We start from the raw sequence: 44,590 nt of genomic DNA, 5'->3' as shown, positions 1-44,590 counted from the left end.
GCCCATGTTCCGCAGCTTGGCCAGCATGGCCCCGGCGACGGCGGCATCGACGTCGGCATCCTCAAACACCACGAACGGGGCGTTGCCGCCCAGCTCCATCGAGGTCCGCAGCACTGTTTCCGAAGCATCGGAGAGCAGGCGGCGGCCCACCTCGGTGGACCCGGTGAAGGAAAGTTTCCGCAGCCGGGCGTCCTTGATCAGCGGACCGGTGGTCGCACCCGCGCTGGACGAGGGAATGACGTTGAGCACCCCAGGGGGCAGGCCCGCTTCCTGCATCACCGCCGCGAATAGCTGGGACGTGAGCGGGGTAAGTTTCGCCGGCTTGAGGACCATGGTGCAGCCGGCCGCGACAGCGGGGGCGATCTTGCGGGTGGCCATGGCCAACGGGAAGTTCCACGGCGTGATCAGCAGGCACGGGCCCACGGGCTTCTTGGTCACCAAGAGGCGGGACTTGCCATCCGGGGAGACAGAATAGCGGCCGAAGGCACGGACGGCTTCCTCGGAGAACCAGCGCAGGAACTCGGCGCCATAGGTGACCTCGCCGCGTGCCTCGGCCAGCGGCTTGCCCATTTCCAGGGTCATCAGCAGCGCGAAGTCCTCGGCGCGCTCGGTGACCAGTTCAAAGGCGCGGCGCAGGATCTCGCCGCGCTCCCGCGGCGGCACCTTGGCCCAGGACTCCTGGGCAGCGGCGGCCGCGTCCAGGGCTGCGGCGCCATCCTCCACTCCGGCATCGGCGATACTCAGCAGGATCTTTCCACTGGCCGGGTCCTCGACCTCAAAGGTCTCGCCGGAGGCCGCCGGACGCCACTCGCCGTTGATGAGCAGGCCAGTCGGGACAGTCGACAATATTTCATTCTCACGCTCTAGGGCCGTGGACATGCTTCTCCTTAATGGATTCATTGCTAGCGCCGGGTTGGCGCAAGTATTTCTTTAGTAACGTCCAGCCCTGGCACCAGGGCACCGCATTTTTGCGAGTTCGGCGCGAGGGTCATACGCCGCAGCTTGAGTAGTGCCCTAGTGGAGATGCCCGGAGTGATGGGCTTCCCGAGCGTCAGCGTGAGCTGTGTCTGCCCAACGCTGCACGCGTGTCGCCTAGCCCGCCATCCCCAGCCTCTCCCCGGGAGTCTGATCCAGTCAGCGACGACAGACGAGATCCGCCCGGCGAGAATCAGCGCAACGCCCGGTTCCCACGCGTCCAGGCGCAAGCCTTGCAGCGGGGGAACCGGGAACCATAGCAGCCTAGTGCCGGTGAGCGGCCTGTGTTGCCGAGATCCAGAGCCAGCGTGCCGGTACTGACGCTGGGTTCCGGTAAGAGTGCGGCGTTCCGGGGTCGATCAGGACGGATTCGCCTGCCTGCAGGTTGTAGACGGTCTCCCCTGATTGGAGCTCGAGTTGCCCGTCCAGCATGACGAGACATTCTTCCTCGTCCGGGTGCGCGTACGGTGCCACCCGTGAGCCCTCGCCGGGTTCCAGCACCGCTTCGATGACCTGGATCGTTTTTGCGTTCGCAGGAGTGACGAGCCGGTCCCGGTAAACGCCGGACGGGTGCTTTACGAGCGCCCGGGGAGCGGGGCTGGCCGCCAAATTTGTTTCATCAGATTCGGCGAGCAGCAGCGACATGGGAACATTCAGGGCCCCTGCTATCCGCAACAGCGACGAGAAGGATGGGTTGGCCTTTTGCCTTTCGATCTGGGAAATAAACCCCTCGGAAAGCCCTGTCTGACGCGCCAGCTCGAGAAGGGTCACGTCCTTGGACCTGCGGATTCTGCGGATACTGGGGCCAGGGGATGTGGCGGCGGGGGTGCCTCCGGAGTTGGCCGTAGGCTCCGCGTCTTCCATGCCGATTACTCCTTCGCCGATTGTGCCTGCCCGATGACGGCCGGTCAGTACATGACCATATCAGTGGGATTGTGGTGGAACCGAGAGTGCCCTCATGCCACTCTCTTGAGCCTTTCAGCGGCTACGGCGGCGATCAGGACCATGCCAATGACAAGCTCCTGGATGTAGCTGGAGACGTGGAGCAAGTTCATGCCGTTGCTCAGCACGCCCAGGAAGAGGACACCGAGTACGACGCGCCACAGAACGCCTTCACCGCCGAAGAGCGAGGTGCCACCGAGCACGGCAGCGGCGATGGACAGCATCACGAAGCTTGCACCCAGCGATGCTTCTCCCGAACCCACACGGGCGGTGAGGAGGATCCCAGCCAAGGAAGCGAGAACGGAGCACAGGACGAACGCCAGTATGACTGTTTTCCTCACGTTGATTCCCGCCACCAGCGCCGCAGCCCGGTTGCCTCCGACGGCGTACATATTGCGTCCGGGCACGGTGCGCGACATAAAGATGCCCATTCCGATGGCGATAACGACACCGAGGAGCACAGGAACCGGAATCCCCAGAACGGAGGAGGTGGCCAGCGCATCGGAAAATATCATCGGGAGCCCGATGATGGGGGCACCCTTGGAAATGATCAGGGCCAGGCCTGTCAGCACAGAAGTGGAACCGAGCGTGGCCATGAAGGACGGAACCTTCCAGAATGCCACGATGCAGCCGTTCACCAGTCCAATCACTACGCCGAGCAGGAGCCCGGCCCCCAGTCCCAGCAGGACGCTTTCCGGTCCGCCGGAGCTTGCCGCGGTCACGGAGGCCACCACCACGCTTGTCAGCGCGACGGTTGCACCGACGGACAGATCCAACTGCGCATTGATCAGTACGATCATCTGCCCCATGGCGATGAGGAGAAGGAAAACGGACTGGCGGGCAACGTTGAGAAGGTTTGACCCGTCCACAAAGCGCGGTTCCACGATGGCAAAGACAACGCACATCAGGATCAGCAGGGCGGGCAGGAGGCCGGTGGTCAGGATGAACTGCAGGCTGCGCCGGGCGGTGGCCGGGGTTACTGTGCGTTCCGGACTAAGTGTTGTCGTCAAAGGTTTTTCTCCTTAAGAGATGGGAAGGGAGGGGCTCACGCCGGGGCTGCGGCGAAGAATGACCTGGCAATGTTTTCTTCTGTGATGTCGGCGCCAGTCAGGTGGGCGGCGATGCGGCCTTCGCGCATGACGTAGACCCTGTCGCTGACGCCGATGATCTCCGTCAGGTCGGAGGAGATCACCACCACGCCGTGGCCGGCATCGGCATAGTTGTCGATCAGACGGTAAACATCGGCCTTCGCTCCGACGTCGATTCCCACCGTCGGTTCATCGAACAGATGGACTTTCGCCGTGCGCATCCGGCCCCTGGCCAAAACGGCTTTTTGCTGGTTGCCGCCCGAGAACTTCCCGGACGTCCGGTCAAGCTGCATGGGTCGCAGGTCCAGCTCCTCGGCGATGCTGTGCGCCAGTTCATATTCTTTCTGTGTCCTCAGGAAACCCTTCCTGGTGATCCGCGCGGGCCGGTGGGAACCCATGGTCATGGATTCGAAGAGCGGGCGGCCCAAAACAAGGCCCTCGGTGCGCCGGTCCGAAGGATAATAGACGAGCCCGCGCTCCAGCATTCCTGCCGGTGACGGTCTGGCGATCTGCTCGCCGTCGAGCTTAATGCCGCCGTCCTGGACCGGGTGCAGCCCGAAACAGGCCCGGGCCAGGTCTGATTTCCCGCACCCGAGCAGGCCGGCGACGCCGACGACCTCGCCGGCGCGCACGGTCATTGAAACATCGCGCAGGGTTGCGCTTCCGAGCCCGGAAACCACGAGGAGTTCCCGCCCAGGTTCCCGTCTCGAGTGCTGGTAGAGCGAGCTCGCCGGGCGCCCGATCATCCTTTCGACGATGATGGCTTCGTCCATCGGTGCATTGAGAGTTTCGATGAACTTCCCGTCTCGGAGGACGGAGACGCGGTCGGCAATGGCCTCCACTTCATGCATGCGGTGCGTGACATAGAGAATGGCGACACCTCGCCGGGCCAGCCCGGTTACGATGCTCAGCAGCTGCCGGCTCTCGTTCTCGCCCAGCGAAGCCGTGGGTTCGTCCAGGATCAGGAGCCTCGCTTCACCCATCAGGGCACGGGCGATCTCGATCAGCTGCTGGGAGGAACGCGGCAGGTCACCGGCACGGGCTTCCAGCGGCAGGTCTGCCCCCAACCCAGACAGGGCGTCGGCGGCGCGCTCGAGCATCTTCTTCCGGTCAACGAGGCCGGACTTGAGAGGCAGTGAACCCAGGGAGATGTTCTCGGCTACCGAAAGCTGCGGGACGATGTTCAGTTCCTGGAACACGGTCCGGATCCCGCCCTTTTCGGCGTCCTGGGGGCCGTCGAAAACTATTTCGGCACCGTCCAGGGCTATTGATCCTCTCGTAGCCTTGTGGACTCCGCAGAGAATCTTGATCAGCGTTGACTTGCCTGCGCCGTTCTCGCCCATGAGCGCATGGATTTCGCCGCGCTTGATCTCGAAGGAGACATCGCTGAGTGCCGTGACACCGGCAAACTTCTTGCTGACATTACGGATGGCCACTAACGGGTTGGCGGTCATGCCTTCTCACCTCCTGAATACGCCAGGACTCCGTTGACGTATGTGCGTTCCACCCGGATGTCCTTCAACTCCGCTTCGGGAACGGTGTGCGGGTCCCTGTCCAGAACCACCATGTCCGCGGCTTTTCCGGGCTCCAGGGAACCGGCCACTTGGTCGAGCCCGATGGCTTTCGCCGCTTCGATCGTGTGCAACCTGAGAGCTTGCGCCACCGAGATGGATTCTTCCGGTTCGATGTGGTTCCCCCAGTAGCTTCTTCGGGACACCGCCGACCAGATGGTGTGTAAGGGATTCGTCGCTCCCGGTTCTCCGCCGAGAGTGATGTCCGAGCTGATGACGGGCGATACGCCTTCGTGCAGCACGGTCCGCAGCGGAAGCCTTCCCGTGCTGCCCGTGGCGGGGAAAAGCATGGGCAGGTAGTCACCGATGAAGTTGTGCAGGAAGCCCGGTTGCATCACGGGGATCACGTTGGCCGCGCGCCATGATGCGATCTCCTCCACCGAGTCCAGCACATTGCCCAAGTGCTCGATGCGCACTGGCGGATGGTCGTGGGCGTCGCCCACGGCAAGAATGGCCTCGATCGCTTCGCGCTGCGCCCTGGTGCCGTTGGTATGGATGGCAATCTGCACGTCTTTGTGGCGCGCAGTCCTGATGGCTTCCATCAGGGCGCCGCGGGAGAGATTGAGTTTGCCCCTGTATCCGGCGCGATGGCCGTGGTCGCGGGAGTAGTCGTCGAGGCTGGCCGCATTGCGTGCGGAGTATCCCCCGTCTGCGAACACCTTGACTCCCCGGGCCCAGACACGTTCGGGCCCGCTGCGTGAGGAAAAGCCGGCCACCCAGTCGCACGCCGCCGCGACCGGGAGCAGCGACGGTGCCATGGCGTAAAGCGCGATCCGTCCGTTGAGACTGCCGGCCGCGACCGCCGCGTCCAGCGCTTCCACGTTACGTGCTGATTCGGCCATTTCACCGAGTGACGTAACGCCATGGGCGAGGAAGTCGTTGTGGAAGGTATCGGAATAGAAGCGCGTCAGTTCCTCGACGCTGCTTTCCGGAATCGGCAGCAGGCCGTCAATCTCTGCAACGACGCCGGTCGGCTGCCCGGCGTCGTCAAGGTGGACCACGGGACTGCCCCACAGGCCCTCGCCGCCGGTGATAAAGCGCTCCACCCCGGCCAAGGCCAGGGCAGGGGTATTGAGCACGGACACGTGGCCGCCGCAGTGCAGGACAATGGGAGTCGTCCTGCTGACCGAGTCAAGTTCCAGCCGGGTCGGCAGCCTGCGTTCGGCGATTTTTTGGTCGAAGAACAAGTTGCCGTAACCGATGAGCCAGTCCCCGACCGTCCGGCCCGCGTTCAGCCCGGTCCGCAGGGCATCGAGAACGTCAGAGATGGTTTTGCACGCCGGTACGCGGCAGTCGATGCCCCGGTGGGTTCCGGCCGCGTACTGGGCGAAATGTAGATGAGGGTCAATGAATCCCGGAAGGATCGTCCGCCCGCCCAGATCGTGGACGGTGACTCCGCGCCGCTGCAGTTCGCCGGCGTAACCCTGGTCACCGACGCCGACGATCTTGCCGTCCTCGACATAGACGACGCGCGCGTTGGGCGCTGCGGTCATGGTGACGACGTTGCCGGTCAACGCAAAGGCATTGGCACCCATCACTTGCCCGCTTCAACGTTGAACGCCGGTGACCAGCCCTGCGGCGCGAAACTTCCGGTGGCGTCGAATTTCGCCGTGTTGTCGTAGCCGTCCTCCTTGGGTCCACAGATCAGGAGGGGCTCCGGGGCGTACCGCTGGATGTCCTTGTCCAGCGGTTTGCGCTCCAGCGTCCGCACCGCAAGGTCCACGGAGATCTTGCCGATCTGGCTGGACTGTTCAGACGGAGCGCATTTCGCCTGCCCGCGTTTGATGAGTTCAACTGCCTGCGGGGTCACGTACGTCCCGTACAGTCCGATGTCCTCGGCCTTGCCCTGCTCGGCCAGGAGCGTCGCGGCGACTTCCATGGTGATTGCCGTGCCGACAATTGCATCGATGTCAGGGTTGGCGGACAGGGTGTCTTCAACGAGCTTCAGCTGGACCTCTTTGCCGGTGTCTCCGTACTTGACATCCACGATTTCGACCGCTGAGCCTGCGACTGCTGCCTCGAAGCCCTTCCGGGACCGCTCCGTCCATCCTGCCCCGGCCGGTCCCGGCAGGAGCGCCACTTTCAGCGACTTCTTCAGGGCTGCCAGGTGGGTGCCGATCATCTTGCCCATGTCCACGTAGTCCTGCAGCACGCGGGCGTCCACCTCTGCGGAGGAGACTCCGTTTCCGACGTCGACCACCGCCACACCCTTCTTCTTCGCTTTGGCGATGGCAGGGTTCAGCGATTCATTGCTGACCGCGCTCAACAGCACCGCGTTCGCGCCAGAGCTGACACAGTCTTCCACCTGCGTGACCTGCTGGGCGACGTTCTCATAGCCCCCCGCATCCGTGGTGGTGAGGGAGACGCCCAACTGCCGCGCCTGCGTGGCCTGACCATAGTTCATCCCCACCCAGGTCGGGTCCTTCAGGTGGGGCAGCACGGAGCAGATGCGCCAGGGTTTAGTGACCTCGCTCCGGTTCAGGGACGTGTAGGTCCCGGGCGTGTTCGGTCCGGTGCAGCCACGGGGGTCCACTTTGGGGGACTTGCAGTTCGTCAGCAGCGCGGGCGCGGACCAGGATTCGCCGTTAACCGGCTCAGCCCCGGCGCTTGCCGTAGCGCACCCGGAGAGCAGGAGAAGTCCGACGGCGGCAAGGGCAACAATTTTCAGTTTCTGGGTTTTCATGCGAGCACTTCTTCCTTGAGGATGGCCGCCGCGGCGTCGATGCGCTGGATCTGCCCGGCGGGAAAACGTTCGGCCGCGAAGTTGATAGATCCCTGTACCCGACGGGATGCCGTGAGCTTCCTGACCAGGGCGGAGCGCGCGTCAAGCAGACCCTTCGGCCACATCGTGCCGACCTTGCCATAGACGCGGGAGTAGCGTTGGACTCCTTCGCTCATCTCGCGCTGGCCTTCCTGCCAGGACTTGAGGGCGAAATCGATGCTGCTGCTGTTGGTAACGGCAATGGCCAGGGCCACGGCGTTGGTCATCGCGACACAGGCCGCTTGGCCCAGATTCGGCGACATGGCGTGGGCGGCGTCGCCCACCAGCGCCGTCCGGCCGCTGTACCACTGGCTGACGTGCACATCGTGGAAAGGCGCCCAGCGTCCTTCGGTGTCGAAAGGGATCCGCTCCAGCTGGGAGCGGAACTCCGGGAAGCTTTCGATCCACGTGGCAGCGTTGAACGGATTCTGTTCGCGGCCCTCGACGTCGTTTGCAGGGCAGCAGAGGAATACGTACGTTTCGTCCGGTGAGCACGGGATGATGCCGATGCGGCGTCCGCCGTTCCACTGCTCGATGGTCTGGTGGACCGGATCGTCGCCCGTCCGGGGGATAAGGTGCCGCCCACCGCCGTCGCGCAGATCCACAAGTTTTTGGCGCAGGCCGAGGGAATCCCGGACTTTGGAGAACACGCCGTCGGCCCCGATGGCAAGGTCAGCCGGGTACTCCTGGCCAGCGGCCGTAGTCAGCGTTCCGTTCGGGGTGGCCCCGGTGACCGGCGAGTCGGTGACGATCTCCACACCCTGGCGGCGGGCCGCGTTGAGAAGACTCTGGTAGAGGTGCCGCCGGCCGACGGTGTAAAGGCGGTGGTTCCGGAGCCACTCGTCCTGGAGCGTACTGCCATCGTGGTCCCGCAGGAACGGAACCTCAACCTTCTCGGCCCGGGAGACAACTTCCTCGTATGCCCCGATGGCTTCCAGCGCCCGTAGGCCGTTTTCCCACAGGTAAATTCCAGCCCCGATCTCCCGGAGGATGGACCCTTTTTCGTGTACCCGCACCGAACATCCGGCCTTGCCGAATGCCGCCGCTGCAGTCAGCCCCGCCAGACCGGCACCCGCGATTTCGATATGCATATAGGTGGCTCCTTTGCCGTCCCTTATGGATCTGCATTTCAGATCCCTTTGAGATGCTAATCACAAAAACTGTGATCAGCAATATTTTTCTTAGATTGCATCAAAGTTTTTTTAACCATGTCTCTGGCCATCACTGGTGAACCATTCAACTGATACAGATCGTCCCGCCAACGCAGGCGACCGGCTCTCCGGCCGGACTAGTCTGATCGAACGGTTCTTTCGTCGAATGGGCCGCAGAAGCACCGTTCCATATTGATCCGAGCTGGATAACCAGTAAGGGCGCGGTTGGGACGCACGCGCTCGGAACTGAAGGCCGCAGATGGCTGCCTCGCCGGCAGAGGCAACGGGCGCGCGGTCGCAGGTTTGCAGGGCCATGACCGAGGGTCGGCCCGGATGAGTCGCTGGCGCGGCTTTGAGTCAATGGGGCCTGGCGGGCGACGTCGGGGAGCTACGCGACTGGGTAGCGTCGACTCGCTGGACCGCGGCTATCCAAGGACCCTAAGCGTCCGGCAGGGATTCCGTAATCACTTCGACGCCGTCGCCCTCATGGATAAGCCGCCGGCCTGCTCCAGCATCCAACCAGATCCAGAAAGCGGACCCGTCTGGCATCCATTCGTCCAGCGGCCGCCGTCTTGCAGGCGGATGCGACTTCCGGCTGGAGCAGTTTCCGCTCCTGTCATCCATACATCGCATCCTTGATGGGTTTTGCCATCATCGGAGGCGAATGGAGTGTTACCCGGAGAACTCCAGGAAGGCCCGGGAATCTTTCTCGTTCCGCCAACGGTCTGTCCTTCCTTCCGCCGAACGGTTGGACCGGAGGCGCCAGCCACTCCACAAGACCTGCTTTTCGCGACTTGTATGTTGACGGACGCGGAATTGACGAGGCGATGTAAGCCGTCCCGCGCCGCACGGACGTTCCACCCGGAATGGATTGGGGGCGCCACTCCGGGCGGAACTGAAACAAGGTATCAAACAGTTGTTGCCTAAACAATTGTGCACGAATCAAGTTGGAACTTGCAGGACAAGAGTCAGGTCTTCCACGCAAGCCTGTTACAGGTCCTCGACTGCATCACGCCCGACAGATCGGCTTTCTCTTGAAGCTGAAGAAATTCTGATCTTGGCCGACATGGGTGCTTGTCCGAGAGGAAAGCCTGCCTTCTCGCCGACCTCCCGGCCCTTAGTTTGTTAGACCCTTGTGTGCCTCCTACGTGCGCGAAGTCAACGAAGCCGACAGCCAGGCTTGGTGGAACCGAGTGAAGGCACTCCGAGGCCCTTATCGGGATGGAACGCTTCTGGCGTGCCTGGGAAGACGTGCGGCTGGAACCCGCTCTTGGCCTCAGCACCTGGACCTAATTGCTGTATTGCCCCGGCATACCCTCTCGCAGTAGATAACCTACTCAGCGGAATCAACCGTTATAGAGGTCTGGATCGTCGCCTGTGCGGACGCCATTTTCCAGTGAGGCGATTTCCGCCATGTCTTCGGCGTCGAGCGCGAAGTCAAAAACGTCGAGGTTTTCGATAAGCCGCCGGCGAGTAACAGACTTCGGAATGACCACATTACCCAGCTGGACGTGCCACCGCAGCACCACCTGAGCGATGGTCTTACCGTGCTTGTCGGCGATGCCGTCCAACACCGGATTTCCAAAGACCCGCCCCCGACCGAGTGGCGACCAGGCAACGGTGAGGATTCCATGGTCCGAGTCGTAGCGGCGCATTGCGTCATTGGGAAAACCGGGGTGCAGTTCGATCTGGTTGGAGACCGGCAGGACCGTCGTTTCCGCGGCTAGGCGTTCGAGGTGTCTGGGCTGAAAGTTCGATACACCGATGGACTTCGCGCGTCCGTCGGCCAGGATCCTCTCAAAGGCCTTCCACGTTTCCACATACCTGTCGACGCCTGGAAGTGGCCAGTGAATCAGATACAGGTCAACGTATTCGAGCCCGAGTCTTCTGAGGCTGGCATCGAACGCTGCCAGGGCAGAATCATAACCGTGACTGTCATCGGCCAACTTTGTAGTGACGTACAGCTCTTCCCGGGGAAGACCGGAGCGCCTGATCCCTTCACCGACGCCGCCCTCGTTTTGATAGAGGGCCGCAGTGTCGATCATGCGGTATCCGACTTCAATGGCGGTCGAGACCGCGTCTGCGGTGCCGGCATCATCTGGTCCGTAGATGCCGAGCCCGATTTGGGGGATGGTGCGCCCGTCACTTTGGGTGAGGAAGGGAACTTTTTGGGTTGCTGACATTGATACTTCCAATGGTTGGAGGAGACGAATCGGTTACGCGAGTGCCTTGAGGATGGCTGCGACAGCGGCTTCCGCTATCGCTCGGTCTTCCTCCATGTCGCTCTTGCCGGAGACGCCCACGGAGCCGATGAATTCGTCCTCGAGATAGATGGGGATGCCACCACCGAGAACGACGAGGCCCGGGACTTGTCCGAGGTTGTGTACCAGCCAGGGATCATCTTTGGCCATCTCCCAGAATTCGTGCGTCGCAAGGCCGTTCCCGGCAACCGAGTGGGCCTTGTCCTGTGCGAGCTGTGACGACTGGAAGGGCGCACCGTCCATTCGGTCGAACGAAATGAGATGTCCTGCGTTATCTAACACTGCGATGCAGGTCAGACAGTTCCTGGTGCGTGATTCTTCGATCGCGCGGTCAATGCCCAAGCGGGCGAGCTCGCGGCTAACAGTGCGTTTGACGAGAAGCTCTGACATGGTTGGTGTCTTTCTTTCCTGTACCCGTTGCTAGCTGGTCTGTGTGGCAAGCAGTTTGTCGAGGTAACGCTTGCTGATTTCGGCGGCGGTTTTGGGGTCACCGTCGTAATAGTCGAGTTCGACCATGAGCCAGTCGTCGTAGCCGGTCTCGCGAATAGCTTGGAGGATGGCGTTAAAGTCGAGTTCGCCCTCGCCGAGCGGCATGAAGCGCTGGGAGCGCGAGTCCCAGTCCTTGAGGTGGACATGTGCGAGGCGGTCGCTATACCGCCGAATGAGTTCTGCCGGGTTTCCGCCGCCGCCCGCCAGGTGTGCGGTGTCGGGACAGAAATGGATTCCTGACAATTTCATGATCTTTGTGAGCGCCTCGGATGTCTCTACCAGAGTGCCAAGGTGCGGGTGGTAGGTCGCCGTGAGTCCAGCAGCTGATGCGATTTCGGTGCACCGGTCGAGTCCGGAAGCCAGCCGCTGAAAATCGCCATCGGCGGGCCCGTGCGCGCGTTGAGCCCCGCCTCCAATGACGAGACGCTGTGCTCCGAAGGTTGCTGCCATGGCCGCGGCTTTCTCGATTTTCGCCATCTCTTCGTTGACGATGTCGTCGAAGATGAAGTTCGCACCCGTGTACACGCTGACGAGGGTGAGGCCGGTTTCTTCGAGGAGGTGGGTAAAGCTTTGCGGCTCGTCAACGAATTCCAGCAAGTTTCCATCGAAGACCTCGGTGCCCGTGTAACCTGCGGCAGCGATGTCACGAAATGCGTCAGCAGTCGAGCCAGCCGTGAGGTAGAAGGAGTCCTTCACACTTGTGACGCCGCCGGGCATCCCCACTACACCGCCCCAGGTGATGGTCGGATATCCGAGTTTCATCGGGCCGCCATGCCCGCGCCGGCGCGGCTGTTCATCTCATCGAGAATCATCGTCGAGATTCGTTCGGCGACCATGTAAGTCGTCAGCATTGAGTTCGCTGCGGGAGTGGTCGGTATCACCGAGGCGTCGATGACCCGGAGCCCGTCAATGCCGTGCACGCGGCCTTCCTGGTCAACTACTCCTCCTCGCTCCGCCGGAGCCATGAGGCAGGTACCGGTGAAGTGGTAGCCTGACGCGGCTTTTTCCTCAATGGCCGCGTCGAGCGCAGAGTCGTCGTTGATTGTGGCCGCGTCCATCCCGAGCGGGGCCTCCAACATGTCAGCCAGCGGCTTTGCGGTGAAGACGTTCCAACCTACGCGCACGAGCTCACGGATGGCTTCCCTGTCTACCTGTGCATCGAGATAGTTGGGATCGACGTCGGGAAGGACGGCGGGGTCCATGGTGCTGATACGGACCGTTCCCAGTGATCTCGGCTTATTGAGAACGCACCCGATTCCGGCGACGTTTTCGATGTCGTCTGTCCCCTCGCCGGCGATGCCGCGGCTGCCTTCCCCCGTTGTGCGCGCGTTCAGATAGGTGAACATGGTCAGCTGGCCATCCAGGGAATCGGGCTGCGCCTTGGTGGACATGCGGTAGGCGGTCTGGAGGCTGAACTGGTTTTCGTCCCAGACGCCTGGCTTGGGAACGGCCATGAGCGGAATGCTGAAGTGGTCGCCGAGATTGTCGCCGACCGGCAGGTCGACAACGAGGTCTGTGCCGAGCGAATTGATGAGTTCGGCCGGGCCGACTCCGGAGCGCTGCAGAATCGCCGGAGTGAGAATGGCTCCCGCCGCGACGATCACTTCTCCGGCATCGATGACAGTGCCGTCGGCTAACTCCACGCCGACGATCCGGGTCCCGTCGAACAGCAGGCGGTTGACCAGGGAGTTGCCGCGCACAGTGAGGTTAGGGCGGTTGCGTGCCGGGTCGAGATGGCTCTCTGCTGTCGAGACTCGACGCCCTCCGATCCGCGTCTGCGGAACGGGTCCGACGCCATGGGCGTTGGGTGCATTCAGATCCCAGACATACGGGGCGCCTGTAGCTTGGGCCGACTCGATGAATGCCGCCTGCAATGGCGCCAGTTCTTCGTCGGTGGCCCTGTTGATTGGGATGGGGCCGTCGTGCCCGTGGATGTCTTCACCGGGAGCCGCGTCGTTTTCGATTTTTTTGAAGAATGGCAGAACCTCGTCCCAGCTCCACCGGGGGTTGCCGAAGGCGACCCATTCCTTGTAGTCGGCAAGGGCGCCACGCAGGGCGATTCCGCCGTTGATCGCCCCGCCGCCGCCAATGAGCCTGGCCTGAGGGACGGAAATCCCGGCGCCTCCGCGGCTGTGTGCGATTAGTCCCCAGTCGTGCCCTGCATTGAAGGTGGGCGCGTGCCCGCGCATAGGAACGTATTTGGCGTCCAGCACTCCTTCGGGAGTAGTGCCGGGGGCGTAGTCTGTTCCAGCTTCGAGCACGAGAATCGAGCTGTCCGTGTTTTCGGATAGGCGGGCGGCGACGATGCAACCAGCGGCGCCGCCGCCCACGATGACGTAGTCAAACTTCTCAGTCATGAGTGTTTCTCCTGTTACTTGAATCAGTTTTGATTACTGAAGGCGGCATCGAAGGAAGCCGTTGGTAGGTCCCAGAGCAGCGACCTCACGAAGCCCGCTGCTTCTTTGGCACCGTGCAGGCGGCCCATTCCGGCGTCTTCCCACTCCACGGAAATGGGCCCTGAGTAGCCGAAATATCGGAGCGCGCGGAAAGCGTCTTCCCATGGGACGTCACCGTGGCCGGTGGAAACGAAGTCCCAACCGCGGCGGGGATCGCCCCAAGGTAGATGGGAGCCGAGCACGCCGGCCTTGCCGGATGCGGGTCGGATGCGGGTGTCTTTGCAATCGACGTGATATATCCGGTCTGCGAAGTCGACGATGAAGCCCACGGGGTCAATTCCCTGCCACATCATGTGGCTGGGATCCCAGTTGAATCCGAAGGCGGTCCGGTGGTCGACGGCTTCGAGGGCTCGCATACAAGTCCAGTAGTCATATGCGATCTCCCCGGGGTGAACTTCGTGGGCGTACCGCACGCCCTCCCGGTCGAAGACGTCGAGAATCGGGTTCCAGCGGGTTGCGAAATCCTCGTAGCCGGCGTCAATAACGTCGGCGCCGACGGGCGGGAACATCGCAACATACGGCCAGATCTTCGAGCCGGTGAAGCCGGTGATGGTGTCCACTCCGAGCCTGTTCGCGGCCTTCGCCGTGAGCTTCAGCTCTTCGGCGGCGCGTTTCCGCACGCCCTCGGCTTCGCCGTCTCCCCATACCTTCGAGCGAAGAATGGCCTTGTGCCGGAAATCGATAGGGTCATCGCAGACAGCCTGGCCCGTCAGATGATTCGACAGGGACCACACCTTCAGTCCGTACCGATCGAGAATGTCCACCCTGCCCTGCAGGTAGTCGTCGTCTTCGGCGGCACGCCACACATCCAGGTGCTCCCCGGAGCAGGCGATCTCAAGGCCGTCGTAACCCCACTCACTCGCATACTTGGCAACTTCTTCGAGGGTCAGGTCTGCCCATTGTCCGGTGAAGAGCGTCACTGGCAAGGTCATTCGGCACCTCCGGCTAGGGACATTTTGAGGAAGGCGAGCCCGTCTACTGCCAGGTCGTCCATGGATGCTGCTACGGGGCGCCAGAGCGAAACGGCCCGGGCGATCTCCTTCACCGACGGAAGAAAGGATTCGACGACGATCTGTCCGTCGTAGTTGATGTCGGCTAGCGCCGTAAAGAACTCCGACCAGGGCACGTGCCCTGATCCGGGGGCTCCGCGGTCGTTCTCTGAGACCTGAACGTGGAAAATCTTTGAGCCAGCGAGCCTCACGGCTTCGCCGAGGCTTTTCTCCTCGATGTTCATGTGGAACGTGTCGATCAGCAGGCCGACATGGTCGGCACCGATGAGATCAACGAGCTGGAGGGCTTGTTCGGTGGTGTTGATCAGGTCGGTTTCAAAACGGTTCAATGGTTCGATGGCCAACCGTATCCCGCGCCCGGCGGCGTATTCTGCGGTTTCACGGAGGCTGTCCGCTGCGCGCTTCAACTGCGCGGCCCTGTCAGCCGCATCAAGCATTCGGGTTTGCCCGGTGGGGGCGTACATGGGGCCGGCCACGTGCGGGGAACCGACCGCGGCTGCCAGGTCGATGCAGGCCTTGAGGTAGTCGATGCCGGCCCGCCGGCGCCCGGCTTCCTCCGCCGACACGTCACGGTCAGGGCCGAACGCTCCGCAAATGCCGACAGCGAGCCCGGTGCGGGCCGCGTGGGCGTTGAGGGCCTGCGCCGTCAGAAGCGCGGGATCTTCGACGCATACCTCGATCAGCTCATATCCCATCGCCGCTACCCGGTCGAAGGCAGTCCCCTCGTTGTCGGAGAACGGGGAAGCTAATACGAACGTGCTGAGGCCCAGCTGATTTTCCATTAGCGAAGTCCCAGCTTGGTTTCGATGGCCTTGGTGTGCCTGATCGATGCCTCGGAATAGGTATCAAGAAATTCCGGTGCTCCCCCGCCGGACAGCACACTCCAGACATCACCGGCCGGGGGCAGCAGTTCGTACGAAATCCAGCCCTTATAGTCGACGTCGGAGATCGCCTGGACGATCGGCGTGAAGTCAAGATGTCCGTAGCCCGGCGCCGCGCGGTTCGAATCAGCCAAGTGCACGTGGGCCAGGCGGTGTCCAATGGTGCGAATGGCCTCCGCGATGTCTGGTTCTTCGATGCTCATGTGGAAGGTGTCGGCCATCACGCCGATGTTGGGTGCGCCGACTTCATCGACGAAATCGGCCGCTTTGCCGGCCCTGTTGATGAGGTATGTCTCGTAGCGGTTCCAAGGCTCGACGGCGATGCTGATCCCGTGATCTGCAGCGTAGCCGGCGACTGACCGGGCTGCTTCGACGGCCCAGGCCCATTCCTGAGCGAGGTCCGTCTCAGGGGAAATCTTCATACAGGCGGTGGGTGTGAAAGTGACTACGTCGGCGCCGAGGGCCGCGGCGTAGTCAACGTTTCCTTTGACGTAATCAATGGCATTCCGGCGGGTGCCTTCGTCAGAGCTGACGATGTCGCGCTCGGGTGTGAAGATGCTGATGATCGAGGATGCCACCACATCGTTCTTCTTTAGCTGTTCGGTGATCTCCCGGGCGTCGTGCTCGGAGGGCTCACCAACGAATTCGACGCCGTCATAGCCGAATTTTGCAAGCCTGGCGATACCGATCTCCAGCGGCTCGTGTCCGTAGACGAGAGTGTTGTAGGTGTAGCGGAACATGGTCTACTCCGATTCAAAGATGGTGCCGGCTGAAGGAATTGCCTCAGCCGGCACCAGAAGGCTGCTTCGATTACTTGGTTTTGAAGTGATCCATCAGGCTGTCGACGTTTTCTGCTGTGAAGACGAGCGGTTCGCCGGTGTCCACTTCGCCGTTGGCTCCGATAGTGCGTTTTCCGAGCCGCCCTGCCTCGAATGTGTCCCCTTCTTTTCCGGCGATCTTGCCGCTGAGGAGAGCGTTCATCGCGTAGTAGGAGAGGTAACCCATGTCCCGGGGGCTCCACAGGACGAAGGACTTAACGGCACCGCTTTTCAGGAGCGCGCCATCCGACGGTGGCCAGCCGAGCCCGGTGATGACCAGGTCCGGGTTGAATTTCTGGTCGGCCTTCGCCTTCACCGCGGCCTGGAGTGAAACGGGAGTGGGTGCGAGGATTCCGTCCAGCTCAGGGTAGGCCTGGAAGAGCGAGACGGCGGCATCATAGGACGTCTGCGGGACGTCGTTGCCGTATACCGTCTTGACGAGCTTCATGCCGGCGTACTCCGGCTTCTTGGCTTCTTCGGCGGCTGCGGCGATCCAGGCGTTCTGGCCCGCTGCGGTGCTCTGCGCGGAGATGATTGCGTAGTTGCCCTTGTTGCCCATCTGCTCGGCGAGAAGCTTGAACTGGGCGACGCCGAGGGATGCGTCCGTTGCCGGGGCAACCCAGAACGCCCGGGCGTCCTTTTTAACGTCTGCATCGTAGCTGATTACTTTGGTTCCTTGCGACGCGGCGGCTGTCAAGGCTGGTGCAAGCGCGTCCGGGTCGAGGCCGGACACGGCGATACCGCAACTGCCTTGCTGGGAGGCGCTCTGGATGCGCTGGATCTGGCCTGGCACATCGGGCTGGGCTGTACCGGTGTAGTTGATCTTCTTGCCGCCCATGTCGGTTGCGGCTTCATCCGCACCGTATGCGCCGGCCGCAAAGAACGGATTGTCGGTGTTCTTCGGGATCATGGTCATGGTGCATTCTTTGAGGGACTTCGTGTTGCCTCCCCCTGCTGCGGGGGCGGCGCCGTTCGTAGGGGCGCAGGCGGCAAGTGCGGCTGCAAGAGTAACTGCAGCCACTGTGGCGGTAATTTTTTTGTGCATCAGGGATTCTTTCTTGAGCATGGTGAGTCGGGATGTGTCTTGGTCACGATGTGCTGTTTCGTCACAGAGTCTTCTCTGGCAGACGCTTTTAGGGGTCTTGGTTCATCGGGGTCCAATCGCCGTTGATTGAGGAGGACAAGAGATTCACGTACGGAGCGGCCTGCTGTCGCTGATTTTTTTGGCAACCACAGGAACCACGACCGCGGCAATCATGAGAACTCCGATAACGGTGTTCTGCACGTTGGTGGGGAGGAACCCGAGGTTCATCCAGCTGGTCAGCACGGTGACGAGCACCAGGGAGAGCATGACGCCGGCGAAGGAACCCTTGCCGCCGAACATGCTCACACCTCCGATGAGCACTATGGCGATCACGCTCAGCTCCAGGCCAGTGCCGTTGTTGGCGCGGGCGCTGCTGACGTAACCGGCATACAGCATCCCTGCAAGGGCGGCCACCGTGCCGGAGAGGCAGAAAAGCGTGATCTTGATTCGCCGTACGGGGATACCGGAGAATCGGGAAACCACAGCGCTGGAACCGACGGCGAAGGTCTTGCGGCCGAATGCCCCGCGGTGCAGGACGACGGCCGCGAAGACAGCCATCAAAACAAACAACACAAAGGTGTAAGGGATGTACGTGCCGTAAATGTTGGCCTGGGAGAAGGTCGTGAATTCGACGGGCAGCGCGCTGATGGACCGGCTTTCGAGCAGAATGTACGCGATGCCACGGTAAAGTCCGAGGGTCCCGACCGTCACTACCAATGAGGGCAACCCGTAGGCCACGGTTAACCATCCGTTGATGAAGCCGGCCACGGCTCCCAGAGCCAGGCCAATGACGACCGAAACGGGAAGGGGAATCCCACCTTCGATGCAGAGGCCGAACACGACACCGGTGAGGCCGAATACGGAAGCGACGGACAAATCGATCTCCCCCGCGATCATCAGCAGGGTCATGGGAATCACCATCAGCGCCAGTCCGATCACGCCGCCCGCGGTGATAGCGAAATTCGGTCCTGTCGCGAAATAGGGTGTGCTGATGGAGGCCATAACGGTTACGACAACAACCAGCACCAACAGAGATATCTCCCACGCCCCGAACCAGGCAGGCAGCCCGCGGCGACGTACTTTGGTGCCCTGAGTAGGCGGGGAGGTTATGGTTTGCGTGCTCATGCTTTCACTCCTCGAGCTTCGACGCGGGTTCGGATGATCGAATCGGAAACGATGGCCGCAATGATCACGGCGCCCTGAATGGCCTGGAGCCAGAATTGAGAGACGTTGACCAAGGCAAGCCCGGTCGAAATCACGCTGAGGATGGCAGCACCGATGATGACACCGCCGATCGTTCCGCTGCCTCCATTGACACTGATGCCACCAACAACTACCGCGGCGAGGACGACGATTTCGTAGCCGGAGGCGACGGATGAATCGACAGTGCCGTAGCGGGCTCCCCACAGCACTCCGGCCAAGCCGCAGAGCAGCCCGGAGATGGCGAAGGCGACAAAGATGCGGCGCTTCGCAGGGATGCCCATCTTTTCGGCCGCGAGGGGGTTGCTTCCGATGGCGAGAAAAGAGCGGCCGGTGAAGGTGTGTCGGATGAAGATGTGGGCGGCAATCGCGATTACGAAGGCGTATATCACCAAGCCGGGAATGCCGAACAGACTCCAGGATGCGAGGTCCCCGTATCCACTCGGCAGACTTTGGGCCGTGACCTGGTTGCTGCCGGCGAGAATTGAGTCAATGCCTCGGTAGATATACAAGGTTCCGAGGGTGACCATGATAGAGGGGACGCGCAAAGTTGCGATGATGATCCCGTTGATGCTGCCCAGCACCAGGCCAAGCAGGCACGAGGCCAGGACGACGACGATGATCGGCAACTGCGGGTTCTTGACCGCGAAATCCGCGGCGAAGTAGGCGGTGAGCCCCACCATGGATCCCACTGATACATCAATGTTGCGTGTCAGGAGCACAAGTGCGAGGCCTATGCCGACAATGACGACTATCGCCATGTTGTTCAGGATCTGACCTACCGTGTTCACGCTCGCGAATCGGTCACTGAGCACACTGAACACAATGAACAGGAACGCGAGTACGGCAAGCAGGCTGATCTCGCGGCGGGCAACGAATCTTTTCCACGACGGCTGGGATGCCGGTTTCTGAAGTGTTTCGGTTTGGAGAGACATCCTAATGCTGTCCTGTCATCGAAGCGAGAACGGTTTCGGAGTCGAAGGGCCGTTCGGTGAACTCGCGGCCTTGGGCGCCGCGATAGAAGGTAATGACGCGGTCGGAGACTGAGAGCAGTTCTTCGAGCTCGTTGGAGATCAGGATGATTGCCAGTCCGGCCTGGGCCATTCTCCCGACGATCTTGTAGACCTCAGACTTCGCCCCGACGTCAACGCCCTTCGTGGGATCGTCGAGAATGAGGATCTCAGGGTTGGTCGCCAGCCACTTGCCCAGAACAACCTTTTGCTGGTTTCCGCCCGAAAGCGCAGAGATAAGTTGCTCAGGGCCACTGGTCCGGACGCCCAGACGTTTGATGTAATCGGCGGACAATTCCCTGTCGCTCTTGCTCTTGACGAGACCAAACGAGGAAAGAGTGTCTAGGACGGCCAGCGAAAGGTTGAAGCTGATCGGCTGGTCTAAAATGGCGCCCTCACGGGTGCGGTCTTCGGGCACATAGGCGATCTTGTACTTCATGGCATCGCCGGGTCCGGCGATGCGTACGGACTTGCCCCCGATCAGGACGTCTCCGGAGTCCACGGGGTCCAGCCCGAAGATGCCGCGGGAGATCTCCGTGCGGCCAGCTCCCACCAACCCCGCCAGGCCAAGGATTTCGCCCTTTCGCACGGTGAAGTTGACGTTTTCGTACGCCCCCTTGCGGGTGAAATCGCGCACTTCGAGGTGCACATCCCCGAGTTCGACTTCTTCTTTGGGAAAGACACTCTCTAGGGTCCGTCCGACCAAGTGAGTGACGACGGATTCGGGTGTGAACTCGGCTGCGGGTCCGGAGATGATGGTCGTCCCGTCCCGGGAGACAGTTACGCGGTCGGCCAGTTCAAAGACTTCGTCGAGCCGGTGGCCGACGAAGAGAATTGCGACACCCTGGCTTTTAAGCCGGCGGATCACCTCCATCAGGTGGTCGACTTCGTGCTTTGAGAGCGCCGCTGTCGGTTCATCAAGAATCAGCAACGCGGTGTCGTCACTCAGGGCCTTGACGATCTCCAGCAGCTGCTGGTCTGCCGCCGAAAGGTTCTGCACAAGCTCGCGCGGATCCAGTTTCACCTGCAAGCGCTCCATTGCCCGGATGGCGTTGGCCTGCACGGCCCTCCAGTCCAAGCTGCGCACAGCCGTACGAGGCGGAGCCGCCGCAAACATGATGTTCTCAGCGACTGTCAAATCAGGGAAAACGACGGGGTGCTGGTGCACTACGGAGATGCCAAGCGCGCGCGCTGCGTGCGGATTATGGATCGTGACCGTATCGCCGTTGACGGTAAGCGTGCCGGCGTCCGGTTGCACGATGCCTGCGAGAATGTTCACCAAGGTGCTCTTGCCCGCGCCATTCTCACCGAGCAGAGCGTGGACCTCGCCAGGGTAAAGGGTGATATCAGTGCGCTTGATCGCGGTTACGCCGCCAAAGCGCTTGGACACACCAGCGACACTGACGAGCGGCGTCGCCGTGGCCTCATGGCCTGTTACAGCTATTGATTCGGTCATCGTAGTTCCTCGTTGAGCTAGCTGGACCTGAGCGTTAGGGCGTCAGGGAGAGGGACGGAGCATGGAAGCGGGTTTCCACCCACGCTCCGGTTTGGTGGGATCGGAGCAATGCACCGGTAGGTAGGGCGGCACGGTACCCGCCCCCTGAGACGTACAAACCGTCCGGAGTGTCATCTCTAACACTGCGGTAGGTGTCGGTGAGGAAGGCATTGGGCGCATCCTGGTTACCCTGCGCTCGGGTACATGCCCGTCTCATTACCGCACTCCTTCTAGTTCTTTCACCTCTTTGACGTCGACCCACTCGCCGCACTTGCTGGACTCGATGATGCTTTCGGTGAGGACAGCTGACCTAAGGCCGTCCCGGAACGTGGGAAGGCCGTCGCGGATGTCCCCTTTGATTGCGGCGTAGGTATCGGCGACAAATGCATTGAATGCATCCTGATAACCCTGCGGATGCCCCGCTGGCAGGACGCTGAGCCGTGCTGCTTCGGGGCTAAGCGCGTCCGGGTCACGGACCAGCATCTCGGAGCCGGCCCGTTTTCCAAGCCACAATTTCTCCGGCGCTTCCTGGTCAAACTGCACAGTGCTTTCGGTGCCGGAGATCTCGATCATCAGCCGGTTTTTCCGACCCGGCGCGACCTGGCTGACCAGAAGGTTCCCCACAGCGCCGGTATCAGTTGCGAATACCGCCGCAACGAGGTCCTCAGTCTGGACGTCCTCGTGGTTGGCCCGGCCAGTAAACAGGGTTCGGCTAACAGCGCCAATGCGGGTGATCCGGTCATTGGTGACGAATTCGATCAAGTCGCACAGGTGGGAGCCAATGTCAGCGAACGCGCGTGACGGGCCGCCGAGGCCGGCATCCACCCGCCAGTTGTCGTCATCCCGGGACAGCAGCCAGTCCTGAAGATAGGATCCCTGGATGGTGGAGATCCGCCCCGTCCGGCCGGAGGCAATACGTGCCCGGGCTTCCCGAACCATTGGGTGGAATCTATAGACGAAAGGAACTGTCGCGACCGTTCCGGCGGTCGCCGCCACCTCCACCAGGTGGGCTGCGTCCTGCACATTGGTAGCCAGAGGCTTCTCGCAGACAATGTGCTTGCCTGCCTTCAGCGCTGCCTCGGCCAGTGCATGGTGGGTGGCGTTCGGGGTGCACACGTGGATGACGTCGATTGTGTCGTCCTCGATGAGGTCCTGGGCGGAGGCGTAAGCCTGTTGCACGCCGAAGCGTTCTTTGGCGCGGGCGGCGCTGGCCGGGCTTGAGGAGGCGATGCCGGCGAGGTCCGCCCCGGCAGCACGGGCGGCTCGGCTGTGCACCTCGGCCATGAACCCGGCGCCGACGAACCCGGCCCGTAACCGGGAGGGGGCTGTCGTGGTTCTGTGGTTTTCCATGCCGAAACAGTGACACGAACCACAGGACTTTAGTCAGTCATCCAGCAAAAGTCTGCACTTTTTGACGCTGTCGGGCACGGAATGCGCAGCGAAGTTGCACTTTTTGATGCTCGTGGCATCGAGGAGTGGACGGAAGCCTGCGTGCGCCTAACACTGGGTGAAGATAAGGGCCCCTCGGGGTCGTGTGAGCCTGTTGTGTCAAGACTTCAGTTTCACCATTCACCTCTTGAGCCCAGAAATGGAGCGACATGGACAACGGCGGCCCCGGCGAACTCTTGCATATCCTGCGGGACGGACGCCCGCGAACCAGGGCGGACCTGGCCGGAATGACGGGCCTGGGACGGGGTGCCATCAGTTCCCGCCTTGAACCGCTCCTACGACTCGGACTGGTTGCGCCCGTATCCGGCGCGCCTTCCACCGGAGGCCGCCCCTCAGCACGACTGGCCTTCAATCCGGGTGCAGGGTTGGCCGCCGCCGCTGACGTCGGCGCCACACACGCGACCATGGCTCTCACCGACCTGTCCGGAAGGGTGCTCACGGAAAGCACTGAACGACTTGAAATTTCGTCCGGACCGGAACCCGTTCTGGACTGGCTAACAATGACCCTGACAGGCCAATTGAAAGCGATGAAGCGCCCAGCAGCCGACATCCTCGCCGTCGGCGTCGGGCTGCCCGGACCGGTAGAACACTCCACCGGAAAGCCAATCAGCCCCCCGATCATGCCCGGATGGGACGGATTCGACGTCCCCGCTCACATTCAGCAGACCTTTGACGTTCCCGTCCTCGTCGATAACGACGTCAACCTCATGGCCCTCGGGGAGCGGGCGACGCGCCGGCCCAATGAGGACAACATGATCTTCCTCAAAGTCGCCACCGGTATCGGCTCGGGGGTGGTCAGTGGAGGCATATTACAGCGAGGCGCGGCAGGGGTCGCAGGAGACGTCGGCCATATCGCTGTCTCCAGAGGAGCAGGAATTCTATGCCGCTGCGGCAAGACTGCATGCCTGGAAGCCATAGCAGGCGCCCCCGCCATCGCCGCGCAACTCCGCGGGAACGGACTCGAGGCCATCACAGGAAACGACGTCGTCACACTCGTCCGTTCCGGTGATTTGGCCGCGATTCAAGCCGTCCGCCAGGCCGGACGCGACATCGGAGAAATGCTCAACATGTGCGTGAGCCTCATCAACCCCTCCCTGATCGTCGTGGGCGGATCGCTTGCACAATCCGGAGAACATCTGATCGCCGGGATCCGCGAAACGGTCTACGCACGCTCAACACCGTTAGCAACCCAGCACCTAAATATCACGCAATCCGAAACGGGGCCGGAAGCCGGAGTTGTTGGTGCCAGCATCTTGGCCGTCGAATATGCCCTCGCCCCTCACCGAGTCAATGACCTCGCAACCAGCCTGCTTGCCGCCGGACGCGAAGATTCTCACAGTCCGCAGAAAGTGGAACAGGTCGCCCAAACATCCCATCAGCTCCGTGACACGGTGGCCGGACAATTGCAGGACGCATTTCCTTGATCACGTCTCCGAATGAAGATGCGGACGACAGCCGCGCCAGGGTGTAAAGCGGCGGGTTGGGTCGTTTCTCCGGGCCCCCGCCCTATTCAAGGGCATGCCCAGCGTCAAGTCGGCGACAATACTCCTCGCGTGGGTGCCAGCAATTGCACCCATCAGCGAACCAATCAAAGTTGCACGAGTAAAATAGTGCTAATAGCTGAGGTACTTTCTGGCCGGTCCCATGAGACACAGCAACCGCTTCCTTATGACGCCGTGGCCGTTCTCATGGCCGCCATGATGGTTCAGCTGGTCAAGGAGGATGATGGCATGCCTCAATCCGCCACCGGGGGCAGCGGCCGTCTGGTGCGATACGCAGTGCCGGAAGGGCTTAATCCCGAACAAAGGTTCGAACATTGGCGAGCCTGGTATGGTAACGCCGTCGAAACCCCAATGCGGTTGGAAAAGTCGGCACGTCGCACTCCTGTGTCCTTTAATCCTTCAGCTATTAATCTTGCCGGTCCGGGTTTCAGTCTCATAGAAATGTTCAACGGCCCCGCATTGGGCTCGTGGGCGCCGAATCCCGACACCACGGATCTGCGCCTGGCCTACTTCCGCAAGGCGCCGGGGCTTACCCTCGCTCTCAACGGCGCACCTGAGCCAGTATCACCGGGCTCCGTCAGGTTCATTGATACCTCGCTGGGCGGAAGTTTCGATGCGCCCGAAGGTTTTCACGCCTTGCAGCTCAACATCAACCGCAGCAGCCTAAATGTGAGCGAGGCCCAACTGCGCTCCCTGCTTCGCCTGCCTGACCTGGCAAGGCACCCAATTGTGGGCACTTTCGTGATCCCTGCGCTGATGTCCTGGAAACGGCCGGGCATCGACCGAGAGACATCGGGAACCGCAGACATCCTCCAATCCGTGATGGCAACCCTGGTGGGTTCGCTACTCGAAACGCCGACCGACGATGAGGCGCAGAAACCGGCCCTAAGTCGGGCGGTGAAGAAATACCTTGATGACAGCTATGACAACCCCGATCTGGACGTGGCCATGGTCGCCGAAAGGTTCAACCTCTCCCGTCGCTCTCTGTTCTACTTTTTCGAGAATGACGAACTGCGCCTGGGTGAGCGTATACGCGCGTTGAGAACGCGAAAAGCCCTCGAGCTCCTCCTTCAGGCCGGTTCCCAAGGGATCACCTACTCGGAAATTGCCACCTCGTGCGGATTCACCAATGTGCAAAGCATGCGACGTGCAGTGAAAGAGTTTACCGGGATGAATGTGAGGGAGATCCATCGATCCGAGCCCGACGTTCGTGTCGCGCTGCAACAACTGCGGGAGTCACTGGGTGTGTCGTACAGGTGATAGTCGATGGTCTGGCGGACGAAATGCAAGTTCTTCTATTCGACGTGGGCGCCGTCGTTATTGTTCCCGGGGCGGGTGAAGGTCAGTTTCTCCTGCTCGCACCAGCGGAACAACTCTCAGTTGATGAACTCCGAGCCGTTGTCCGAATCGATGCCCAGGATGGGAAACGGGAACGCGGCGGTGGTGTCCTGGATCGCCGCGAAGACCCATTCTTGGGCCTTGTTCTGACCGAGCGAGTTTTCCGTCCAACTGGTTGGGATGTCGGGGATATCAAGGGTGTAGCAGAACTCACCTTGGTTGTTGCAGCCTTGGTGGCCGACCAGACCGATCTCGACGAACCCTGGCACAGCATCGTTCCGCTCGGCCCAGGTACGGACCGGAATCGAGTCCTTCAGCAGTGTTCCGGGTTTGGTGTGGGACCGGCCGCGGGGCTCCAGTTTCGCCCGATCCGCCTCCGTCGCGCACAGCGCACCCAGACTCTGTTTCTTCACCGCCCGGTCCGGTCGGGCGCAGCGGGTGGCGATGACCTTCGTGACAGCCCTGCGTTCACTCATCGCAAGCTCCATGGCTCAAGTGCCATATTGGAGCGACACGTGAACTGTCACGCTGGTAGTCGACGATATTACAGCCGTTGCCCCTCGTGTATTAGCTCTTTTGCGGCTTGCTGCCGCTCACGTACCAGGCCTGAAGGTTGCAACGCTTTGTGGCCTGTGCTGTCAACGCGTGGTACGCGGAGGCGCGGTGGTATCGCGCGTCACTAGTTTGGGTTCCAGCGAAGGGGTGTCTCCCTCCGTCTCCTCTTTGATCATGGCGAGGATGCGGCCTACGGCGATGTGACCAATGGCCTCGAAGTCCAACTTCACCGTGGTCAGTGCCGGCCGGAAGAAGGGTGCTTCCTTGACGTCGTCGAATCCCACAACACTGACGTCGCCCGGCACGTTGCGCCCGGCGTCGTCCATGGCCTTGATCACGCCGAGTGCGAAGGGGTCGTTGGCGGCAAAGACCGCCGTGACGTCTTTCCTTGCGGCGAGTTCACGTCCCACGCGGTATCCCTCAGCGGCCGACCAATCGGTCGTTGCGAGCGGCGTCGGAACGACGCGTCCGGCCGCGCCCAGTTCCGCCGCCCATCCCTGGACCCGGGCGGATGTTGCCATCCAGCCCGGAGGGCCTTGAACATGCCACACCGTTTCGTGCCCGAGGTCCAGCAAGTGGCGCACCACCATCCGGGCCCCCCGCACTTCGTCAACGGAAACGCTTGTGGGGCTCGGGTGCGATCCCTGCTGGAAGGTCACCACGGGGACACCGATGTCGAGGTCCTCGAGCACCGTGATCGCATCCAACAGGGGCGCGAGCACGATGACGCCGTCAACCGTGTCCGAATTGATGGATTCGAAGGCTGCCCGGATGTCCCGCCGTTCGAGACTGGCCAACGTGACTAAACGCGTAGCGTAGCCATGTTGCCGGGCTTCTTCCGAAATACCGTACAGGGCCACCGTTGGGCCCAGGACGGACAGTTCGAAGCTGACAACACCGATCGTCATGGTCCGGTTGCTGGCGAGCGCCGCGGCTGCGGGATTTCGGCGGTACCGGAGTTGCGCTATTGCGTGCTCCACGCGTTGGCGGATATCCGGATCCACATTGGTCGCTCCCCTGACAACCCGTGACACCGTCTGCTGGGACACCCCGGCGAGCCGGGCAACGTCCGACATCCGGGGAGCCTTTGACCTGGAGGCCAGCCGCTCCCCGCGCCCATTGGTGTTTCGGGCATCTGAAGGCGCGGGACTCGTGGACACCACTCCATTATCCCCGGCTACCCTTGAGGAGCCCCGGAACGCGCCGGTGGTCGGCGCGCCAGCTGTCACGGACGCCGGTACCGCAGGACTTCGGGATGCTGGTCGTACGGCCACTCGGCCCCCTCCACCATGTACTTGCGGGTGGTGTAGCTGCCGTCCATGGTTGCGGCGAGCGACGGAGGTCCGTCGAAGCCGATAACACCCCAACCGATGCGGTTCTCGTTGCCTGCACGCCCATGCTGACACCTGTTGGCCAACCCTCAGCTTGTGGGACCTGCAGTTCGACCAGCGTCAGCCTGAACTACACCCAAACCTGACGTCAAGCGGCCACTCAAAAGCCAGCAGATTAGGGTACCTAGTCCTTATTGCTGACGCACCCGGCGAGGGTCGTAGATTTCAACCTGACTTTTCTGGCTTGTTCCCGGCACCCGGCGACGGCAGGAGTCACGTGTGGGTTTAGGTCACCGAGGCCGTTTCGGTGCATCACCGTTCGTCATGCAGTCATCCAGCAGGTTGGCCATGAAGGAATATGAAAGACCAGCCAAGCGGATACGTCACTTCCGGACGTCGCGGCCAAAAAACCTCCACCGCATCAGGCAGTAGACGCCGAAAGTACCCATGAACAGGCAACGACACGAAAACCAGAGATGCAGGGATGAAAGGCGGCGTGAGCTTCATGAGCCAAATGCACGGCAATGCAATCTCTCGGTCGGCCACGGTAATGCGCCCCAGCGCATCCGCGGGGGTCCAACGGAACCGATTCCCGAACAACTCGGTACAAGTCATGTCGCCCTCCCCCGGACCCACGATGAACAGGCACAACAGCAACCACGAACCGAAAAGGAGAAACCTGGTGAACACCCAACGATCCAGAAAAGAAGTGCGGCCAGAAATTTGCTCAGGTCATGTTGCCCCAGCCAGTCACGCCCATGAACAGGTAGCGAACAACAACGCGTCGATCCAGGTAAGCAAGGAGGCAACCGGCCATAGCACCGGCCACCAATGAAAAAGGCCCCCGAAGGGGCCCACAAGTGAACAAAATGTGCACGCTCAGAGGCTAAAAAGCTTCTGAACAGGGAAAACACGTGCCCGAGGTGGGACTCGAACCCACACACCTTTCGATACCGCATTTTGAGTGCGGCGCGTCTGCCAATTCCGCCACTCGGGCGCGGAGTACACGGAGTAACAATCGTAGGCTCACAGCGAAGTGTGATCAACGCAGCCACTACCAGTGCGCGGATTTACTCTACATGCAGATAGGCTAAAACCGACAATCGCGCCACCGCCGTCGCAACAAGCCATGCCGATCCAAGTACAAGCGCGGGGCCCAACTAAGATAGTCATAGTCCCGCCGTACCTTTTCAAGGAGATCCCGTGTCAGAACCGACGGAGTCAAACAAAACGTCCCAGCCGGCGCGCCGCGTAGTTGTGGCCGAAGACGAAACCCTCATCCGCCTGGACATCATCGAAATCCTGCGGGGCGAAGGTTATGACGTCATCGGCGAGGCCGACAACGGCGAGAAGGCCGTGCAGCTGGCCGAGGAGCTCAAGCCGGACCTGGTCCTCATGGACGTCAAGATGCCCGTCATGGACGGCATCTCCGCGGCCGAGAAGATCGTCAAGGCCCGCATCGCCCCCGTGGTGCTCCTGACCGCGTTCAGCCAGAAGGAACTCGTGGAGCGCGCCCGCGACGCCGGCGCCATGGCCTACGTGGTGAAGCCGTTCACCCCGGCCGACCTGATCCCCGCCCTGGAGATCGCGCTGTCCCGCCACGAGGAGATCAAGGCGCTCGAAAGCGAGGTGACTGACCTGCAGGAGCAGTTCGCCACCCGCAAGCTTGTGGAACGCGCCAAGAGCCTTCTGACCACCAAGATGGGCCTGACGGAGCCGGAGGCCTTCCGCTGGATCCAGAAGACCTCAATGGACCGCCGCCTCAGCATGCGCGAAGTGGCCGAGACCATCATCAACCAGGTCAACTAGAAAACAGCAAGCCACAAAGCGGAAGGACCCCGGCAACGCGCCGGGGTCCTTCTGCTTTCCCCGAAAACCGGAGCGGATACCGGGAAACAACAAGGGAGGACCCCCGCCACCATTGAACCGGCGGCGGGAATCCTCCCTTCAGGTTCAGCTACTCAGCCGGAGCTGCAGCAGCCTTGTCCTTGTTCTTCTTCTTCTTTTCCGGCCACGGGCCGAGCTTTTCCTTCTTCTCGGTAGCCTCGCCGATGCGGGGCGTGTCGGCGAGGTCGCCCACCTTGTGGACCTTCAGCGAGTTGGTCGAGCCGGCCTTTCCGGGAGGGGAACCGGCAGCGATGACCACGAGGTCGCCGTCTTCCACCAGTCCCATGTCCAGCAGGCTGCGGTCCACCTGTGCGGTCATTTCATCCGTGTGCCCCACCATGGCCACCAGCTGCGGCTGGATGCCCCAGGTCAGTGCCAGCTGGTTCCACACGTGCTCCACCGGAGTGAACGCGAAGACCGGCTTGATCGGGCGGAGGCGGGACAGTCGGCGCGCCGAGTCACCGGACTGCGTGAACGTACAGATGTACTTGGCGTCCAGCTGGTCGGCGATTTCGACGGCGGCACGGGTGATCGCGCCGCCTCGGGTCTTGGGCTTGGTGCCCAGCGGGGGGACGCGCTCCAGGCCGTGCTCCTCGGTGGACTCGATGATCCTGGCCATGGTCTTGACCGTCTCGATCGGGTACTTGCCCACGCTGGTCTCGCCGGAGAGCATGACCGCGTCGGCGCCGTCGAGCACGGCGTTGGCGCAGTCGGAGGCCTCCGCACGGGTGGGGCGCGGGTTGTCGATCATGGACTCGAGAACCTGGGTGGCTACGATAACCGGCTTGGCCCAGCGGCGTGCCAGTTCGATGGCGCGCTTCTGCACGATCGGTACTTCCTCCAGCGGAAGCTCCACACCGAGGTCGCCACGGGCCACCATGATCGCGTCAAACGCGTCGATGATCTCGTGGAGCTGGTCCACGGCCTGGGGCTTTTCGATCTTGGCGATCACCGGAACGCGGCGGCCTTCTTCGTCCATGATCTCGTGGACGCGCTTGATGTCGCCGGCGTCACGGACGAAGGACAGGGCGACGAGGTCCACGCCGCGGCGGATGGCCCAGCGCAGGTCGTCTTCGTCCTTTTCGCTCAGTGCGGGGACGTTGACGGCGACGCCGGGGAGGTTGATGCCCTTGTTGTTGGACACAAACCCGCCGACGGTCACCTGGGCGACGACCTTGACGTCGTCCACCTCGATGGCGCGCAGCGCCACCTTGCCGTCGTCAATCAGCAGGGCGTCGCCCGGGTTGACGTCCTCGGTCAGGCTCTTCAGGGTGGTGGAGCAGATCTCCTTGGTGCCCGGAACGTCCTCGGTGGTGATCGTGAAGATGTCACCCACGGCCAGTTCGTGGGGACCATCTACGAAGCGGCCCAGGCGGATCTTCGGGCCCTGCAGGTCAGCCATGATGGCCACGGCCTTGCCGAGGTCGGCCGCGGCCTTGCGGACATTTTCATAGGTGTTGTCGTGCACGGAGTAGTCACCGTGGCTCATGTTCATGCGGGCTACATCAACGCCGGCTTCCAGCACCGCGAGGGTGTTTTCGTAGCTGGCAATGGCCGGTCCGAAGGTGGCCACAATCTTTGCGCGTCTCATATACCTACCCTATTTGTCACTTGCATTGGTTAAGTTGTCCCGGAGATGAATTTCATCCCCGGATCGGCGCTACAGGACGGCTATGGCACGGTCCGTCGGAGCGACAGGAGCAGGAAGGATGGTGCTTCCCATCAGGAACTTGTCCACCGCCGCAGCGGCGGCACGGCCTTCGGCGATGGCCCACACGATCAGCGACTGTCCGCGGCCGGCGTCGCCTGCCACGAAGACACCCTCGGTGTTGGTCATGTAGTAGCCGTCGCGGGCCACGTTGCCGCGCCCGTCGAACTCGGCGTTGACCTGCTCGGTGATGCCTGCAGGTTCGGGTCCGGTGAAGCCGAGGGACAGGAACACCAGATCAGCGGGGATGATCCGTTCGGTGCCGGCCTTGGGGAGGCGCTTGCCGTCCACGAATTCGGTCTCCGCGACCTTGACGCCGGTCAGCTTGCCGTCCTCGCCCACGAACTCCACGGTGGAGGCGAGGTACGTGCGCTCACCGCCTTCCTCGTGGGCACTGGCCACTTCGAAGAGGGTGGGGAACGTCGGCCACGGCTGGTGGCCGGCGCGTTCCAGCGGCGGCTGCTTGCCGATGGCCAGCGTGGTCACCGACGCTGCCTGGTGGCGGTGCGCCGTGCCGATGCAGTCCGCACCGGTGTCGCCGCCGCCGAGGATGACGACGTGCTTGCCGCGGGCGTCGATGTGGTTCTCCGGGGACTCCCCCGCCACCACGCGGTTGGAGGGAACCAGGTAATCCATGGCGAAGTGCACGCCGTCCAGGTCGCGGCCCGGGATGGGCAGGTCACGCGGCACTGTGGCACCGGTGGCGATGACCACGGCGTCGTAGCGGCGGCGCAGCTGCTCCCAGGTGACGTCCGTACCGACGGCAACGCCGGTGCGGAAGCGGGTGCCTTCAGCCTTCATCTGCTCGAGCCGGCGGTCCACCTGCTCTTTTTCCATCTTGAAATCGGGGATGCCGTAGCGCAGCAGGCCGCCGATCTTGTCGTCGCGTTCGTAAACGGCCACGGTGTGGCCCACGCGGGTCAGCTGCTGTGCAGCCGCCAGGCCGGCAGGACCGGAACCGACGACGGCGACCGTCTTGCCGGTGAGGCGGTGCGGAGGCAGCGGGTTGACCCACCCGTTGTCGAAGGCCTCATCGATGATGGAAACCTCGACCTGCTTGATGGTCACGGCGGGCTGGTTGATGCCCAGCACACAGGACGCCTCGCAGGGGGCGGGGCAGAGCCGGCCGGTCCATTCCGGGAAGTTGTTGGTGGCGTGCAGCCGCTCAATCGCTTCCTCGCCCTTGTCCCGCCATGTGAGGTCATTCCACTCGGGAATCAGGTTCCCCAGCGGGCAGCCCTGGTGGCAGAACGGCACACCGCAGTCCATGCAGCGGCCGGCCTGGCTCTTCAGGACGCCCTTTTCCTGGGCCTCGTAAACTTCCTTCCAGTCCATGATGCGGACGGGAACGGGACGGCGCGGCTGGGTTTCACGCTGACGTACTTTCAGAAATCCGCGTGGATCAGCCACCGGTCACCTCCAGGATTCGAGACCAAACTTCTTCGCCGTCGGGGTCAAGGCCCTCTTCAATGGCGTCGAGACGGGTTTGCAGCACTGCGGCGTAATCGCGCGGCAGCACCTTGGTAATGCGGGCAGCGGTGTCGTCGAAGTTATCGAGCAGACGCGCGGCCAGCTGGGATTCGGTTTCCTCCACGTGCTTGACCAGCAAGCCGTGGACGATGTCGCGGTCCTCGGCGTCCAGCTCAAGGAGCTGGAGTTCACCGGACTGCAGGGCTTCCTTGTTGACCCGGGCGGTGTCCAGGTCCAGCACGTAGGCCGTGCCGCCGGACATGCCCGCGCCGAAGTTCCGGCCGGTGCGTCCGATGATCAGCGTCTGGCCGCCGGTCATGTACTCACAGCCGTGGTCGCCGATGCCTTCAACAACCGCGGTGGCGCCCGAGTTGCGGACCAGGAAGCGTTCGCCCACCTGGCCGCGCAGGAACAGCTCGCCGCTCGTCGCGCCGTAGCCGATCACGTTGCCGGCCACGACGTTGCGCTCGGCCTGGAACACATTGGAGCGGTCCGGGCGGACGATGATCCGGCCGCCGGAAAGGCCCTTGCCGACGTAGTCGTTCGAATCGCCGTACAGGCGCAGCGTGATGCCGGCGGGCAGGAAGGCGCCCAGCGACTGGCCGGCGGTGCCGTTCAGCGTGATGTCGATGGTGTCCGTGGCGAGCACATCCGTGCCGAACGTCTTGGTGACGACGTGGCCCAGCATGGTGCCCACCGAACGGTCGGTGTTGATGACGTCAACAGTGATCTTCACCGGGGCACGGTCGGTCAGCGCTTCGGCGGCCATGGTGATGAGCCGCTGGTCGAAGTGCTTGTCCAGCTCGTGGTTCTGGCCGGTCAGGTTCCGCAGCGGGGCGTCGTCGTCGAACTCGAGGCCGTGCAGGATCGGGTCCAGGTCCAGGCCCTCCGCCTTCCAGTGGCTGATGGCCTCCTGGGTGTCCAGCATTTCGGCGTGGCCGATGGCTTCCTCGATGCTCCGGAAACCGAGCTCCGCGAGGATCTCGCGGACTTCCTCGGCCAGGAACTCGAAGAAGTTCACCACGAACTCCGGCTTGCCGCTGAAGCGGGCGCGCAGCTCGGGGTTCTGCGTGGCAACGCCGACGGGGCAGGTGTCGAGGTGGCAGACGCGCATCATGATGCAGCCCTCAACCACCAGCGGTGCCGTGGCGAAGCCGAATTCCTCGCCGCCGAGCAGCGCGGCAATGACGACGTCGCGGCCGGTCTTGAGCTGGCCGTCCACCTGTACCACCACGCGGTCGCGCAGGCCGTTGAGCATGAGGGTCTGCTGGGTCTCTGCGAGACCCAATTCCCACGGCACGCCGGCGTGCTTGAGCGAGTTCAGCGGCGAGGCGCCGGTACCGCCGTCGTGCCCGGAAACAAGCACGACGTCGGCCTTGGCCTTGGTCACGCCGGCAGCAACTGTGCCGATGCCCACCTCGGAGACGAGCTTGACGTGCACCCGGGCCGAGGGGTTCGCGCGCTTGGCATCGTAGATGAGCTGCGCGAGGTCCTCGATCGAGTAGATGTCGTGGTGCGGGGGCGGGGAGATGAGTCCGACGCCGGGGGTCGAGTGGCGCGTCCGGGCGACCCAGGGGTACACCTTCTGGGCCATCAGCTGGCCGCCTTCGCCGGGCTTGGCGCCCTGGGCCATCTTGATCTGGATGTCGTCCGCGTTGCTCAGGTAGAGGCTCGTGACGCCGAAGCGGCCCGAGGCAATCTGCTTGACAGCGGAACGGCGCTCCGGATCCAGCAGGCGGTCCACGTCCTCGCCGCCTTCACCGGTGTTGGATTTGCCGCCCAGCCGGTTCATGGCGATCGCGAGGGTCTCGTGGGCTTCCTTGGAGATGGAGCCGTAGCTCATGGCACCCGTGGAGAAGCGCTTGACGATGCTGGAGACCGGCTCGACTTCCTCGAGCGGCACGGCGGGGCGCACGCCGTCCTTGAACTTGAGGAGACCGCGCAGGGTCATCAGGTTCTCGGACTGGTCGTCCACGCCCTTGGTGTAGGCCTTGAAAATGTCATAGCGGCGCTCACGCGTGGCGTGCTGCAGCCGGAAAACGGTCTCCGGGTTGAAGAGGTGCGGCTCGCCGTCGCGGCGCCACTGGTACTCGCCGCCGCCCAGCAGGGGACGGTGCGGCTGTTCGATGCCGCCTTCCGGGTAGGCCATCTGGTGCCGCGCGGAAACCTCCGCCGCGATGACGTCCAGGCCCACCCCGCCCAGCTGGGAATGCGTGCCGGCGAAGAATTCGTCCACGAGCTCCTGGCCCAGGCCCAGCGCTTCGAACGTCTGCGCGCCGGTGTAGGACGCCACGGTGGAGATGCCCATCTTGGACATGATCTTCAGGACCCCCTTGCCGAGGCCCTTGATCAGGTTGTAAACACCGTCCTGCGGGGTCACACCCACCACGTCGCCGGCAGCGATGAGCTGCTCGACGGATTCCATGGCCAGGTACGGGTTTACGGCGGACGCGCCGTAGCCCACGAGTACAGCCACGTGGTGCGTCTCGCGAACGTCGCCGGCCTCGACCACCAGGGCGGTCTTGGTGCGGTTGGCGCTGCGCAGCAGGTGGTGGTGCACGGCGCTGACCAGCAGCAGGGACGGGATCGGGGCCCACTGGGCGTTCGAGTCGCGGTCGGAGAGGACCACGTACTGCACGCCGCGGTTGATGGCACCGGACACCTGCTCGCAGATTTCCGTGAGGCGGGCGCGCAGCGCGTTCTCGCCGCCCTCGGGGCGGTAGAGTCCGCGGACCTTCATGGCCACACGGTTGCCTTCGGCGTCCTCGATGTTGGCAATCTTGGCGAGCTGGTCGTTGTTGATCACCGGGAACGGCAGGGAGACCTGCGGCTGGCGCACCTGCTTGGTGTCCAGGAGGTTTCCGTTGGGGCCGATGGCGCAGGTCAGCGAGGTGACCAGTTCCTCACGGATGGCGTCCAGCGGCGGGTTGGTGACCTGCGCAAAGGACTGCACGAAGTAGTCGAAGAGCAGGCGGGGGCGCTTGGACAGCACAGCCACCGGGGTGTCGGAGCCCATGGCGCCCAGCGGTTCGGCGCCGGTGCGGGCCATCGGGCCCAGCAGGATCTTCAGCTCTTCGGTGGTGTAGCCGAAGGTCCGCTGGCGGATGTTCACGGACGCCGCGGTGTGCACCACGTGCTCGCGTTCCGGCAGCTCGTTGAGGTCGATCAGGTTGTCCTTGACCCACTCGGCCCAGGGGTTCGCGGCGGCAACCTCCGCCTTGACCTCGTCATCGCCGATGATCCGGCCGGCCTCGGTGTCCACCAGGAACATCTTGCCCGGGGAGACGCGGCCCTTCTTGACCACCTTGGAGGGTTCGACGTCGATGACGCCCACCTCGGAGGCGAAGACGACCAGGCCGTCTTCGGTGATCCAGTACCGGCCGGGGCGCAGGCCGTTGCGGTCCAGGGTGGCGCCCACGAGGGCTCCGTCGGTGAATGAGACGGCGGCAGGGCCGTCCCAGGGTTCCATCAGGAGGGAGTGGTACTCATAGAACGCACGGCGTGCGGGATCCATCGTGGCGTGGTTTTCCCAGGCCTCGGGGATCATCATCATGATGGCGTGCGTGATGGGGCGGCCGGACAGCCACAGCAGTTCGGCCACCTCGTCGAAGGACGCGGAGTCGGACGCGCCGGGCGTGCAGATCGGGAACAGCTCTTCCGGCGAGTCGCCCAGCAGCGGGTTGGCGAGCTGGGACTGGCGGGCGCGCATCCAGTTCCGGTTGCCCTTCACGGTGTTGATTTCACCGTTGTGGGCGATGGTGCGGAACGGCTGGGCCAGCGGCCAGGATGGGAAGGTGTTGGTGGAGAAGCGGGAGTGGACGATCGCGAGCTTGGTCTTGAAGCGCTTGTCCGAAAGGTCCGGGTAGAACGGCTCCAGCTGGGCCGTGGTCAGCATGCCCTTGTAGACGATGGTCCGGGAGGACAGCGACGGGAAGTAGACGCCGAACTTGTTCTGGGCGCGCTTGCGGATACGCCAGGCGCGGCCGTCCAGGTCGTTGCGTTCCAGCTGCTCGCCGGTCGCCGAGGCGAAGAACGGCTGCGAGAAGTACGGCATGCAGGCGCGCGCCATGGCACCGACCAGGTCGGCGACGACGGGAACCTCGCGCCAGCCCAGGACGGTCAGTCCCTCGTCGGCGGCCAGGCCCTCAATGCCTGCCTTCGCGGCGTCAGCCTCGCGCTGCTCAGCGGGCAGGAAGGCCGTGCCCACCACATACTGGCCGGGGGCAGGAAGTTCGAATTCGGTGACGGCACGGAAGAACTCGTCCGGCACCTGCATCAGGAGACCGGCGCCGTCACCCGTTCCCTCATCGGCGCCGACGGCACCGCGGTGCTCGAGGTTGCGCAGGGCGGTAAGGGCGGCGTCGACAATGTCGTAGCCGGGTTCACCACGCAGTGTGGCGATGATCGCAAGACCGCAGGCGTCCTTCTCCTGCTCCGGGTTGTAGAGCCCGGATGCCTCGGGGAGCGCCGCGAACCGCTTGAACGGCGACATGGCGGCGTCCGGCTGGTTCGGTTCGGACCAGCTGGGGCTTGAAAGAGTTTGGGTCATGGGAGACGTCCTTCCTCCTGATCGTGCGTATGGAAGGGACAACGTTGGCCCCACTCAGAGCGCCACTGTGATGGGCGCAACAAAGTGTTACTGCTTACTGGAAATTGTAGGGCAGGCATGCGTGCTGAACTAACAGTTACGCAGGCTTCCGCCCCGGGCTTGACCGGCCAGCAGCTCTATGCTGACCGGAGTGGGCCTCTGCCACGACGCTGTGGTGTTGGGCGCTCCGAGCGGTAACTCTCTGCTGCCCTGGGTACCGGCGCCGGCTAGCGTGAGCTGCCGGACTCCGGCGCGGTCCCGGTCTCGGTGCCACCGGGCTTTCCGGTGTTCCGCGACTCCGCGGCGGTTGGGGTGCCGCCGGTGGATGCCGGGACTGCTTCGGTTTGGGCAGACGCTAGCCCGGAACCGTTTTGGTTATCAGGGAGATTATCACGCGATTCACTATCTGAGACAACGCGGTCCGTATCACGGACTGGATTGCCGGTCACACTTGGAGCGGAAGCGGAGTCCTTTGGCGTGTCCTTTTCCGCCGCCGAACCTGCCGTTTCAGCAACGGCCGGCGTCCCGCCGTCGGGCTCCCCGGAGACCCGCTTCCCGCCGGCTTCCTCGGCGACCGGCGTCCCGGCCGTTGCGGCCGCTGCAGGTGCCGGCTCCCGGCCCGGCAGGTAAACGCTGTCCGCGTTCCCGTCCTTGCGCCGGCCCAGCACGATGAACACGGCCAGTGCGGCGATGAACACGAAGATGCTGGTCCAGACGTTCAGGCGGGTGGTGATGCCGAAGAGGCTGATCTGCTCGGCGTCGTCGATCCGCATGGCCTCGATCCAGACCCGGCCCAGCGTGTAGTACATGGCGTACAGCCAGAAGAGCCGGCCGCGGCGGAAGTGGAACCGCCGGTCGAGGGCCAGCAGGATCAGCACACCCAGAATGTTCCAGAGGGATTCATACAGGAAAGTGGGGTGGAAGAGCGTGTTGGCCGGGTAGCCGGCCGGGAAGTTGGCGTTGTCCGCGTCCACCTGGAGTCCCCACGGCAGCGTGGTCGGGCCGCCGAAGAGCTCCTGGTTGAAGTAGTTTCCCCACCGGCCGAGGGCCTGAGCCAGCAGCAGGCCAGGCGCCGCGGCATCGATGAAGGCCGTGAGCTTGACCCCTGCACGGCGGCAGCCGATCCAGGCACCGAAGGCACCCAGCACCACGGCGCCCCAGATTCCAAGGCCGCCCCGCTGGATCTGCGGAATCAGGGACAGGTCCCCGGTGCCGTCGAAGCCGGGACCGAAGTACGCGTCCGGCGACGAGAACACGTGGTAGAGCCGGCCGCCGATGATGCCGAAGGGGATGGCCCAGATGGCGATGTCCCAGACGCTGCCTTCGGGCGCTCCGCGCTTGGCCCAGCGGACGGATGTCAGCCACAGGCCGACGACGATCCCCGCCAGGATGCACAGGGCGTAAGCGTGGATGCGGAGCGATCCCCACGGCAGCGGAATATCGAATCCGGACCAGTCCGGGCTCGGGATGCTGGCGGGCACCATGCCGGCTGGAACCAGTGCTGCTGCGGTGAGGAGCGTCTGCATGGGTGCGGTTACTTCCTGGCCAGTCCGGTACTGAGGTCCTTGGTGAGTTGTGCAACGGCGTCCACGCCGCCGTCGCGCACGGCCGCCACGAGCGCCGAGCCGACGATCACGCCGTCCGCGTACGCTGCGATCTCCGCGACCTGCTCGGCCGTGGACACGCCGAGGCCTACGCACACCCGTTCCGCGCCGGCTGCCTTGGCCGCTGCGACGACGCCGGTGGCGGCATCGCTGACCGCGCTGCGGGCGCCGGTGACGCCCATGATGGAGACCGCGTAGACGAAGCCGCGGCTCGCCTCCACGGTCCGGCGCATGCGCTCGGGTGTGGAGGAGGGCGCCACCAGGAAGACACGGTCCAGGCCGTACTTCTCCGACGCGTCCATCCACTCGGCCGCCTCGTCCGGGATCAGGTCAGGGGTGATGAGTCCTGCTCCCCCGGCCTCGGCCAGGCGCCGCGAGAACTCGTCCACGCCCATCCGGACCACGGGGTTCCAGTACGTCATGACCAGGACGGCGGCGTCGGTCTGGCTGGTGATGCCGGCGACGACGTCAAAGACCTGCCGGACGTGGAATCCCTTGGCCAGGGCCTCGGTGGTGGCGGCCTGGATGACCGGGCCGTCCATGACCGGGTCAGAGTACGGGATGCCGACCTCGATCAGGTCCGCGCCGTTGCGCGCCAGGGCGATGCCGGCGGCGATGGTCTCCTCGACGCTGGGGTACCCGGCGGGCAGGTAGCCGATCAGGGCCGCACGGCCTTCCGCGCGGGCCTTGTCGATGGCGATGGCCGATTTGCTGGTGTTGGGGGCCGTGGTCACAGCTGCTCCCCTTCCTTGCCGATGGCTGCCTCGGCCGAGTCCTGGTCGAGAAGGTCGAACCACTCCGCTGCGGTGGCAACGTCCTTGTCTCCCCTGCCGGAGAGGTTAACGATCACGATCTTGTCTGAGGCCCCGGCAGGGCCAGCTTCCGAGGCCAGCCGCTGGCCGACCTTGATGGCGCCGGCGAGGGCGTGGGAGGACTCGATCGCAGGGATGATCCCCTCGGTGCGGCACAGGAGGCGGAACGCTTCCATGGCTTCGCTGTCCGTGATCGGCTCGTAGCTGACGCGTCCGATGTCGGCCAGGTAGGAGTGTTCGGGTCCGACGCCGGGGTAGTCCAGGCCGGCCGAGATGGAATGTGACTCGATGGTCTGGCCGTCGTCGTCCTGCATCAGGTAGGACCGGGCACCGTGCAGCACCCCGGGCCGGCCGAGCGTGATCGTGGCCGCGTGGCGGCCGGTCTCGACGCCGTCACCGCCGGCCTCGAAGCCGTAAATCTTCACTGACGGGTCATCGAGGAAGCCGTGGAAAATGCCGATGGCGTTGGAGCCGCCGCCGATGCAGGCGCAGACGGCGTCGGGCAGGCGCCCTGCCTGCTCGAGGATCTGGGCGCGGGCCTCCTCGCCGATGACTTCGTGGAAGTAGCGGACCAGGGCCGGGAACGGGTGCGCGCCCGCCGCCGTGCCCAGCAGGTAGTGGGTGTTGCCGACGTTGGCCACCCAGTCCCGGAGGGCTTCGTTGATGGCGTCCTTGAGGGTCTGCGAACCGTTGGTGACGGGGATGACCGTAGCGCCAAGGAGTTCCATCCGGGCCACGTTCAGCGCCTGCCGGCGGCAGTCCTCGGCGCCCATGTAGACCACGCATTCGAGGCCCAGCAGGGCAGCTGCCGTCGCACTTGCCACGCCGTGCTGGCCCGCGCCGGTTTCGGCGATGACGCGGGTCTTGCCCATCCGCTTGGCAAGAAGTGCCTGGCCCAGCACGTTGTTGATCTTGTGGGAGCCAGTGTGGTTCAGGTCTTCGCGCTTGAGGAAGATCCGGACGCCGCCGGCGTGCTCGGCGAAGCGCTTGGCCTCGGTCAGGAGTGAGGGCCGGCCGGAGTAGTTCTTGTTCAGGTCCGCGATCTGGGCGGTGAACTCGGGATCGGCCTTGGCCTTCTCGAACGTGTCCTCGAGCTCGTCCAGGGCCGCAATCAGTGACTCAGGCATCCAGCGGCCGCCATAGGCGCCGAAGTAGGGTCCCGGGGCGTGGCGCAGCGAGGTGCCTCCCTGCAGGAATGCATCCACCGAGCCCTGGTCAGAGCCGGCTGTTGGCGCGTCGGCCATCAGTCTCACCATCCTGTTCACTTTTCTTATTGATGTCAGGCGCCATCCGTCCGCACGGCGTGCGGACGGATGGCGCCACGGTTGGGTGGGAGCTCAGGCCCGGGCGGCGATGGCCGCGGCCCCGGCCGCTGTGAACTCCGCGATGCGTTCACGCGGGGTGGCGTCGCTGACGAGCGCCTCCCCCACGAGGATGGCGTTGGCGCCGTGCGCCGCGTAGTGCGCGACGTCGTCGGCGTTGCGAACGCCGGACTCCGCCACCACCACGGCGCCGGCGGGAATGCTGCCGGCGAGCGTGGCGAAAACCGAACGGTCGACGTCGAGCGTCTTGAGGTTGCGGACGTTGACGCCGATGATCCGGGCGTCGGCGGCCACGGCGCGCTCGACTTCCTCGGGCGTGTGCGTTTCCACCAGCACGTTCATGCCGAGTTCGCGGCTCAGGGCGCTGAATTCGCGCAGCTGCTGGTCGGACAGGGCGGCCACGATCAGGAGGATGAGGTCCGCACCGTGGGCGCGGGCTTCCCAGATCTGGTACTCGTCCAGCGTGAAGTCCTTGCGCAGCAGCGGGACGTCCACCCGGGCACGGACCGCGTCCAGGTCAGCCAGCGAACCGTTGAAGCGGCGCTGCTCGGTGAGCACGCTGATCACCGCGGCTCCGCCGTCGGCGTACTGCACGGCCAGCGACGCGGGGTCCGCGATGCTGGCGAGGTCGCCTTTGGAGGGGCTGCGGCGCTTGATCTCGGCGATGACCTTCAGCTCGCCCCGGTCCGCGGACGCGCCGCCGAGGGCAGCCCAGGCGTCCCGGGCAGGAGCCGCCGCCAGGGCGCGGTCCTTCAGTTCCGCGAGGGACACGAGGCGCTTCCGGTCCTCCATGTCCTCCCTGACACCGGCATTGATGTCGTCGAGAACGGTCACGATTAGTGGCCGGTGTTCTTGATCTTGCTGCCGCCCACGCCGTAGCCGGCCTTGCGCATGATGTAGCCGGCCAGCAGGCCGACGAACATGACGGCGATGCCGGCCCAGAAGACCGGGGTGTTGGCGATGACGAACGCGATGGAGGCGATGAGGGCGCCGATGAGCATGACGATCACGCAGGTCCAGGCGGCCGGGCTGTTGCCGTGGCCCAGGTCAATGCTGTGGTCGATGCCGTGGTGCTCCTTGGGGGCCGCGGGCTTTGTACCGGAAACAGTGGCTTTGCTCATGTGAATCTCCTCAGGATCAATACTGCTTACATTCTGCCATTTTTTGCCGCGGCCTTCGGCATCGCGGCCCGGGTGCGTGGCTGCGTGACCCACCGGCTCAGGTGGGGTCGTCGCCCCGGGAGAGCCTGTCCCAGCTGTCGATCTCGTCCACCGGGCCGGTCTGCTCTCCTGCAGGACCGGTCGCCGCGGCGTCGTATCTGGTCCGGGACTTCCAGTACCGCCCCGCCGGAACTACCAGCAGGCCGCAGACGGCCAGCAGGGATCCTGCGACGACGGCGAGCACCGGGAAGGCACTGACGCTTACGTCCGCGTTTCCACCCGAGACACCGGTGGCGGCGGCAATGGATCCCTGGGCCGCGGCCAGCGGGTCGGCGAGAACGGTGGCGGCCGCGGCGATGATGCCGGCTGCCGCCAACACGATGATGGCCGTGGTGACCCAGCGTGCGATCTTTCCGGCGATGGAGGCCGCGAGCCCGCCCGCCAGCGCAACGAGGGCCAAAGCTGTGACCGTGGTGGCGGCTTTGCTGCCCTGGACCTGGAGACCGCCTTCACTGCCGACAGTCTGGCCCAACTGCTGGGGGTCCAGGTGGACCGTCAGCCAGGTCTGGGTGGTGGTGCCGAAGACCGCCAGCGCCAGGACCGCGATCAGCAGCACTACCGTGGATTTCCGCGCCCAGCCCGGGACCGTGCTGCGTGCTTTGCCCGGCACGGCGGATCCTGCGGGAACCGCCATCAGGAGTTTGCCTCCGTGACGGAATCGGGGCTGCTGACGGAATCGGGAGCGCTGACGGAGTCCGGCGTGATGTTGTGCAGCGATCCGGCCGTGTGGACAGCACGCAGCGGGGCCGCCGCCTTGTTGACGGTTTCCTGCGCCTCGGCCGGATTGCTCGAATCCGCCACGATGCCGCCGCCCGCCTGGACGTAGGCCCGTCCTTCGCGCAGCAGTGCGGAACGGATGGCAATGGCCATGTCCATGTCGCCGGCGAAGTCCAGGTAGCCCACCACGCCGCCGTAGATGCCGCGCCGGTGCGGCTCGAGTTCATCCAGGAGCCGCAGCGCCCGGGGCTTCGGGGCGCCGGAAAGGGTTCCGGCCGGGAAGGTGGCCTTCAGGACGTCATAGGCTTTCGCCGTCGGAGCCAGGCGCCCGACGACGGTGGAGACCAGGTGCATGATGTGGCTGAAGCGCTCCACCTCCATGAACTGGGTGACGTCCACGGAACCCGCCACGCAGACCTTCGAAAGATCGTTCCGGGACAGGTCCACCAGCATAAGGTGTTCCGCCCGTTCCTTCTGGTCTGCGAGGAGTTCCTCGGCCAATGCCTTGTCCGCGTCCACGGTCTTGCCGCGCGGCCGGGAGCCGGCGATAGGGTGCGTGATGACGTCCTCGCCGGTGACCGTCACCAGCGCCTCCGGCGACGAACCGACGATCGAATACTGCCGGCCGGCGGCGTCCTCGAGGCTGAAAATGTACATGTACGGGCTCGGGTTGGTGTTGCGCAGCACCCGGTAGACATCCAAGGGCGACGCCCCGCACTCCATTTCGAAGCGGCGGGAGATGACCACCTGGAAGACTTCGCCGTCCACGATCGCCTCCTTGCCCCGGTCGAGGGCGGCAAGGTACTCGGGCTCGTGCCAGCGTTCCTGGACGCTGGCAGCAAAATCGAGGGCAGCCGGCTCCAGCACGGACACCGGTTGGAGCACCGGGGTGCTGATGCGTGCCAGCAGCTCCTTCACGCGGGCGACGGCGTCATGCCAGGCCTCGTCAACGCGTTCGGAGCTGTTGTCAAAGTTGATGGCGTTGGCGATGAGCAGCACCGTGCCGTCCATGTTGTCGTGGACGGCCATGTCCGTGACGAGGTTCAGCGCCAGTTCGGGCAGCTGCAGGTCGTCCTCGGGCGGGCTGGTGAGCTTCTCCCAGTGGCGGACCGTTTCCCAGCCCAGGAAGCCCACCAGGCCGGAGGTGAACGGCGGAAGCCCGTCGAACCGGTCGGTGCGCAGCGCCTCGATGGTGTCGCGGATGGCATCAACCGGATTTCCGTCGACGGGCACCCCCGCCGGCGGCTCGCCCAGCCAGTGCGCCTGTCCGTCCTTGGTGGTCAGCGTGGCGCGGGACCGGGAACCGATGAAGGAGTAGCGGGACCAGGCGCCGCCGACAGCTGCCGACTCCATGAGGAACGTGCCTGGCTGGCCCTGCGCCAGCTTCCGGTACAGCCCGATCGGCGTTTCAGCGTCCGCCAGCACCTTGAGCCGGACAGGGATGACGCGGCTGTGGGCGGCGAGTTCCCGGAATTCTTCCAGGCCAGGGCTGATGATTCCGAGGTCCTGCATTGCTATTGGTTCTCCGTCTGTTCTAGGCCAGTGCCAGTGGGGTGGGGCCTGTTGGGTGGGGGCCTGTTGAGTGTGAGGGCCTGTTGGGTGAGGGCCTGTTGGGTGGGGGCCTGTTGGGTGGGAGGGGGCCGCTAGTTGGCCGGACCTGCCACTACGTCGAAGGCCCGGCCGTCAAAGCAGGTCCGCGTACCGGTGTGGCATGCTGCACCCACCTGGTCCACCCGCACGAGGAGGGCGTCGCCGTCGCAGTCCAGGGCCACCGACTTGACCCACTGCACGTGGCCGGACGTGTCACCCTTGCGCCAGTACTCCTGGCCGGGAGCGGGAGTAGAACGTCACCCGGCCGGTGGTCATGGTCCGGTTGAGGGCCTCGTCGTCCATCC

General features: G+C 63.7%; 35 protein-coding genes, 1 tRNA gene and 2 pseudogenes. 4 read left to right on the top strand and 34 right to left on the bottom strand.

Annotated elements, in window-relative coordinates; all coding sequences use genetic code 11:
• The 7 genes from ARGLB_RS08075 to ARGLB_RS08045 all read right to left on the bottom strand — a co-directional run.
• Positions 1-879, bottom strand: an 879-nt coding sequence (locus tag ARGLB_RS08075; RefSeq protein WP_003800965.1) for an aldehyde dehydrogenase family protein, incomplete at its 3' end; no start/stop codon positions are given.
• Between the two features lie 360 nt (positions 880-1,239).
• Positions 1,240-1,839, bottom strand: a complete 600-nt coding sequence (locus ARGLB_RS08070) for a helix-turn-helix domain-containing protein (RefSeq protein ID WP_003800960.1) — start codon at positions 1,837-1,839, stop codon at positions 1,240-1,242.
• A gap of 92 nt (positions 1,840-1,931) precedes the next feature.
• A complete protein-coding gene (locus ARGLB_RS08065; protein WP_003800958.1) occupies positions 1,932-2,927 on the bottom strand; it encodes an ABC transporter permease in 996 nt (331 codons plus the stop codon).
• 35 nt (positions 2,928-2,962) lie between these two features.
• Positions 2,963-4,459, bottom strand: a complete 1,497-nt coding sequence (locus ARGLB_RS08060) for a sugar ABC transporter ATP-binding protein (protein ID WP_003800956.1) — start codon at positions 4,457-4,459, stop codon at positions 2,963-2,965.
• On the bottom strand, positions 4,456-6,111 hold the full coding sequence (locus ARGLB_RS08055; RefSeq protein ID WP_003800954.1) for an amidohydrolase: 1,656 nt from the start codon (positions 6,109-6,111) through the stop codon (positions 4,456-4,458). The genes ARGLB_RS08060 and ARGLB_RS08055 overlap by 4 nt, the downstream gene beginning before the upstream one ends.
• A complete protein-coding gene (gene torT / locus ARGLB_RS08050; RefSeq protein ID WP_003800952.1) occupies positions 6,111-7,259 on the bottom strand; it encodes a TMAO reductase system periplasmic protein TorT in 1,149 nt (382 codons plus the stop codon). The genes ARGLB_RS08055 and torT overlap by 1 nt, the downstream gene beginning before the upstream one ends.
• A complete protein-coding gene (locus tag ARGLB_RS08045) occupies positions 7,256-8,428 on the bottom strand; it encodes an FAD-dependent oxidoreductase (RefSeq protein WP_003800950.1) in 1,173 nt (390 codons plus the stop codon). The genes torT and ARGLB_RS08045 overlap by 4 nt, the downstream gene beginning before the upstream one ends.
• Before the next feature lie 1,269 nt (positions 8,429-9,697).
• On the opposite strand from ARGLB_RS08045, the pseudogene ARGLB_RS24430 reads away from it, so the two are divergent.
• Positions 9,698-9,781: pseudogene (locus ARGLB_RS24430) on the top strand (DUF4913 domain-containing protein); the annotation flags it as partial.
• A 53-nt stretch (positions 9,782-9,834) separates the two neighbouring features.
• Here ARGLB_RS24430 and ARGLB_RS08035 read toward each other — a convergent pair.
• The 12 genes from ARGLB_RS08035 to ARGLB_RS07980 all read right to left on the bottom strand — a co-directional run bounded on the left by ARGLB_RS08035 (position 9,835) and on the right by ARGLB_RS07980 (position 22,542).
• Positions 9,835-10,671: an aldo/keto reductase gene (locus ARGLB_RS08035; protein ID WP_003800948.1), complete on the bottom strand. Its 837-nt coding sequence runs from the start codon at positions 10,669-10,671 to the stop codon at positions 9,835-9,837.
• Between the two features lie 33 nt (positions 10,672-10,704).
• Complete coding sequence (locus tag ARGLB_RS08030) at positions 10,705-11,139, bottom strand: GlcG/HbpS family heme-binding protein (RefSeq protein ID WP_003800946.1); 435 nt, start codon at positions 11,137-11,139, stop codon at positions 10,705-10,707.
• 30 nt (positions 11,140-11,169) lie between these two features.
• The gene (locus tag ARGLB_RS08025; RefSeq protein ID WP_003800945.1) at positions 11,170-12,000 is read right to left on the bottom strand and encodes a sugar phosphate isomerase/epimerase family protein; all 831 of its coding nucleotides are present in this window, start codon (positions 11,998-12,000) and stop codon (positions 11,170-11,172) included.
• Positions 11,997-13,595 carry a GMC family oxidoreductase gene (locus ARGLB_RS08020; RefSeq protein WP_003800942.1) on the bottom strand — a complete coding sequence of 533 codons (1,599 nt, stop codon included), beginning with the start codon at positions 13,593-13,595 and terminating at the stop codon, positions 11,997-11,999. Before ARGLB_RS08020 ends, ARGLB_RS08025 begins: the two co-directional genes overlap by 4 nt.
• A 23-nt stretch (positions 13,596-13,618) precedes the next feature.
• Positions 13,619-14,626, bottom strand: coding sequence for a sugar phosphate isomerase/epimerase family protein (locus ARGLB_RS08015; RefSeq protein WP_003800940.1), 1,008 nt, complete (start codon positions 14,624-14,626; stop codon positions 13,619-13,621).
• Positions 14,623-15,486, bottom strand: coding sequence for a sugar phosphate isomerase/epimerase family protein (locus ARGLB_RS08010; protein WP_003800937.1), 864 nt, complete (start codon positions 15,484-15,486; stop codon positions 14,623-14,625). The genes ARGLB_RS08015 and ARGLB_RS08010 overlap by 4 nt, the downstream gene beginning before the upstream one ends.
• Entirely contained in the window at positions 15,486-16,325 is an 840-nt protein-coding gene (locus tag ARGLB_RS08005) for a sugar phosphate isomerase/epimerase family protein (RefSeq protein WP_003800934.1), read from the bottom strand. Before ARGLB_RS08005 ends, ARGLB_RS08010 begins: the two co-directional genes overlap by 1 nt.
• 70 nt (positions 16,326-16,395) lie before the next feature.
• Positions 16,396-17,448, bottom strand: coding sequence for a substrate-binding domain-containing protein (locus tag ARGLB_RS08000; RefSeq protein ID WP_050934310.1), 1,053 nt, complete (start codon positions 17,446-17,448; stop codon positions 16,396-16,398).
• 144 nt (positions 17,449-17,592) lie between these two features.
• Positions 17,593-18,612 carry an ABC transporter permease gene (locus ARGLB_RS07995; protein ID WP_003800930.1) on the bottom strand — a complete coding sequence of 340 codons (1,020 nt, stop codon included), beginning with the start codon at positions 18,610-18,612 and terminating at the stop codon, positions 17,593-17,595.
• Complete coding sequence (locus ARGLB_RS07990; RefSeq protein WP_003800928.1) at positions 18,609-19,622, bottom strand: ABC transporter permease; 1,014 nt, start codon at positions 19,620-19,622, stop codon at positions 18,609-18,611. Before ARGLB_RS07990 ends, ARGLB_RS07995 begins: the two co-directional genes overlap by 4 nt.
• 1 nt (position 19,623) lies before the next feature.
• Positions 19,624-21,153 (bottom strand): sugar ABC transporter ATP-binding protein, encoded by a 1,530-nt coding sequence (locus ARGLB_RS07985; protein WP_003800926.1) that lies wholly within the window; start codon positions 21,151-21,153, stop codon positions 19,624-19,626.
• Positions 21,154-21,408: 255 nt separating this feature from the next.
• On the bottom strand, positions 21,409-22,542 hold the full coding sequence (locus tag ARGLB_RS07980) for a Gfo/Idh/MocA family protein (RefSeq protein ID WP_003800922.1): 1,134 nt from the start codon (positions 22,540-22,542) through the stop codon (positions 21,409-21,411).
• 248 nt (positions 22,543-22,790) lie between these two features.
• Between ARGLB_RS07980 and ARGLB_RS07975 the strand changes: the two genes are divergently transcribed.
• Positions 22,791-24,065: an ROK family protein gene (locus ARGLB_RS07975; RefSeq protein ID WP_003800921.1), complete on the top strand. Its 1,275-nt coding sequence runs from the start codon at positions 22,791-22,793 to the stop codon at positions 24,063-24,065.
• A gap of 273 nt (positions 24,066-24,338) precedes the next feature.
• Positions 24,339-25,403, top strand: coding sequence for a helix-turn-helix domain-containing protein (locus ARGLB_RS07970; protein WP_245531499.1), 1,065 nt, complete (start codon positions 24,339-24,341; stop codon positions 25,401-25,403).
• Between the two features lie 116 nt (positions 25,404-25,519).
• Here ARGLB_RS07970 and ARGLB_RS23200 read toward each other — a convergent pair whose 3' ends face one another.
• The 4 genes from ARGLB_RS23200 to ARGLB_RS07950 all read right to left on the bottom strand — a co-directional run bounded on the left by ARGLB_RS23200 (position 25,520) and on the right by ARGLB_RS07950 (position 28,364).
• Positions 25,520-25,969: a hypothetical protein gene (locus ARGLB_RS23200; protein ID WP_139023289.1), complete on the bottom strand. Its 450-nt coding sequence runs from the start codon at positions 25,967-25,969 to the stop codon at positions 25,520-25,522.
• Between the two features lie 150 nt (positions 25,970-26,119).
• A complete protein-coding gene (locus ARGLB_RS07960) occupies positions 26,120-27,112 on the bottom strand; it encodes a LacI family DNA-binding transcriptional regulator (RefSeq protein WP_003800914.1) in 993 nt (330 codons plus the stop codon).
• A gap of 149 nt (positions 27,113-27,261) precedes the next feature.
• Positions 27,262-27,453 carry a hypothetical protein gene (locus ARGLB_RS22730; protein WP_003800912.1) on the bottom strand — a complete coding sequence of 64 codons (192 nt, stop codon included), beginning with the start codon at positions 27,451-27,453 and terminating at the stop codon, positions 27,262-27,264.
• A gap of 829 nt (positions 27,454-28,282) precedes the next feature.
• A tRNA-Leu gene (locus ARGLB_RS07950) sits at positions 28,283-28,364 on the bottom strand.
• 206 nt (positions 28,365-28,570) lie between these two features.
• On the opposite strand from ARGLB_RS07950, the gene ARGLB_RS07945 reads away from it, so the two are divergent.
• A complete protein-coding gene (locus tag ARGLB_RS07945) occupies positions 28,571-29,176 on the top strand; it encodes an ANTAR domain-containing response regulator (protein WP_003800911.1) in 606 nt (201 codons plus the stop codon).
• Between the two features lie 148 nt (positions 29,177-29,324).
• Here the strand turns inward: ARGLB_RS07945 and pyk are convergent, their stop codons facing one another.
• The 11 genes and pseudogenes from pyk to hisI form a co-directional block, all read right to left on the bottom strand.
• Positions 29,325-30,845, bottom strand: coding sequence for a pyruvate kinase (gene pyk, locus ARGLB_RS07940; RefSeq protein WP_003800908.1), 1,521 nt, complete (start codon positions 30,843-30,845; stop codon positions 29,325-29,327).
• A gap of 69 nt (positions 30,846-30,914) precedes the next feature.
• Positions 30,915-32,372 (bottom strand): glutamate synthase subunit beta, encoded by a 1,458-nt coding sequence (locus ARGLB_RS07935; RefSeq protein ID WP_003800906.1) that lies wholly within the window; start codon positions 32,370-32,372, stop codon positions 30,915-30,917.
• The gene (gene gltB / locus ARGLB_RS07930) at positions 32,365-36,981 is read right to left on the bottom strand and encodes a glutamate synthase large subunit (protein WP_003800905.1); all 4,617 of its coding nucleotides are present in this window, start codon (positions 36,979-36,981) and stop codon (positions 32,365-32,367) included. The genes ARGLB_RS07935 and gltB overlap by 8 nt, the downstream gene beginning before the upstream one ends.
• A gap of 266 nt (positions 36,982-37,247) precedes the next feature.
• Entirely contained in the window at positions 37,248-38,546 is a 1,299-nt protein-coding gene (gene lgt, locus ARGLB_RS07925; protein WP_003800903.1) for a prolipoprotein diacylglyceryl transferase, read from the bottom strand.
• 8 nt (positions 38,547-38,554) lie between these two features.
• A complete protein-coding gene (trpA, locus tag ARGLB_RS07920) occupies positions 38,555-39,358 on the bottom strand; it encodes a tryptophan synthase subunit alpha (protein ID WP_003800900.1) in 804 nt (267 codons plus the stop codon).
• Complete coding sequence (trpB, locus tag ARGLB_RS07915) at positions 39,355-40,680, bottom strand: tryptophan synthase subunit beta (protein ID WP_003800898.1); 1,326 nt, start codon at positions 40,678-40,680, stop codon at positions 39,355-39,357. Before trpB ends, trpA begins: the two co-directional genes overlap by 4 nt.
• A gap of 93 nt (positions 40,681-40,773) precedes the next feature.
• Positions 40,774-41,592, bottom strand: a complete 819-nt coding sequence (gene trpC / locus ARGLB_RS07910; RefSeq protein WP_003800896.1) for an indole-3-glycerol phosphate synthase TrpC — start codon at positions 41,590-41,592, stop codon at positions 40,774-40,776.
• A gap of 2 nt (positions 41,593-41,594) precedes the next feature.
• Entirely contained in the window at positions 41,595-41,879 is a 285-nt protein-coding gene (locus ARGLB_RS07905; RefSeq protein ID WP_003800893.1) for an HGxxPAAW family protein, read from the bottom strand.
• A gap of 97 nt (positions 41,880-41,976) precedes the next feature.
• Positions 41,977-42,612, bottom strand: a complete 636-nt coding sequence (locus ARGLB_RS07900; RefSeq protein WP_003800891.1) for a Trp biosynthesis-associated membrane protein — start codon at positions 42,610-42,612, stop codon at positions 41,977-41,979.
• Complete coding sequence (locus ARGLB_RS07895; protein ID WP_003800889.1) at positions 42,612-44,207, bottom strand: anthranilate synthase component I; 1,596 nt, start codon at positions 44,205-44,207, stop codon at positions 42,612-42,614. Before ARGLB_RS07895 ends, ARGLB_RS07900 begins: the two co-directional genes overlap by 1 nt.
• A gap of 131 nt (positions 44,208-44,338) precedes the next feature.
• A pseudogene (gene hisI, locus ARGLB_RS07890) lies at positions 44,339-44,590 on the bottom strand (phosphoribosyl-AMP cyclohydrolase); the annotation flags it as partial.

The sequence above is a fragment of the Arthrobacter globiformis NBRC 12137 genome (assembly GCF_000238915.1).
GTDB lineage: Bacteria > Actinomycetota > Actinomycetes > Actinomycetales > Micrococcaceae > Arthrobacter > Arthrobacter globiformis.
Note: the sequence above shows the minus strand (reverse complement) of the source record. Positions and strands in the feature narration are given on the sequence as shown.

Bases quoted from the DNA above. Each gene is read 5' to 3' on its own strand.
- ARGLB_RS07985 (WP_003800926.1), bottom strand. From the start codon at position 21,153: ATGACCGAATCAATAGCTGTAACAGGCCATGAGGCCACGGCGACGCCG.
- ARGLB_RS07900 (WP_003800891.1), bottom strand. From the start codon at position 42,612: ATGGCGGTTCCCGCAGGATCCGCCGTGCCGGGCAAAGCACGCAGCACG.
- trpB (WP_003800898.1), bottom strand. From the start codon at position 40,680: ATGGCCGACGCGCCAACAGCCGGCTCTGACCAGGGCTCGGTGGATGCA.
- ARGLB_RS08030 (WP_003800946.1), bottom strand. From the start codon at position 11,139: ATGTCAGAGCTTCTCGTCAAACGCACTGTTAGCCGCGAGCTCGCCCGC.
- ARGLB_RS08060 (WP_003800956.1), bottom strand. From the start codon at position 4,459: ATGACCGCCAACCCGTTAGTGGCCATCCGTAATGTCAGCAAGAAGTTT.
- lgt (WP_003800903.1), bottom strand. From the start codon at position 38,546: ATGCAGACGCTCCTCACCGCAGCAGCACTGGTTCCAGCCGGCATGGTG.
- ARGLB_RS08015 (WP_003800940.1), bottom strand. From the start codon at position 14,626: ATGACCTTGCCAGTGACGCTCTTCACCGGACAATGGGCAGACCTGACC.
- torT (WP_003800952.1), bottom strand. From the start codon at position 7,259: ATGAAAACCCAGAAACTGAAAATTGTTGCCCTTGCCGCCGTCGGACTT.
- ARGLB_RS07990 (WP_003800928.1), bottom strand. From the start codon at position 19,622: ATGTCTCTCCAAACCGAAACACTTCAGAAACCGGCATCCCAGCCGTCG.
- ARGLB_RS08005 (WP_003800934.1), bottom strand. From the start codon at position 16,325: ATGTTCCGCTACACCTACAACACTCTCGTCTACGGACACGAGCCGCTG.
- pyk (WP_003800908.1), bottom strand. From the start codon at position 30,845: ATGAGACGCGCAAAGATTGTGGCCACCTTCGGACCGGCCATTGCCAGC.
- ARGLB_RS07975 (WP_003800921.1), top strand. From the start codon at position 22,791: ATGGACAACGGCGGCCCCGGCGAACTCTTGCATATCCTGCGGGACGGA.
- ARGLB_RS07960 (WP_003800914.1), bottom strand. From the start codon at position 27,112: ATGTCGGACGTTGCCCGGCTCGCCGGGGTGTCCCAGCAGACGGTGTCA.
- ARGLB_RS08070 (WP_003800960.1), bottom strand. From the start codon at position 1,839: ATGGAAGACGCGGAGCCTACGGCCAACTCCGGAGGCACCCCCGCCGCC.
- ARGLB_RS07905 (WP_003800893.1), bottom strand. From the start codon at position 41,879: ATGAGCAAAGCCACTGTTTCCGGTACAAAGCCCGCGGCCCCCAAGGAG.
- ARGLB_RS08020 (WP_003800942.1), bottom strand. From the start codon at position 13,595: ATGACTGAGAAGTTTGACTACGTCATCGTGGGCGGCGGCGCCGCTGGT.
- gltB (WP_003800905.1), bottom strand. From the start codon at position 36,981: ATGACCCAAACTCTTTCAAGCCCCAGCTGGTCCGAACCGAACCAGCCG.
- ARGLB_RS08045 (WP_003800950.1), bottom strand. From the start codon at position 8,428: ATGCATATCGAAATCGCGGGTGCCGGTCTGGCGGGGCTGACTGCAGCG.
- ARGLB_RS07895 (WP_003800889.1), bottom strand. From the start codon at position 44,207: ATGCAGGACCTCGGAATCATCAGCCCTGGCCTGGAAGAATTCCGGGAA.
- ARGLB_RS23200 (WP_139023289.1), bottom strand. From the start codon at position 25,969: ATGGAGCTTGCGATGAGTGAACGCAGGGCTGTCACGAAGGTCATCGCC.
- ARGLB_RS08035 (WP_003800948.1), bottom strand. From the start codon at position 10,671: ATGTCAGCAACCCAAAAAGTTCCCTTCCTCACCCAAAGTGACGGGCGC.
- ARGLB_RS07995 (WP_003800930.1), bottom strand. From the start codon at position 18,612: ATGAGCACGCAAACCATAACCTCCCCGCCTACTCAGGGCACCAAAGTA.
- ARGLB_RS08055 (WP_003800954.1), bottom strand. From the start codon at position 6,111: ATGGGTGCCAATGCCTTTGCGTTGACCGGCAACGTCGTCACCATGACC.
- ARGLB_RS08010 (WP_003800937.1), bottom strand. From the start codon at position 15,486: ATGGAAAATCAGCTGGGCCTCAGCACGTTCGTATTAGCTTCCCCGTTC.
- ARGLB_RS07980 (WP_003800922.1), bottom strand. From the start codon at position 22,542: ATGGAAAACCACAGAACCACGACAGCCCCCTCCCGGTTACGGGCCGGG.
- ARGLB_RS08025 (WP_003800945.1), bottom strand. From the start codon at position 12,000: ATGAAACTCGGATATCCGACCATCACCTGGGGCGGTGTAGTGGGGATG.
- ARGLB_RS07970 (WP_245531499.1), top strand. From the start codon at position 24,339: ATGATGGTTCAGCTGGTCAAGGAGGATGATGGCATGCCTCAATCCGCC.
- ARGLB_RS08000 (WP_050934310.1), bottom strand. From the start codon at position 17,448: ATGCACAAAAAAATTACCGCCACAGTGGCTGCAGTTACTCTTGCAGCC.